At 47.0% G+C, this 46,827-nt stretch carries 41 protein-coding genes and 1 tRNA gene (1 of these 42 running past the window's edge); 23 read left to right on the top strand and 19 right to left on the bottom strand.

What is annotated here, in order from left to right:
* The first annotated feature begins 176 nt into the window (after positions 1 to 176).
* The 5 genes from ACQ4M5_RS28795 (at position 177) to ACQ4M5_RS28775 (ending at position 3,469) form a co-directional block, all read left to right on the top strand.
* Complete coding sequence (locus tag ACQ4M5_RS28795) at positions 177 to 998, top strand: hypothetical protein (protein ID WP_430679214.1); 822 nt, start codon at positions 177 to 179, stop codon at positions 996 to 998.
* A gap of 54 nt (positions 999 to 1,052) precedes the next feature.
* Positions 1,053 to 1,589 carry a bifunctional pyr operon transcriptional regulator/uracil phosphoribosyltransferase PyrR gene (gene pyrR / locus ACQ4M5_RS28790; RefSeq protein WP_430679213.1) on the top strand — a complete coding sequence of 179 codons (537 nt, stop codon included), beginning with the start codon at positions 1,053 to 1,055 and terminating at the stop codon, positions 1,587 to 1,589.
* A gap of 24 nt (positions 1,590 to 1,613) precedes the next feature.
* Positions 1,614 to 2,654, top strand: a complete 1,041-nt coding sequence (gene fni, locus ACQ4M5_RS28785; protein WP_430679211.1) for a type 2 isopentenyl-diphosphate Delta-isomerase — start codon at positions 1,614 to 1,616, stop codon at positions 2,652 to 2,654.
* A gap of 61 nt (positions 2,655 to 2,715) precedes the next feature.
* Positions 2,716 to 3,222: a DUF4365 domain-containing protein gene (locus ACQ4M5_RS28780; RefSeq protein WP_430679210.1), complete on the top strand. Its 507-nt coding sequence runs from the start codon at positions 2,716 to 2,718 to the stop codon at positions 3,220 to 3,222.
* Entirely contained in the window at positions 3,209 to 3,469 is a 261-nt protein-coding gene (locus tag ACQ4M5_RS28775) for a hypothetical protein (RefSeq protein WP_430679209.1), read from the top strand. The genes ACQ4M5_RS28780 and ACQ4M5_RS28775 overlap by 14 nt, the downstream gene beginning before the upstream one ends.
* Positions 3,470 to 3,499: 30 nt before the next feature.
* Here ACQ4M5_RS28775 and ACQ4M5_RS28770 read toward each other — a convergent pair whose 3' ends face one another.
* On the bottom strand, positions 3,500 to 4,699 hold the full coding sequence (locus tag ACQ4M5_RS28770) for an inorganic phosphate transporter (protein ID WP_430679208.1): 1,200 nt from the start codon (positions 4,697 to 4,699) through the stop codon (positions 3,500 to 3,502).
* A complete protein-coding gene (locus ACQ4M5_RS28765; RefSeq protein WP_430679207.1) occupies positions 4,696 to 5,370 on the bottom strand; it encodes a phosphorylase in 675 nt (224 codons plus the stop codon). Before ACQ4M5_RS28765 ends, ACQ4M5_RS28770 begins: the two co-directional genes overlap by 4 nt.
* A 52-nt stretch (positions 5,371 to 5,422) precedes the next feature.
* On the opposite strand from ACQ4M5_RS28765, the gene ACQ4M5_RS28760 reads away from it, so the two are divergent.
* The 3 genes from ACQ4M5_RS28760 to hpnH are packed head-to-tail and all read left to right on the top strand — an operon-like array spanning position 5,423 to position 10,055.
* Positions 5,423 to 8,032 (top strand): efflux RND transporter permease subunit, encoded by a 2,610-nt coding sequence (locus tag ACQ4M5_RS28760; RefSeq protein WP_430679206.1) that lies wholly within the window; start codon positions 5,423 to 5,425, stop codon positions 8,030 to 8,032.
* A 9-nt stretch (positions 8,033 to 8,041) separates the two neighbouring features.
* Positions 8,042 to 9,031, top strand: a complete 990-nt coding sequence (gene hpnA, locus ACQ4M5_RS28755; RefSeq protein ID WP_430679205.1) for a hopanoid-associated sugar epimerase — start codon at positions 8,042 to 8,044, stop codon at positions 9,029 to 9,031.
* Between the two features lie 10 nt (positions 9,032 to 9,041).
* Positions 9,042 to 10,055: an adenosyl-hopene transferase HpnH gene (gene hpnH / locus ACQ4M5_RS28750; protein WP_430679204.1), complete on the top strand. Its 1,014-nt coding sequence runs from the start codon at positions 9,042 to 9,044 to the stop codon at positions 10,053 to 10,055.
* Positions 10,056 to 10,315: 260 nt separating this feature from the next.
* Here the strand turns inward: hpnH and ACQ4M5_RS28745 are convergent, their stop codons facing one another.
* The 6 genes from ACQ4M5_RS28745 to ACQ4M5_RS28720 form a co-directional block, all read right to left on the bottom strand.
* The gene (locus ACQ4M5_RS28745; protein WP_430679203.1) at positions 10,316 to 11,557 is read right to left on the bottom strand and encodes a sensor histidine kinase; all 1,242 of its coding nucleotides are present in this window, start codon (positions 11,555 to 11,557) and stop codon (positions 10,316 to 10,318) included.
* 1 nt (position 11,558) lies between these two features.
* Positions 11,559 to 14,249: an ATP-binding protein gene (locus ACQ4M5_RS28740; protein ID WP_430679201.1), complete on the bottom strand. Its 2,691-nt coding sequence runs from the start codon at positions 14,247 to 14,249 to the stop codon at positions 11,559 to 11,561.
* A gap of 290 nt (positions 14,250 to 14,539) precedes the next feature.
* A complete protein-coding gene (locus ACQ4M5_RS28735) occupies positions 14,540 to 16,759 on the bottom strand; it encodes a PhoD-like phosphatase (protein ID WP_430679200.1) in 2,220 nt (739 codons plus the stop codon).
* Positions 16,760 to 16,775: 16 nt separating this feature from the next.
* On the bottom strand, positions 16,776 to 18,227 hold the full coding sequence (glpK, locus tag ACQ4M5_RS28730) for a glycerol kinase GlpK (RefSeq protein ID WP_430679199.1): 1,452 nt from the start codon (positions 18,225 to 18,227) through the stop codon (positions 16,776 to 16,778).
* 265 nt (positions 18,228 to 18,492) lie between these two features.
* Positions 18,493 to 18,942, bottom strand: coding sequence for a YlqD family protein (locus ACQ4M5_RS28725; RefSeq protein WP_430679198.1), 450 nt, complete (start codon positions 18,940 to 18,942; stop codon positions 18,493 to 18,495).
* A 77-nt stretch (positions 18,943 to 19,019) separates the two neighbouring features.
* Complete coding sequence (locus tag ACQ4M5_RS28720; protein WP_430679197.1) at positions 19,020 to 20,921, bottom strand: AMP-dependent synthetase/ligase; 1,902 nt, start codon at positions 20,919 to 20,921, stop codon at positions 19,020 to 19,022.
* 271 nt (positions 20,922 to 21,192) lie between these two features.
* Here ACQ4M5_RS28720 and ACQ4M5_RS28715 point away from each other — a divergent pair, with 271 nt between their 5' ends.
* Positions 21,193 to 21,351 (top strand): hypothetical protein, encoded by a 159-nt coding sequence (locus tag ACQ4M5_RS28715; RefSeq protein WP_430679196.1) that lies wholly within the window; start codon positions 21,193 to 21,195, stop codon positions 21,349 to 21,351.
* A 34-nt stretch (positions 21,352 to 21,385) separates the two neighbouring features.
* The gene (locus tag ACQ4M5_RS28710) at positions 21,386 to 21,670 is read left to right on the top strand and encodes a DUF427 domain-containing protein (RefSeq protein WP_430679195.1); all 285 of its coding nucleotides are present in this window, start codon (positions 21,386 to 21,388) and stop codon (positions 21,668 to 21,670) included.
* Between the two features lie 18 nt (positions 21,671 to 21,688).
* On the opposite strand, the gene ACQ4M5_RS28705 is transcribed toward ACQ4M5_RS28710, so the two are convergent.
* The 7 genes from ACQ4M5_RS28705 to ACQ4M5_RS28675 all read right to left on the bottom strand — a co-directional run bounded on the left by ACQ4M5_RS28705 (position 21,689) and on the right by ACQ4M5_RS28675 (position 25,221).
* Positions 21,689 to 21,853: a hypothetical protein gene (locus tag ACQ4M5_RS28705; RefSeq protein ID WP_430679194.1), complete on the bottom strand. Its 165-nt coding sequence runs from the start codon at positions 21,851 to 21,853 to the stop codon at positions 21,689 to 21,691.
* Positions 21,854 to 21,879: 26 nt separating this feature from the next.
* Complete coding sequence (locus ACQ4M5_RS28700) at positions 21,880 to 22,524, bottom strand: hypothetical protein (protein WP_430679193.1); 645 nt, start codon at positions 22,522 to 22,524, stop codon at positions 21,880 to 21,882.
* 147 nt (positions 22,525 to 22,671) lie between these two features.
* The gene (locus ACQ4M5_RS28695) at positions 22,672 to 22,800 is read right to left on the bottom strand and encodes a hypothetical protein (protein WP_430679192.1); all 129 of its coding nucleotides are present in this window, start codon (positions 22,798 to 22,800) and stop codon (positions 22,672 to 22,674) included.
* A 37-nt stretch (positions 22,801 to 22,837) separates the two neighbouring features.
* On the bottom strand, positions 22,838 to 24,202 hold the full coding sequence (locus ACQ4M5_RS28690; protein ID WP_430679191.1) for a glycoside hydrolase 100 family protein: 1,365 nt from the start codon (positions 24,200 to 24,202) through the stop codon (positions 22,838 to 22,840).
* A 95-nt stretch (positions 24,203 to 24,297) separates the two neighbouring features.
* Complete coding sequence (locus tag ACQ4M5_RS28685; protein WP_430679190.1) at positions 24,298 to 24,516, bottom strand: type II toxin-antitoxin system HicB family antitoxin; 219 nt, start codon at positions 24,514 to 24,516, stop codon at positions 24,298 to 24,300.
* Entirely contained in the window at positions 24,513 to 24,770 is a 258-nt protein-coding gene (locus ACQ4M5_RS28680) for a type II toxin-antitoxin system HicA family toxin (RefSeq protein WP_430679189.1), read from the bottom strand. Before ACQ4M5_RS28680 ends, ACQ4M5_RS28685 begins: the two co-directional genes overlap by 4 nt.
* 7 nt (positions 24,771 to 24,777) lie before the next feature.
* Positions 24,778 to 25,221, bottom strand: coding sequence for a thiol-disulfide oxidoreductase DCC family protein (locus ACQ4M5_RS28675; RefSeq protein WP_430679188.1), 444 nt, complete (start codon positions 25,219 to 25,221; stop codon positions 24,778 to 24,780).
* 105 nt (positions 25,222 to 25,326) lie between these two features.
* Here ACQ4M5_RS28675 and ACQ4M5_RS28670 point away from each other — a divergent pair, with 105 nt between their 5' ends.
* Positions 25,327 to 26,193, top strand: coding sequence for a DMT family transporter (locus tag ACQ4M5_RS28670; RefSeq protein WP_430679187.1), 867 nt, complete (start codon positions 25,327 to 25,329; stop codon positions 26,191 to 26,193).
* Between the two features lies 1 nt (position 26,194).
* Here the strand turns inward: ACQ4M5_RS28670 and ACQ4M5_RS28665 are convergent, their stop codons facing one another.
* Positions 26,195 to 26,734 (bottom strand): hypothetical protein, encoded by a 540-nt coding sequence (locus tag ACQ4M5_RS28665; protein WP_430679186.1) that lies wholly within the window; start codon positions 26,732 to 26,734, stop codon positions 26,195 to 26,197.
* Positions 26,731 to 27,564 (bottom strand): 16S rRNA (cytidine(1402)-2'-O)-methyltransferase, encoded by an 834-nt coding sequence (gene rsmI, locus ACQ4M5_RS28660; RefSeq protein ID WP_430679185.1) that lies wholly within the window; start codon positions 27,562 to 27,564, stop codon positions 26,731 to 26,733. Before rsmI ends, ACQ4M5_RS28665 begins: the two co-directional genes overlap by 4 nt.
* A gap of 9 nt (positions 27,565 to 27,573) precedes the next feature.
* Here rsmI and ACQ4M5_RS28655 point away from each other — a divergent pair, with 9 nt between their 5' ends.
* The 3 genes from ACQ4M5_RS28655 to ACQ4M5_RS28645 all read left to right on the top strand — a co-directional run bounded on the left by ACQ4M5_RS28655 (position 27,574) and on the right by ACQ4M5_RS28645 (position 30,275).
* Complete coding sequence (locus ACQ4M5_RS28655; RefSeq protein WP_430679184.1) at positions 27,574 to 28,425, top strand: sugar kinase; 852 nt, start codon at positions 27,574 to 27,576, stop codon at positions 28,423 to 28,425.
* 12 nt (positions 28,426 to 28,437) lie between these two features.
* Positions 28,438 to 29,277, top strand: coding sequence for a 3'(2'),5'-bisphosphate nucleotidase CysQ family protein (locus tag ACQ4M5_RS28650; RefSeq protein WP_430679183.1), 840 nt, complete (start codon positions 28,438 to 28,440; stop codon positions 29,275 to 29,277).
* A gap of 77 nt (positions 29,278 to 29,354) precedes the next feature.
* Complete coding sequence (locus tag ACQ4M5_RS28645) at positions 29,355 to 30,275, top strand: peptidoglycan DD-metalloendopeptidase family protein (protein ID WP_430679182.1); 921 nt, start codon at positions 29,355 to 29,357, stop codon at positions 30,273 to 30,275.
* A 28-nt stretch (positions 30,276 to 30,303) separates the two neighbouring features.
* Here the strand turns inward: ACQ4M5_RS28645 and ACQ4M5_RS28640 are convergent, their stop codons facing one another.
* Entirely contained in the window at positions 30,304 to 30,873 is a 570-nt protein-coding gene (locus ACQ4M5_RS28640) for a hypothetical protein (RefSeq protein WP_430679181.1), read from the bottom strand.
* Between the two features lie 112 nt (positions 30,874 to 30,985).
* Positions 30,986 to 31,056 (bottom strand) — tRNA-Gly (locus tag ACQ4M5_RS28635).
* Positions 31,057 to 31,632: 576 nt separating this feature from the next.
* Between ACQ4M5_RS28635 and ACQ4M5_RS28630 the strand changes: the two genes are divergently transcribed.
* The 9 genes from ACQ4M5_RS28630 to hepA all read left to right on the top strand — a co-directional run.
* Complete coding sequence (locus tag ACQ4M5_RS28630; protein ID WP_430679180.1) at positions 31,633 to 35,511, top strand: non-ribosomal peptide synthetase; 3,879 nt, start codon at positions 31,633 to 31,635, stop codon at positions 35,509 to 35,511.
* A gap of 73 nt (positions 35,512 to 35,584) precedes the next feature.
* The gene (gene rplI / locus ACQ4M5_RS28625) at positions 35,585 to 36,043 is read left to right on the top strand and encodes a 50S ribosomal protein L9 (protein WP_430679178.1); all 459 of its coding nucleotides are present in this window, start codon (positions 35,585 to 35,587) and stop codon (positions 36,041 to 36,043) included.
* 193 nt (positions 36,044 to 36,236) lie between these two features.
* Entirely contained in the window at positions 36,237 to 38,369 is a 2,133-nt protein-coding gene (gene dnaB / locus ACQ4M5_RS28620; protein WP_430679177.1) for a replicative DNA helicase, read from the top strand.
* Positions 38,370 to 38,443: 74 nt separating this feature from the next.
* Complete coding sequence (locus ACQ4M5_RS28615) at positions 38,444 to 39,199, top strand: M48 family metallopeptidase (RefSeq protein ID WP_430679176.1); 756 nt, start codon at positions 38,444 to 38,446, stop codon at positions 39,197 to 39,199.
* Positions 39,200 to 39,267: 68 nt separating this feature from the next.
* On the top strand, positions 39,268 to 39,468 hold the full coding sequence (locus tag ACQ4M5_RS28610; RefSeq protein ID WP_068379592.1) for a hypothetical protein: 201 nt from the start codon (positions 39,268 to 39,270) through the stop codon (positions 39,466 to 39,468).
* Positions 39,469 to 39,742: 274 nt separating this feature from the next.
* Positions 39,743 to 40,831, top strand: a complete 1,089-nt coding sequence (locus ACQ4M5_RS28605) for a glycosyltransferase (protein WP_430679175.1) — start codon at positions 39,743 to 39,745, stop codon at positions 40,829 to 40,831.
* 59 nt (positions 40,832 to 40,890) lie between these two features.
* A complete protein-coding gene (locus ACQ4M5_RS28600; protein WP_430679174.1) occupies positions 40,891 to 43,110 on the top strand; it encodes a GumC family protein in 2,220 nt (739 codons plus the stop codon).
* A gap of 994 nt (positions 43,111 to 44,104) precedes the next feature.
* Positions 44,105 to 45,064 carry a heterocyst development glycosyltransferase HepC gene (gene hepC / locus ACQ4M5_RS28595; RefSeq protein WP_430679173.1) on the top strand — a complete coding sequence of 320 codons (960 nt, stop codon included), beginning with the start codon at positions 44,105 to 44,107 and terminating at the stop codon, positions 45,062 to 45,064.
* Between the two features lie 92 nt (positions 45,065 to 45,156).
* On the top strand, positions 45,157 to 46,827 hold the 5' portion of the coding sequence (gene hepA, locus ACQ4M5_RS28590; protein ID WP_430679172.1) for a heterocyst formation ABC transporter subunit HepA. The gene runs 165 nt beyond the window's last position; the window shows 1,671 of its 1,836 coding nt (coding positions 1–1,671); the start codon lies at positions 45,157 to 45,159; its stop codon lies beyond the right edge, outside the window.

The raw sequence follows: 46,827 nt of genomic DNA, 5'->3' as shown, positions 1-46,827 counted from the left end.
ACATAGTAAAATCAGATGCAAGGTTTTTGCACGGTTTATAGTGCTTTATCTTGCATTTTATCAGCAATTTATCCCGCTGAAATTCAGTCCTAGAAAGCTTCTTAGACTTCCTCAGCAAGCCCTAATTACTGAATTTAGCGAAACAAAACGTTCAAGCGTATGTTGCAATTCCCAAGATGAAAGCGGCAATGACACCAGGATCAGTCGCAGAAGGATTATCTGATGAATTCTCCGATTGCGACATGAGTGTTTACTATGACGAACTACCTTCTGAGGAAGAATTGGACTGGGCGCGACGGCAGAACCAGGGGTCAGAGCGGCTGTGGGTTATGGGCGATCGCAGTGAAGGAGGATTCGCGGAAAGTTATATCGTCAACGGAGTTGAATGTCAATTTGGTCATGTGACGATCGCACAGTGGGAAAAGGATATTTTAAATATTTTGCAGGGATTTGACGTACAAACTCCATTGATGAAGGCGATGTCTGGAACCTTGATTGGTATTCCTCTACACGGTGAAGCGTTAATTCAAAAATGGAAAAGTCAAATTTCAAATTACCCAGATGGACTAGCGCAGGCAATGGTTCAGCACTACTTAAAATTCTTCGCGATTTGGGGCGTACAAGAGAAGCTTGGTAGACGAGATACAACGGTTTGGTACTATCAAATTTTGGTTGAATCTGCTCAAAATCTCCTGGGTGTGTTGTCTGGTTTGAATCGGCTGTATTATTCGACGTTTCAGTTCAAGCGAATGAATCGATTTATTCAGCAGATGACGATCGCGCCAGAGAATTTGAGCGATCGACTCGAAACGCTATTTCGACTGGAACCTGCGATCGCGGTTCTTCAACTCGAAGCTTTAGTGCAAGAAACGGTTACTCTCGTAGAAATCCAGATGCCACAAATCGATGTGTCAGCAATGAAGCAAAAAATTGGTCAGAGACAACAACCTTGGAAAATGATCAACCCGTCGATCGGATCAAATACAAATTTGACGTAGGGTGGATCAAATTTGCTTGTACGCTAACCATATATCCGTTTGGACGATCGCACGATGCCGCAAGAACGAATTGAGATTTTATCTGCTGAGGAACTTCGTCGAACTGTGAATCGACTCGCTTCGCAAATTGTTGAGCGATCGGGAGATTTATCAAAATTAGTCTTGCTCGGAATCTACACCAGAGGCGTTCCGTTAGCAAAATCAATCTGCGATCAGATTACCGTTTTAGAAAATGTTGAAATCCCATTGGGCGCGATCGACATTACGTTTTACCGTGATGATTTAGATACGATCGGCGTTCGGACTCCTGCTAAGACAGATATTCCCTTTGATCTGACTGGAAAAACGGTTGTTTTAATTGATGATGTCATTTACAAAGGGCGAACGATTCGAGCGGCGTTGGATGCGGTGAATGATTACGGGCGACCGGAAGTGATTCGATTGGCAGTGTTAATCGATCGAGGACATCGCGAAGTTCCGATTCATCCCGACTATATTGGAAAGCAGTTGCCCAGCGCGAAAGAAGAAATGATCAAGGTGTATCTGCAAGAAACCGATGGGCGGGATGGGGTCGAACTTGTGAAAGGATAAAGAAATAGTAACTGAAATACTTTTATGACTGGAGCAGCAGAAACTCAGAATCGTAAAGCCGATCATCTGAGAGTGTGTTTAGAAGACGATGTGCAATGCCGCGAGACAACCACAGGATTAGAAAAGTATCACTTTACGCATTGCTGTTTACCAGAACTCGATCGAGCAGAAATTGATATTCGGACAACGTTTTTGAATAAGCCATTGAGCGCTCCGATTTTGATTTCTTCGATGACGGGCGGAACAGAGTTGGCGAAAAAAATTAACTATCGATTAGCTGCGATCGCACAAGAATACCAGTTAGCGATGGGAGTCGGATCGCAGCGAGTCGCGATCGAGAATCCGGGTGTGGCTGATTCGTTTGAATTAAGAGCGATCGCGCCAGATGCCTTGTTATTTGCCAATCTGGGTGCGGTTCAACTGAATTACACCTATGGCATCGATCAATGTTTGAAAGCCGTTGATTTGCTCGAAGCGGATGCGTTGATTCTGCACTTAAATCCATTACAAGAAGCAGTTCAAACGCGAGGAGATACGAATTTTCGGGGGTTGCTTGATAAGATTGCGGTCTTGTGTGAAAAGCTTCCAGTTCCGGTGATTGCGAAAGAAGTGGGGAACGGGATCTCGAAAGCGATGGCGCAGAAGTTGATTTCAGCCGGAATTAGCGCGATCGATGTGGCGGGTGCGGGCGGAACTTCTTGGGCAAAAGTCGAAAGTGGTCGCGCTCAAGATCCGAAACAGCGACGATTGGGAATGACATTTGCAGATTGGGGAATCCCGACAGCGGATTGCATTATGCAGATTCGAGCGGTTTCAGAGACGATTCCGCTGATTGCTTCGGGCGGATTGCGAAATGGATTGGATCTGGCGAAAACGATCGCGCTTGGTGCAGATTTGGCAGGATTAGCGTTGCCATTTTTGCAAGCGGCGAATGAATCCGAGGAAGCGTTGCATTTATTGGTGGATATTTTGAAGGCGGAGATTACGACGGTCTTGTTTTGTACGGGGACGAAAGATTTAGGAGAATTACGTCGATCGGGGGTGTTGCAACGGCGCTCGGATTGATTAGTCGATCGCAAAACAACGGGTACTTTAAGAGCGGCTCAACTAAAATCGCTGCGATCGTATGGTCAAAAAACGAAGAACTAGACAACACATCATTGCTGATCTCAGCGTTAATTTTGTAGAACGCCTAGTTTTACGATGCGGTCATACCGTCCAACGAATCAACAATGATTACGGAATCGATCTTCTGATTACAACCTACGATCGCAATGGCGAAGCAGAAAATGGAAACATTTACGTTCAGTTAAAAGCAACCGATAACCTTACCCTTCTGGCAGATCAAGAAGCCATTCCATTCAAGATAAGGCGAGCCGATTTAGAACTTTGGTCGCAAGAACTGATGCCATTCCTTCTGATTTTGTACGATGCTCAACAAGAAGTCGCTTACTGGCTCTACGTGCAAGCGTATTTTCGGCAGCAAGGAATAGAGGTGGCTTCTCTGAAGGAAACTCATACCCTGCATCTAAAAAAACGGAATATATTAAATGCAGAAGCGATCCAACAGTTTGTCACCTACAAAAACTCAGTCCTCCAGCAATGTCAGGAGATCATTCATGATGAAGCCTGAAAACATCACCTTTGCGGATTTAGAAAAACTGCTCCTCAAATTAGGCTTTGTTTCTTGCAAAACATCGGTTCCACAAAAATTCTTTCAACATCAGCCCTCTGATACCCTGATCATCTTGCCTCCCTACCAACCCCAAGACATTCTCAGACCAATTCATGTTCTTGCTGTTCAGACGCAATTAGTAGAAAGAGGACTCATTTCAGAAGCTGCATTTGAGGGTGCTCTGGAAAAAGTCGATCGAGCATGACCTGAGATCGCTCACACTTCAGCGATCTTATTAATGCCCAAACACCGATCGTAAAACCAAAAATACGATCGCACTCAAAACCGCTGCTACCGGAATCGTAATTAACCAGGTGAAAACAATCGATCGGATCGTCTCGAACCGAATCGATTTCAATCCCTGCACCAATCCCACACCAACCACGCCGCCCACCAATGCGTGAGAAGTCGAAACGGGTAATCCAAACCGAGATGCGATCAAAATCGTGGTAGCAGTTGCCAATTCTGCACACAATCCGCCACTCGGTTGTAATGCGATAATCCCTTCCCCGATCGTAGAAATCACATTCCGACCTAAGACCGCCAATCCTGCCACAATTCCTACTCCGCCTAAAACTAATGTCCAGATCGGAATTTGAAAGTCTGAGGTTGGAACGGTTCCGGATTGTAAAACTGACACGATCGCAGCAAATGGAGCGATCGCATTTCCGACATCATTCGAGCCATGAGCAAACGCAACAAAACACGCACTTACAACTTGAAATCGAGCCAGCGTTGATTCGACGGTTTGTAAATTTTGCAATGCTGTGATCGATAAAGTACTGACTGCGATCGCACCTAAAAGAAGAGAAATGTTTTGAACTGATAAATGAATAAATTTTTGAATCGGTTCTGCAATGGTTGGAAAGACAATCACACCGAAGATTCCGATCAGAATTGTACTAATCCAGGGAATCCATTGTTGTAATTGTGCGATCGCATTCGGTTGATCCAAAATGAAACGCTTGATCGCACTATAAAAAATTGCTGCAATTAAACCGCTAACGACAGGCGTAATGATCCAAGTGATCGAAATTAGCCCGATCGCATTCCAATTTACGGCATCGAATCCGAATGCTAATGAACCGACTCCTGCGATCGCGCCTACGGTCGCATGAGAGGACGAAACGGGAAAGCCAAACAGCGTCGCAATATTTAACCAGATTCCCGCAGCAACCAGAACCGAAATCATTCCAATTAACAGAATTTGTGGCGTGAATTGCGCCGGATCGAGAATGCCTGTAATCAGCGTTTGAGAGACATTACGCCCGAATACGACGGCTCCTGTAAATTCTAGAATTCCAGCAATAATCAGGGCTTGCTTCAACGTCACCGCTTTAGAGCCAACCGAAGTTCCCATCGAGTTCGCAACATCGTTCGCGCCCAAATTCCAGGCTAAATAAAACGCTAACAAACTCGATGCAATCAAAATCATTGAGATAGCTCCGCCGCCAATTGTCGTAATTTTCGCAAGCCAGAGAGCGATCCCCAGATCAATCGACTCGCTCCGATCGGTCTTTTTATCATCGCGATCGCCATCGGAATCGCCTGAATTTTCCCGTTTGAATTAATCGCCGTACCCAGATCCGGTAAATCGCCGCTCAAATCGTCGCTCACGACTCGCAGCATGGCGATCGATCGCTGTTCTAAGATCGGGAATCCTTCCATATCGACCACGACAGCCCCGGAAGATTTTGCTAAATTGCGCTTTTCATTTGCAGAACAAATCACGCGATCGCTAGTCAGTCCCAAAATTGGCGAAACTTGAAACTGATTTTGGAGTCGATCAGTGAAAGCGCTATCGCATTCTTTCACCATTCCCGCGAGATTCACACAGGATTGATAAAGCGCGATGCTGCCGATTTCAAAATCAGGCGATAAACTGCCACATAGACCCATCACAAGGATTTCCGATGTTTTAGAAACGCGATCGAGATCCCTTATAGCGGCTTTACCTGCCGGAATGGGTATCACTTGCGGTGGATTTTTCTGAGAGCGAACCCCTTGGGAAACCGCTTGATATTCTGCACCTTGAGGGACGAGAATGACGAAGACCATCGGAAGAATAAAGTGTGATAAGGCAATCTCGCGGTAAAACGGAGACACTCTCGATCATCTCAAATTCTTGTCGATCGTTTACTTTTAGGTTTGATTTTCTATGGATTTGCCCACTCCACCTACCTCGCGAGAGCGTTTTAATATTTCCCGACTCGCGATCTCGAAACCTGCGATTACAATTTGCATTTGGTTATTTATTACCGTTGCGGGTCTATTTGCATTTAGTTCGCTGAAGTATGCGCTGTTTCCAGACGTTACCTTTCCGGTTGTCGTTGTCAATGCTCAAGCGCCACTAACTGCAACTACTGAGACAGAAAAACAGGTCACGATCCCGATCGAACAAGCTTTGCAGTCGATCGAGGGTTTGAATGATATCCGTTCCTCGACCTTTCCAAATCAAACAGCGGTCAGTCTCTCGTTTGATGTGGGCACGAGTTTGGAATCATCGAGCCAACGAGTCGAAGCGGCATTAAAATCGGTCACGCTGCCGAGAGATTCAAAGTACACCGTCACAGCACTGAATTTAAACGAATCAGCAGCGGTGAGTTACGCCATTGAAAGCACCTCGCGAAATCTTCAGGACTTAGGAAATCTCACAAATAATCAAATCGTTCCACAGTTAGCGAAAATTCCGGGCGTTCTGAAAGTAAACGTCTTAGGAACCGGAGGAAATCAACAAGGTGCAACGCTAACGAGATTTAATAGTAGAGATGCGATCGCAATTCAAGTGATCAAACGCGGTGATGCGAATACGCTCGAAGTTGTGGATGCCGTTGAGAAAGAAATTGCAACGCTCAGACAAAATCTTTCTAATGTCACGATCACACTTGCGGCAACGCAAGCGGAATTCATCCGGAGAGCGACTGATTCTACGATCGAGGCATTGATCGAAGCGATCGTATTATCGATCGTCGTGATTTTCCCATTCCTCCGCAGTTGGAAAGCGACGTTAATTTCCGCCTTAGCGATTCCGGTTTCGTTGCTTGGAACGTTCATTGTGATGGCGTTTTTCGGATTCAATTTGGAAACGATTACGCTGTTGGCGTTGGCACTCGTGATTGGAAGCGTGGTTGATGATGCGATCGTCGATGTTGAAAATATCAGCCGTCACATTGAAGATGGAGCGACCCCAAGAGAAGCCGCACTTCACGCCACGAATGAGATTGGATTAACGGTTACGGCGGCGACTTTTACAGCAGTTGCAGTCTTTTTACCGATCGGATTAATGGGCGGCGTGATCGGGCAATTCTTCAAACCGTTCGGGATCACCGTTTCGGCTGCGATGATCATGTCTTTGCTAGTAGCGCGGACGTTATCGCCTGTGTTGTCGATTTATATGCTGCGGAAACGTTCGGGACAGAAACGCGATCGTGATTTTGGAATTTGGTCACGATTTAGCGATTGGTACTATCGATTATTGCGTTGGTCACTGCGACATCGTGCGATCGTCGTTGGAATTGCAGTGGCGAGTTTTGCAGCGGGAATTGCGATCATTCCGATGATTCCACAGGGCTTTATTCCAAAGCTCGATCGGGGCGAGTTCAATGTTCGCTATACGGCTCCACTTCCGCAGATTCCACCTCAAGAAGAGATCGCCAGAATCGTTGCAGCAGGGGGACGAGTTCCGCAGATTAATCCGCTGCAAGATTCGCTCAATGTGGCGAAGCAGCTTGAAGATACAGTGCGAAAAGCGCCCGATGTGGAAACGATCTTTACGACAGTGGGATCGCGTGAAGGAGAGCCGAACAAAGGCTTACTCTACGTCAAGCTGAAAGACAATCATTCCACGCCAACTGCAACGGTACAGGATCAGATTAGAGCATCCTTGCCGCAAATTGCAGGAGTTTCGACCAGCGTTGAAGATATTCCCTTTGTCGAAGCAGGCAGCCAGAAACCGCTTCAAGCAGCAATTAAAGGTGATGATCTAGCAGTTCTAGAGAAAACGGGAACTGATTTGCAGACTCGATTGCAAACCATTCCTGGAATTGTGGATGTGACTGTGAGTGGTAGCAGTAACCGCAACGGACTCCAACAGATCGATCGACGAAATGGACAGCGCGTAGTGTATGTTAGTGCAAATTTAGGCAAAGACTTACTGCTAGGCGATGCTACAAATCGATTAGTTGAAGAATCGAAACCCATTCTGCCAGCGGGAGTCACACTCAATTTGGGGGGTGATTCTGCAAGTAGTCAAGAAATCTTTGGTAGCTTTGGTAAAACGCTCGGACTGTCAGCACTCTGTATTGTGATTGTTCTGGTGTGGCTGTTCCGCAGTTTGATTGATCCGATCGTCGTCGCTCTCTCTCTGCCGTTAGCCCTAGTCGGCGCAATGTTGGCATTGTTGATTACTCAGAGCGATTTCGGCATGATTTCACTGATCGGCTTTGTGTTTCTGTTGGGATTGACCAATAAGAACGCGATTCTGATTGTCGATTACATCAATCAACTCAGACGTGAAGGATACGATCGTAATGAAGCCATTCTCCAAGCAGGTCCCATTCGACTGCGCCCGATCATGATGACCACTGCTGCAACGATTCTAGGTATGGTTCCGATCGCAATTGGATTAGGAGCGGGATCGGAACTTCGATCCCCGATGGCAGTCGCGATCGCAGGTGGGTTGATTACCTCAACCTTACTGAGTTTGTTCGTTGTTCCTGTGGTGTATACCTTGCTCGATGATCTCAAACCGAAAAAGCAGAGAGCCTAGTAGAAGCTGATGAAAGCATTCGTTACGGGTGGTACGGGTTTCGTAGGAGCAAATCTTGTTCGGCTCTTGCTCGAAGAAGGTTGGGACGTGCGCTGTTTGGTGCGTCCCAATAGTCGATTGGAGAATCTGCAAGGTTTAGCGGTTGAGATTGTTCGGGGTGATTTGACTGATGGACAACTACCCGAATTGATGCAAGGCTGTCAAGTGCTGTTTCATGTTGCGGCACATTATTCTTTGTGGCAACGCGATCGAGAAGTTCTCTTTCAAAGCAATGTTCTCGGTACTCGCAATGTTCTATCTGCTGCAAGAAAGGCGGGAATTGATCGATCGATTTATACCAGTTCGGTTGCAGCGATCGGCATTGATCCCAGTGGTCAACCGACGACAGAAGCCTATCAATCTCCAGTCGAAAAGCTAATCGGACACTATAAACAATCGAAGTACTGGGCGGAACAAGAAGCCATTAAAGCAATTCAATCCGGTCAAGATGTCGTGATAGTCAATCCCAGTACTCCGATCGGTGCGTATGACATCAAGCCGACTCCCACTGGCGATATTGTGCTGCGATTTTTAGAGCGTCGAATGCCGAGCTATGTTGAAACTGGCTTAAATTTCGTTCATGTACGCGATGTTGCTGTGGGACATCTACTCGCTTTGCAAAAAGGCAAAACCGGAGAGCGCTACATTCTCGGCAATCAGAACTTAAGCTTGAAACAACTTTTAGACGAACTGAGTCAAATTACAGGACTGAGTGCGCCTGCTCGGTCGGTTCCCATGTGGTTGCCGCTGGGTGTGGCGTGGATTGATGAGCGGATTCTAACAAAATTTGGTAAAACGCCCTCGATCCCGGTCGATGGGGTGAGAATGTCAAAACAACCGATGTACTACAATCCACAAAAAGCGATCGACGAACTGGGACTGCCTCAAACGCCAATTCGCATCGCTTTGGAAGATGCCGTAAACTGGTTTCAGGACAATTTATCCGTCAAAATAAAGTGAGGAGATATCGATGGGAGTTCCGTTACAGCAAGTAATCGGGGTGGGTTCTTATCTCGTTAAACAGCGTCTCATGGGACGCAAGCGATTTCCTCTAGTTCTCATGCTGGAGCCGCTGTTTCGATGCAATTTGGCGTGTTCTGGCTGCGGCAAAATTCAGCATCCAGTCGAAATCCTAAAACAGAATCTCACGCCAGAAGAGTGCTTTAAGGCGGCTGAAGAGTGTGGTGCGCCGATCGTATCGATTCCGGGAGGTGAGCCGTTACTGCATCCGCAGATTAGCGAAATCGTTCAGGGATTGATCGATCGTAAAAAATTCATCTATCTCTGCACGAATGGAATCTTGCTCGAAAAGAGCCTTGATAAGTTCAAACCTTCGCCGTATTTCACCTTCATGGTGCATTTGGATGGAATGCGCGAATGGCATGATAAATGTGTCGATCGTAAAGGTGTGTTCGATACGGCTGTCAAAGCGATCAAAGCGGCAAAAGCAAGAGGCTTCCAAGTCAACACCAACACGACGATTTTCGATGGTGCAGATCCCAAGGAAATGCACGAGTTCTTTGATTTTCTAACTGAACTGGGTGTGGATGGAATGCAAATTTCGCCGGGTTACTCCTACGAATGGGCACCCGATCAAGACCATTTCCTCAAACGAGAGCAAACGAGAGCATTGTTCCGTCAAATTCTTGCTCCGTTAAACATGGGTAAGAAGTGGAACTTTAGCCATAATCCCTTGTTCCTCGATTTTCTCACGGGTGAAAAAGACTATGAATGTACACCTTGGGGAAGTCCGAGCTACAGTGTTCTTGGTTGGCAGAAACCTTGCTATCTCTTGAATGAAGGACATTACAAGACCTTCCAAGAGCTATTGGATAAGACCGACTGGAATCAATACGGGCGCAAGAGTGGTAATCCTCAGTGTGCAGACTGTATGGTGCATTGTGGTTATGAACCAACTGCGGCAATGGACGCGATGCAGCCTCAGAACATTGGACGGGCGATGACCTCGGTGCTAGGGAAGTAAGATATGGATCTTGAGGGGCGAGGGGATTTGTAGATTCTGGCGTACTTGTTTATCCACAATTCCGCCCGGAAATGAATCTCCGGGCTAATAGAGGGAACCCCACTGAAGCGGGCTGAAACTTTTGTCTGAGGGGGCTTCAGCCTCCTTTCTCCCATTAGCCCGGAGATTCATTTCCGGGCGGACTGCATCGCAGCGACGAACCCCGATCGACACAAAGTTCTGCACAGACTCATGCGAGGTTCGCAAACAATTCTCGCATCTCAGCCGATCGACAATTCCACAATAAATTCTGTTCCTTTGCCCGGTTCCGATTGAACTTGAATTGTACCTTGATGATTCTCGACAATAATTTGGTGTGCGATCGCTAATCCCAATCCCGTTCCTTTCCCAACCGCTTTTGTTGTAAATCGCTGCTCAAAAATCTTCGCTTGAACATCTTCCGACATTCCAATTCCATCATCTGCGATCGCGATTCTCACTCGATCCGATTCCGCCGTAGTCCGAATCGTGATCTGATGATTGGTTGTTGTATGAGATTCCTCGATCGCATCGATCGCGTTACTGAGCAAATTCATGAAAACCTGATTGAGTTGCCCTGGAAAACAGTCAATCTCTGGTAACAGTCCATACTCTGTGATCACTTGAATTTCTGGGCGGTGTTCGTTCGCTTTCAGTCGATGCCGCAGGATTAACACCGTACTATCAATGCCTTCGTGCAGATCGAAAGACTGTTTGCGATCGTGGTCAGCGCGGGAAAAAGTTCGTAGACTTTTGCTAATGGATGTAATGCGATCGCCGCTATCTTTCATCGCTTGAATTAACTTCGGTAAGTCTTTGCGAAGATACTCCAAATCGATCGCTTCTAGTTCAGCTTCGATGTCTTCGCCAGGATTCGGGAATTTCTCACCATAGAGATCGATCAGCCCAAACAAATCTGTCATCGAAGTATGAATGGCAGAAACATTGCCCACAATACACCCAATCGGATTGTTAATCTCATGCGCGACCCCCGCAACCAGATTACCCAAAGCAGACATTTTCTCATTTTGAATTAATTGCAGTTGAGAAGCCTGTAATGCTGCGGTTTTTTCAGCGACTTGAGTAGCTAAATTGCGAGTCAAGTAATGCAGTTGTAAATGCGTTCTCACTCTTGCGAGCACTTCTTTCTCGTGAAAGGGTTTTGCAATGTAATCGACGGCTCCCAGATCTAGAGCGCAAATCTTACTCGCTGTATCTGCTAGTGCAGTCATGAAAATGATCGGAATGTGAGAGGTTCGATCGTTGGCTTTGATCCGCCGACAAGTCTCAAATCCATCAATCCCCGGCATCATCACATCGAGCAAAATTAAATCTGGCAAAGTGCGGTCTAACTGTTGAAGCGCACGATCGCCGCTGGTTGCGATCGCAACTTCAAATCCCGCATCGCTCAAAGCTTCTGAGATGACCTCCAGATTGATGGGGGTATCATCCACGATCAAAATTAAACCTGTAATATGAGACATCTTAAGCAATGTGGTGTTGGATGAATTGTTCGAGTTGTTCGGTCTGGAACTGTTTAGCAAGCTGGATCACTTGTTGGACAAAGGGCAGATAGCGATCGTGTTCTTGTCCGAATTGTTCTGCTACGCTCATTAGTTTCTTTAATCGTCCTGCTTGAGCAAGTTCTAACCAAGCGTGTAGCACTTCAACGGATGGCGGAATGAGTTCAACAGGGTCGATCGCAGCTTCTGAATCGGTGTCCTCATAGTGCCAAGTGAGATTGAGATGCTTCTCCAACAGTCTAAATAAATCTGCGACTTGAACAGGTTTTGATAAGAAGTCATTGCCGCCTGCCTCCAAACTCATTTCCTGATCCAGTTGAGCAACCGAAGCAGAAGAAACAATCACAGTCAGCGATCGTAGTTCTTCAGTTTCTCGAATCTGCTGCAACAAGGTGAACCCGTCCATCACAGGCATTGCTAAATCGGTAATCACCAAATCTGGAAGCTGTTCCGAAAGTTGCTCTAATGCAGCTTGTCCATGTTCAGCTTCGATGAGCTTAAAGCCTAAAGGTTCGAGCAGATTGAGCAAGACCGCGCGATTTTCCCAGCGATCGTCTACGACTAGGATCTCTCGCGGTTGTCCTTCGTAGCCGATAATATTCCCGATCGCTGAAGTCTGCTGTTGGCTCCAATCTTCTGCTAAAGGAACAATCACCTCGAAGTAAAAATCGCTTCCAACTCCAAGCTGGCTCTTGACTTGGATCTGTCCGCCCATTAACTGCACAATCTGTTGACTGATTGCCAGTCCCAGTCCTGTTCCTTCGGTTTTGCGGCTCTGTTCCCCGACTTGCTCGAATGCTTGGAACAGTTTGTCAGCATCCTCTGGAGCAATTCCCACTCCGGTATCCGCAACGGTGAATCGGAGTCGAATCTTGTCCTCGATCGCAGAATTTTCAACTCGCAGGGTAACGCTTCCTTTGTCGGTGAACTTAATCGCATTGCCCAATAGATTAATCAAGACTTGCCGCAATCGTTTTTCATCGGCTGCAATCCCGATCGCTAAATCTGCATCCGGTTCATAGCGAAATTCAATGTCTTTCTGCTCGGCTCGAATGCGACAAATTTCGACTACACCTTGCAAGAAGGAGGGGAAATGAATTGCTTGTGGGGATAGTTCTAGCTTACGCGCTTCAATTTTTGAGAGATCAAGCACATCATTAATCAGAGTCAGCAAGTGCGATCCACATTGATAAATCACGTTGACTCCATGCCGTTCCTTTTCAGGTAAGCGTTTCGATCGTTCTAAAATCTGGGCATAACCGAGAATTCCATTCAGCGGCGTTCTGAGTTCGTGGCTCATGTTTGCAAGGAATTCGCTCTTGGCTTGGTTGGCATTGTCCGCGACTTCTTTGGCTTGCTGTAGCTCGATCGTGCGTTCTGCAACGCGGTCTTCAAGCTCCGTAAACGAGGTCTTCAACTGTGCTGCCATTTGGTTGAACGATCCCGCTAATCCTTGAAGTTCTCGAATGCCCCTCACATCAACAGTGCGATCGAGTTCTCCTGCGGCAATGCCTTCACTCGCTTGTTGGAGTTGCAGAATCGGACGGGCAATCCAACGAGAGGTATAGATACCTAAAATCGTCGCAACGCCCAATGCTCCCAAACATAAGAAAATTGTGGTGCGAGTATTCGCATTAATCTGCGCCATAAAGTCCGATTCGGGCATTGTGACCACCACAATCCAATCCAGACCGTTTTCGCGCCAAGGTGAAATCTGCACATACTGACGCTCACCATTTAGCATCAGATCGATCTGTTGAGGCGATTGAATCGAGTCGAGGGATTTGAACTGAGCTTCGATCTCTTTGGCAATCGATCGCTTAATGGGATCGGGACTATTAGAAAGGGTGTAGCGTTCAAGCTGATCTTTGTTCTTGAATGTAATGGGGGTTGCATCGGAACTGGCAACAAATTGACCGTTTCGCTCCAGGATAAAGACCTGACCGGATGCACTGACTCGAATGTTTTGCAAGAAAGTTGCAATGTCTGACAACACGAGGTCAACCCCAAGAGCACCTAGTAGCTTTTGGTTCTTGTCGTAAATTGGCGTAAAGTTAGACAGCGAAACGTAATTTCCGTATTCCTCTGCGGTACTCATTTTCCAGATAGGTTTGCCTGCTTTTGCAACCTGTTGATACCAATCTTGAGTTGTAATGCGGTAATCCGTTTCCATCACCTTCTGAGCGCGATTTCCCTGAGCATCAGCGGTGTAAGAGACATCCGTTGCTCCAGTTGAATTCTGGGTCAGCACCACATCATGTCCTTTTAACCAGCGTCCTGCTCCAGCACTTCTATCATTTGCAAGATAAAAAGCGATATAACTAAACCGATCAAAAGTCTTTGACTGATTCCAAAAGTAGCGTCCAGCTTGATCCAGGTCGTTTAAATTCAGCAGCCCTTGGTCGATCGCTCTGAGATTCAATTGATTGACCTGATATGGCAGAGCGAGATAAGTATCGAGGTGTTGTTCGACTCGTGCGGTTGCTTCTTGCTTGACTTGTTGAGCGATCGTATTGACCGCTTTTTGTCCATTTCGCAGCGATAAATATCCAGTTAATCCCACTGCTGCAAAGATTTGAAGAACGAATGGCACAATCAAAACGGCTCTTAAAGGAACGTGATTGACCCAATAATTTTTCGATCGTTGCAGCATAATGGGAGGAGCAAATTAGTGCATCTTCATCATTCCCTTACTGAAGTTTCAGCCAACAATTTCTGATGCACTGGAATTTCAATTTTGAGAGCTTGTTAGAGGGTGTTTTAGAAGTAGCCGTTCAGACGCATTCCCCCACGCCGGACTAGAAGTCGGCGCTAACGGTGCGAAGTCCGGTAAACGGGACTCAAGATTTTGAAATTGGCTCTCAGTCCCCTTTCAGTGGACTTCGTTCTGTTAGCCCCGACTTCCAGTCCGGGGCGAGATCGCAACGTGAGCGCAGAGTCCTTTTATACTTCTAAAACATCCTCTTTAAGAGGATTGTCACAAGAGTCTCGATCGATCGTGCAATCATAGCGACTTTGGACAATTTGCAGCGGTTTCCAGCGCGAGAACCAAAGCAAACTATGAAAAATGGTCAGTGATGCTTTATCAGAAGATTCAAAGCTAACCAGCGCAATGTTATTCACACCGATAATTTCTTTTCCATCTTGGAACCATTTCCATTTCCAAAACTTCAGCCACGATCGACGTTGCTCCATCACAATCCAAGAGCGATCGAGGTTCGGACTATATCGCCGGACGGCTCTGTGTCGTAACCATTCTAAAGTACAGCGCCAGTCTGGAAGATGAGCCGATCGATGTCTTGATGTCTCGATCATTCTGGTGGGATGATTCCAGCCGTTCCAGTAACGAGTCGGTTCTGGTAACAACCAATCTTTTAACCGAGTGTGTAAGATCCGCGTCAGTAGCTCTTCGTTTTTAATTGCACTGCAAGTGAGTTGAACTAAAACAGCAGGCGGTCTGAGCGGTGAAAGCGTTTGATAAGTCAGTCGAATTGAGGAACTGTAGTGAATATCGCCGGAGAGAACTACGATCGAGGAATGCGCCTCAAACAGCATCGTTAACAATCGCGCCAGTGCTGATGTATCAACGTTCCAAGCATCGCCGACATCGGTTGAGAAGACTTTTTTCTGTCGTAACTGCCAGCGATGAATCAGATCAATCACTTTCAGACCAAAGAGATTCGTGGGCGTAATCAAAATCGGGAGTTGCTCCGGGGCGCAAGTTTGAAGCAAAGAGAGTTGTTGCTTTAATGCAGTGGGACAGAGCAACATCGGAGGCGCGATCGCTTTCGACACTCCGAATTGTTCTGCTCGTTCACCTATCGGATAGCCGCGCCAAGTTCGGGTATCTAACACGACCATGCAATGACAAGGACTCGGAATTTTGTAATACCACTGAATTGTTTCTGGATGTCGATCGAGAATCATTACGTCTTCATCTTGAATCAATCGCGGTAATCCGGTTTTAGGGTCTTCGGGTGGCATTCCCGTGTAATTCGCGATCGCTTGATAAGCTGCTCGGTCTGTTCCTTGAGAGTTCGACCAACCTTGAGCCGCAGCTAATAATCGCGCTCCTGCTTGTCCTGTTTCAAATTGCTCTGGAGTGTTTCCCCAAGCTTGAAACACTGTGTAGGCGAGCATTGCATTTTGAACGACTCTGCGCCCCAACGGTCGCCCAAACACTCGAAAGCACCAAGCTCGATTCAAGTTCCAATCATCACTCACTTCATGATCATCAAAGATCATATAAGTTGCAATGTTCGCCATTGCGCGTCGAACTTTCCACAAGGTATGGACGAATTGATGAATGGGTTGGTGTTGATCAATTCGTAGATTTGGCATTGCCCAACAGACTGGAGACCAAACTAAGAGATAAGTCGCATAGTATTCTCCCAAGCTGAAGAGATGATTTGTGACTTTGCTGCGTTTGTGTCTTAAACCTGCGGTGAAACCTGCGTGAGTGGTTGCGATTTCTGCTCGTTGTCCTGGTCGGAATGTAGATGGGATTTGATACTCAATGTTATCGCGCTGTCCGATTGGTAACTGTTCTTGCCAGCCTAGTACCGCATCACCGAGCGAACTTGCAACGCTGAGAAAGATATCGGCAACATCATCCCCGTAGATTTGGTCGCCTGTGAGAAACAATTGTTGAGGTCGATCGCGCAATGATGTCGCAGTTTTTTCAAGTAGCTGATCCAAAATCGGTAAAGCATCAATTCCATGTCCGTGAGGTTTGCGACAGGAACCATGTACGAACTTGAGATCTTCAATGCGATCGGGCGGTAGTACAAAAGTCGGTTTCTGATGTGTGAAATAGCTGAGTGCAATCTCTGGAAAGCGTTCTGAAGTTAGCGCAGTTTCAAAGTCATAAGTCTGCTCTGAAGTGGTGAACTGTAGATCATAAGCGTAGAGTTGATCATTGTTCAGAATCGTCTCAGTCGATCGAGCCGTGACTGCTACAACGTGAAGGAACTGTCCGATCGCAATCGTCGATCGCGTTCCTTCCATGACGCATTGATCGATTTCTGTCTCTCTGGTGCTGTAAATCCGCAGTTGAACGGTACAAGCTTGCTGGAGTGCAACCCAAACCGTTACGGCTTTGGGCTCAGTCCGTCGCAAGATTGGACCCGCTAAAACTAAAGGCAACTCAGAAAAAGGCAACATCACGAACCTGAGAACACTACTGCCAACATTTTGCGCGATCGACCGCTTTTTGCCATTGTTTGAAATCAGCCTGAACTGAAGACGATCGAGGTTCAAAAATACGATCGATGACTCGATGTTCGACTAATTGATCATAGCGCTGCCAAAATCCACAAGCCAATCCTGCCGCAAATGCAACCCCTAAAACGGTTGTATCCCGAATGGCTGGACGCTCGATCGGAATTCCTAAGACATCCGCTTGAAGCTGCATTAGAAAATTATTCTCACAAGCGCCACCATCTACGGATAGTTTCTGCAAAGGAATTGGACTATAAGTTTCGATTTCATCCACGACCTCTTTGACTTGAAATGCGATCGCCTCTAGAACTGCTCTAACCATGTGTTCTCGCTTCACGCCGCCTGTAATTCCCAAGAAAGCTCCTCGCGCACTCATATCCCAGTGTGGTGTTCCCAATCCACTCAATGCAGGTACAAAGTACACGCCGCCATTATCTGAAACTTGTTGGGCGATCGCTTCGGTTTCCTGAGCCGTTTTGATCAATCCCAGTCCATCTCTGAGCCATTGAACACAAGCACCACTCGTGAACATACTGCCTTCGAGTGCATACCCGATTTGAGTGCTATCAGTCCAAGCGATCGTTGAAATTAGTTGCTGATTCGATCGCACAATTTCTGAGCCAGTATGTGCGACAAGAAAGCTTCCGGTTCCATAGGTACATTTCATCAAACCCGGTCGATCGCATCCTTGTCCAAACAATGCCGCTTGTTGATCACCGAGAATGGCTGTGATCGGAACTTTGAATAAATCTGCGATCCCAAAAGTTCCTAAGCTTGGCTGAATCGATGGCAAAATCTGTCTAGGAATGCCGAATATCTCAAGCAATCGTTCGTCCCACTCTAGGGTTTTTAAGTTCATTAATAAAGTGCGACTGGCATTGCTGTGATCGGTGGCGTGGACTTTCCCGTTTGTCAGTTTCCAGAGAATCCAGGTATCGATCGTGCCTGCTAAAACATTATTTAAATCAACGCCTTCAACGCGATCGAGCAACCATCTCAGCTTAGTTGCGGAAAAATAAGCATCAATTACTAAGCCTGTTCGATCGTAGATTTCTTCAGCGAATCCCTGATCTCGAAGTTCATTGCAAAAATCCGCCGTTCGTCGATCTTGCCAAACGATCGCACGATGTAGCGGCTTTCCAGTGGTCTTGTCCCAGAGTAAGCAAGTTTCACGCTGAACGGTTAGCCCGATCGCGGCAATATCCGCCGGATCGATGTTTTGAATTGTCGATCGAATTACAGATTGTGTTGCATTCCAAATCTCTTCAGCATCATGTTCCAACCATCCCGGCTGCGGATAGTACTGCTGCAACTGTAAATAAGTCTGTCCAGCAATGTTGCCAGAGTGATCAAAGAGAAATGCTCGATTGCCCGTCGTGCCCAGATCGAGAGCCAGAATATACTTTGCCATACGTCGCGTCAGAGAGTGTCTAACACCGACAATAGCGAGAATTGGGAATTAGCGATCGTGAAAATTTGTAGATATCAATATCCTTCAAGCCCGTCACACTGAAGTGTGCGGCTATACAAAAAAAGTCCGTCTACACGGACTCAAGAATTTGGCTGTTAACCTGCGAAGGCAGGTTTTGTTTGTATAGCCGCGAATTCTATTCGCCACGGCACTGATCGATTTCAAACAGGGCATTGATCAATCTCAAACACGGTATCGATCAATCTCAAATAATGCCGCGAATCTCCTCAACGATGCCATCGCGCAGCAACACTTCCACATTCATCTTCTCAACCAGATTGTCCCCTGGCTCAATCCGAAACACGCTGCCAATCTGACCTTGTTGCACTTCTTGATCCAACTCCAACATTTGAACTTGTTGCAACTGCTGAAGGCTCTGATTTTTCTGTTCTAGCAATTCACTTTTGCGCTGATTGAACTGCATCCGAACACTTTCGCTCTGCTGCATCGCCTCTGGACTTCCCGGTTGAAGCGTCTGTCGCTGAATTTCAGTCAACACCTGCTGCATTTGCATTTCAAGCTGCTGTAACTGATTATCAACCTGATTCAATTGCGCCTGTAACGTTTGCTGTGCTTCGTCCTTCCAACGAGGAGTAACAACCGCCTTCACATTTACATTGCGCTGTAACAACAGATGAGACTTAGAGATTTCCATACTGTGACTCAGAGTAAAAACTAGGGGAGCGAGGGCTAGGAAGCTATCATAAACGCTTTAGCCCCCATTGATGTAACCTACTGCGAAAACATCTCGTCAATCATACCTTGGTAGCGCTCCATCACAACGTTTCGCCGAATTTTCAAGGTCTGCGTCAGCAATCCATTCTCCATTGTGAACGGCTCCGACAACAGCCTAAAGTTACCAATTCGATCGTCTGGACGATAACCCGGACGCTCTTTGACTAACTTCGTCAATTCTTGACGGAACAAATCTTGTACGGCTGGATCTTGTAGAGTTACAGTCCCACCCTTCCATTGTTCCAAGGCTTCGATGTTCGGCACAACCAACGCACCGAGAACTTTCTGATCCTGTCCAACCAGCATGATCTGATCAACATACGGACTCCGCAGACAGGCATCTTCGATCGGTTGCGGTTCGATGTTCTCGCCGTTGGTTAGCACGATCGTATCTTTGGCGCGTCCGGTGATCACTAAATCTCCATATCGCGTCACCATGCCCAAGTCCCCGGTATCAAACCATCCTTGGGGATCGATCGCTTTGGCAGTCGCCTCCGGATTTTTGAAATACCCTTGCATGATCTGGTGTCCCCGCAGCAGGATCAAACCCCGCTGCCCGATCGGTAAATCTTTGCGCGTTTCTGGATCAACAATCCGCGTTTCAGTTCCTGGTAACGGCTCTCCATCGGCTCCGCGAACATTCCGCCAAGGACGACGGGCATGAGTGATCGGAGAGGTTTCAGTGAGTCCATATCCACCCAGAATATTGATGCCCACAATCTCGAAAAAGTCTTCTAAGTGTTCTGCGATCGAGCCGCCACCACTCACAACGAACTTGAGACAGCCGCCCGTTCCTTGTCGAACCTTTTCATAGACTAATCGATCGCCCAATTTGTGAAAGGGATACCGTACAGCCGCTTTCATTTTTGCCATTAACTTCTCAGAGCCAGATGGATCTAAGTGATCCAAGTTCAAATTCTCAGCGGTGCGTTTTGCCAAAATATACTTCTGGCTTTGACCTAAGAAGAACTTCACTAACTTCTGTTTCTTCGCAGGCTGGTCGCGGAATTGTTTCTGAATGCCTTCGTAAATCGATTCCCACAATCTCGGAACCCCAACCATGTAGTGCGGTCGATGGTCTTTGATGTCCTTTTTCACAAAGCGGATGTTCGTATAAATCTGAGTACAACCGTTCGAGAAAATAAAGTATTCAAACGTCCGCTCATAGCTATGCCAAATCGGAAGAATGCTTAATACCCGCTCTCCCGGTTCCAATTTCGCCACAGCATACGCGCCATTCACTTCATACAGTAAGTTCCCGTGACTGAGCATCACGCCCTTGGGCATTCCCGATGTTCCCGATGTATACATCAGAGTGGCTAGAGTTTGCCGATTTTGTTGCACAGGTTGAAGTGTGTGCGATTTGCCAAGGTTGATCACCTCGGAGAAGTTCATCACCTTGTAAGTATCTGAGGTTGCCGTCTCATCGGTCAGCAGAATCACGAATTGCAGCGGCACTTCTGCCAAAATCGGTCGGAGCTTTTTCAACAGTTCCGCATCTTGCAGAACGACACCCACCGAGCCGCTATGTTCCAAAATGTATCGTAACTCTAGTGGATCAGCTTGTGCGCCTCGAACCACATCGACCGCACCCGATCGCATAATTCCCTGATCTGCAATCAACCATCGGGGACAGTTATCAGAGAAGAGCGCAATTCGAGGCGGAACTCGATCGGCTGCATCGGTGCGAATTTCTAATGCCTGAATCCCCGCTGCAAACCACTGCATCTGCTCATAAAGCTGTGCATAAGTGAGTTTAATTTCTGGATTGCTGTGTGGGTCATGAACTGCCAAAACGGTCGCATACTGCTTAGAAATGACCGACCAGAGTTCGGGTAAAGACTGAATGGCGCGATAGGGGGCTTGTTCAAATGGCACAGAGGGGTAAGCACGGCTCATGAGCGAAACTCCTGTATGAGGGTGTGATTTAACGGTATTCCTTAAGTCAAGGGTTGAACCACCGAGAGCAGACAGAATTCATTGTGTCCGATACCCGCCCCGCTTGTGCAGTTTTTCTCAAGATGTCGATCGAGGGTTTCTACGATCTTTATCGTAAATTCCTAAAGATTCGATGAAACTCAATCGATTTTCTATGTAAATTCATCGACTACGCTTGTAATTGTCTCTGTATTTACACGATGCTGAGTTTCATCCTCTACTCAGATAAAGAATGCCGTCCGTGATTTCTGGAATGATTGCGCTCCTTGTCGCTGTCTTTACCTTCATTCATTTCGGTTCAGCCCAGTCGAGTCTCGACGATCAAGACTGCGAAGCAACTCAGGTCTATCGCTGGAGCGATCGGAAGTGTTACACACCGCAGGGAGAATGATAGGCTTTAAACCGAAGCGTTTGGAGATCAAACCATGCCAAGAGCGATTTGGAACGGAACGGTTTTAGCAGAAAGCGATCGCACAGAAGTGGTCGAGGGGAATCAATACTTTCCACCCGACTCAATCAAGTCTGAATATTTTCAAGACAGCAACACTCACACCACTTGCGGCTGGAAAGGCGTTGCCAGCTACTACAACCTCGTGGTGGATGGACAAACGAATAAGGATGCCGCCTGGTACTATCCCACGCCGAAAGACGCGGCGAAGAACATTACAGGCTACATTGCTTTTTGGAAAGGTGTAAAAGTCGAAGCATAGCTCATCACATCTTTGCGATTAGCCCGGTGATTTTGGTTCAGCATGACCAAACCGGGCTTTTTTGTGATCCAGTGTCCAAAGCTCAGAATTTGCCTGACAGTACCGATAAACCTGTTCAGTTTTCCTCTGAGCCAGCACATCAACTATCAGCAGAGTGTCTGAGTGAACCAGCAATGTAGTCATGATGAGCCTTGCTGCGAAAGGAGTAATTAGCCTTTGATTTTGAAACGGCTGGGATTTTCGTCTACTTTCTCGTAGCTGCCCTTTCTCATGCCATGTGCCAAAGTCAATGCAATCCGTTTGCGAGCTTCGGGCACTTGAATGCTGGGCAATGAACCATAAAGAATATCGATCACTTCATCGGTGGTGAAGGTTTCGCTAGGAGAACCAGTCAGGACTTTCAGCACTGCTTCTGCGGGAGTTAATCCTTTGAAGTCGCGCTTCATGGTGGCATCAAACGGAACAGGAGGCTTCACATTGCGCTGTTTCTTGGGAGCTGCTTCTTCAGCCTTTTTGCCTTTGCCGCGTGTTTTCTTCTCAGGAGCTACCTTGGTGGTTTCTTCTGCCGCAGCTTTGGCTTTGCCGCGTCCTTTGCGTTGCTGTTTGGGCTTTGCTTCAGGCTCAGCTTCAACTTTGGGAAGTTCGATCGTGGTTGCAGCTTTCTTTCCTTTGCCATTGGTTGGAGGTTCGATTTGTCCACCGAGCAAACCATTGAGATATTCTAAGGTTTGATCAATCTCGGAGGTGGCTGCTGCAACAGCGGCTTTGACGATCGAATCACGATCGCCTTTTAGTCGATCGCGTTCTTGTTCTAAGTTCTTGCGGACTGAATTATCTAAGATTGCGTAGGGCATTGTTTTACCTCACTGTAAATTGTTTCTGATTGTAGTACCTGTTTGATCAATCAGAACAATAATTTTGCAATTTTGTATGTTAATTTTGCGGTTTTTTAGCTGATTTGACCATTGTTGATCAACTATCAGATCTTGGAATGCTTGCGATCACAGTGTTTCAGCTATTTTTGGTAGTCGATCGCAGGATTGATGAAATTTGCCTGTAAGTCCAGCGGCAAGGGTTTCAGCCGATGGAGTACTACGGTCTGATTGTCCAAAATTTCGCGAGTACTCCATCTTTTGTTTTTGTCGTGGTTTGATCACCTGGTTTGATTCACTTTGCTTCCCAGTCAAAGTTGATCAGCTTCAAATGTTCAGGATGAGCAATCAGTTCTTTTGCGAGTAAATAGCCTGCGATCGTCCAGGTTTGATACTTCCGCGCTTCTTTGCCGATCAATCGACCATCAGGACCATCGTAGTACTCTGGAAAATGGTCTTCAACTAATCGACGTTCTGCAACCGCGATCGCATGATGCGCCAGTTCACCTCGATTCATCTTTTTCGCAGCAGCCGTGAGCATCCAGAGTAGAACGGGCCAGCTTCCGCCATTGTGATACGACCAAGGACGATTCTTTGGATCGGCTCCGGTGACAATGCGCCATTCCACATCTTCGAGCGCGGGATAGCAAAGTTTCATCGGCATCTGTCCAACTAAATCACTCCAGCGCAGTTCGATTAAGTTCAGAATCTTGTGGGACTGTCTTTCGGTGGCAAGTGCAGAGACGATCGACATTAAGTTCCCGATCGAGAAGAAGCGCACATCCATCTGAGACGGTCCTAAGTTCCCTGCCATGTATCCGCCTGCTTCTGGAAGCCATTTTGCCAGCTTATAGAACGGGATGGAGTCGGAATAGATGTTGAACTGGTTCAGAGCCTCTTCGCCGTATTCTTCGACTCGATAGCGGTAAATCACATTCAAGCGCTCTGGATCGAGCCAATAATGCTCTCTCAGTTGCCGTCTGAGGGGAATTAATCGACTGTGAATGCCTTGAATCATTTTCTGATTTTCGTCATTCTCGACCAGGAGTTCTAAGCTCGATCGCAAAGCGGCATAGAACAGGGCTTGAATGTCGAGCGGATGACCATAGGTTCCCATTCGTCGATCGATCATGCTGGCTCCATCAGGAACCAAGACCATCGGATACATATCAAACCGAGTCACCAAGCAGAGTTCTAAGATAAAGCGAATCCCTTCTTGCACATCGGATTGAGAAGCAAAACTAATGTCTCCGGTGGCAATTACATAAGCTCGTAACAGAATGATCCACCACAACCCCGAATCAGCGGGTGCAACTCTCCCGATCGCATGATCACCAAAGTCGGCTTTCAGGTACTCTCCACCTTCATAAGCAATGATTTTGAAACTCGCAGGCATCAAACCTCGACTCGGTTTTGAAGAGTCGAACTGAGTCGTTTTTGGTTGCAGTCTTAATGTTTCTTCGAGAAAGTTGCGAACAATCTCAAATCTGCCGCGCATCAAAAATAGCAGGGCAGAGGAGATAAAGTCTCGAACGAAACATTGGTCGTAGTTTAATGCAGCGACTTCAGTATCACAGGCAGCGATCGTGCCAATCTCGCGACCCTGATAGTACACGATCGATTTTTCTAACAATTTCCAGGCTTGCTCTTCGATACTCAAGGTCTCACTCCTCGAAATTAACAAAGGTCTATCCTAGAGCAAATCCTTTGGAGTGCGATGCGACTTTACAATCGATTCATCTGAGCCAATTGGCGTTATTGATTCAATGTTTTAATTTTATCGATCGCTAAGTCAGGGTCAGGTAATGCTTGCCCTCGTTTCTTGGCAGTCTCAATCCACAGTTCTTTAACCGTTTCTAGCTCTTCTAATACTTCTGTTAGCGTCTCACCCTGCGCTAAACATCCTCTCAGTGCTGGAACCTCAGCAACATAGCCACCTTCATCAGCGGGATAAATGACGATCGGGTAGTTCATGGTGTTTCTTCCTCGTTTTCTTGATTGTCTTCTAATTCAATGAGGCGAATGGCTCGCTTGACATAGACAGATTTCACCTTGCCGTTGTGAACTGGAACCACAAAGGTTGTTTCGCCCTTCTCAAAAATATGGTGACTACCTGTGATCCTATCGAGTGTAAATCCTTCTTGCTCAAGCAGATTTCGGATGTCTGCAAATGTCACATCATTCGGGTTGTTCCTGAGCCGTTCTTGAAGCTTCTTGCGTTTAGTCATCGTTTCGTTATTTCTCGACTCGGCAACGTCCTTCAGTTGAACAGTCCAACTGTTTCTGCCGTTCCGCCAAAATGACGCTTAAATTCGGTCTTCCAGTCAGAGCCAACCGCCAATCAGCCCAAATCTCGTACAGCTTGTCTGCCAACCAGCCAAAGACCGGAATTTTGGTAATCGCATAGACCCATCCCATGCCCAGAACTTCATAGACGCGCCGAAACACCTCGACATTCTTAATCGTGCTGCCATCGGGCAATACAGCATGAATCCGACCCATTGCAGTCTCGTAGTCAATTCCACCATTCTCTTCAGGGGAATAGTTCTCGTCAGCAATATCTACGAATTCGACTAAACCTCGATCGCCATCTCGCTTTTTCAGAAAGTTGACTTCTCGCATACAGAGCGGACATTCACGATCGTAGAGTAGCTTAATTTTCCAAGTGGGATTTGTCATCGGATCTGAACCTTTTTCTTTAATTTTACAGTTCTTAACGCTTCTGGTGGATTGTAGACGAAGAACTTTGGCTCTAAGCTATGCCTATTTCAGTTGGGTGTGGATATGACTCGAATTCCGAAGTTAGCAGTATTGGCGTTAATTGCGATCGCATTGCTCTGGGGCTACAGTTGGACACAAATGAAAATAGGAGTGCAATATTCCTCTCCGTTCGTGTTTGCAGCGCTGCGAAATGTTGGAAGTGGAGTCATTCTGTTTAGTGCACTGATGATCAGAGGACAATCGCTCAAACCCACATCTGTGCCTCAACTATTTTTGTTAGGACTGCTGCAAACTGCGGGATTTAGTGGATTTGCGGCTTGGGCACTGATGAGCGGGGGAGCCGGAAAAACAGCAATTCTGGTGTACACGATGCCGTTTTGGACACTGTTGCTGGCTTGGTACTTTCTCGGTGAACGGATTAAAGGATTGCAATGGGTCGCGATCGCCATTGCCTTCTCAGGATTGTTGCTGATTCTCGATCCGTTTCGACTGCAAGGAACACCGATCAGCGGAATTTTAGCTGTGATTGCGGGATTGAGTTGGGCAGGGGGAAACGTCACTGCCAAGAAAATCAATCGATCGAATATCAGTTTACTTTCATTGACCGCTTGGCAAACGGTGTTCGGAGCCTTGCCGTTAGTTGCGATCGCGCTCTTTGTTCCGGCTCCTCCGATTCAGTGGAATTCTGCCTTTATCAGTGCATTGATGTACAACATTCTTCCTGGAAATGCCATTCCGATGTTGCTCTGGATGTATGTACTCACTCAGCTTCCAGCAGGATTATCTGGCTTGGGAATGTTGATGACTCCGGTAGTAGGCGTGACGTTTGCAGCGTTGCAGCTTGGAGAGTATCCACAGGTGCACGAATGGATTGGAATGATTTGCGTGGTCGGAGCGTTAGTGTTGACCTCGATCGCGAATCGAAAATAGGTCATCGCCAGTTCGATCGATTCCAGTCATATACGCCTTGAATTTCGTACTCCTGACCATTCTCAAATCGAATCGTACAGCGAGTGTTCTGGGAACTATCGGCTTCCGTTAGACTAATCACAGTGCAGGAGTACCATTCTTGATCACCATCTTGCACCCATTCCCACAAAGTGTTCGAGACCTCAATGCGATCGCCAATATTCAATCGGGTTTCTCGATCGCGGTAGGCTGCTAAATCTTCAGGCAGAATCGAATTGAGCCATGCGAGTCCATATTGGTCTCGAACGAACTGCATAGTCCCAGAATCGCGATTTTCCAGCCAATCATTTAAGAGTGAGGTCTTCCAGTCAGGTTCAGATTGAGCGAATAACAGTAAAGCTTCCCGTTGCTCATTGGTTAATTGTTCGAGTGGATTGGTTCGGGTTTCTTGCTGCAAGGTCGATCGCAGAATTTCTTTTTGTTCTGGATCAAGCGGATGCCCCAACCGTTCACATTGATCGAACGCTTTCTGCAATAGACGCTCAAGTTCGGATTCGCTCATAGTTCAATCTGTAAGGCAAGTTGATACAGTTGACGACGCGGTAAAGCGGTTTGCTGTGAAAGTTGCCGACTGGCTTGCGATCGAGAAATTCCTTGCTGCATGAGTGCCAACAGTTCGGCTTTAAGAACCTCTTCTGTGAGTGGAACTTTCGTCGGTTCTGCACCAGAAACAATCAGCGTGAACTCGCCTTTTGGTTCGGTCTGGGTGTAATGTGCGATCGCAGCTTTGACAGTTCCACGCCAGAATTCTTCGTGTAGTTTAGTGAGTTCACGTGCGAGAACAATTTGTCGATCGTCTCCTAAAACAGTTGCAATATCTTGGAGTGTTTTTTGAATTCGATGCGGTGCTTCATAGAAAATCAGGGTTCGATCATCAGTGATCAAGGTTTCAAGATGTTCTCGCCGTTCAGTTTCTTTAGCAGGAAGAAAGCCCTCGAACACAAAGCGATCGCTCTTTAAGCCTGAAGCACTCAACGCAGTCATCGCGGCAGTTGCACCTGGAATTGGAACCACTGGAATACGATTTTCTGCACAGGCTTTTACCAGTTCGTATCCTGGATCAGAAATTCCGGGCATTCCTGCATCGGTGACGAGTGCGATCGAGATGCCTTGCTGTAATCGATCGATCAGTTCTGTTGTTCTGAAATGGCGATTGTGATCGTGATAGCTAATCTGTGGGGTTTTGATTTGGAAGTGCTGTAAAAGCTTTCCGGTGTGGCGCGTGTCTTCGGCAGCAATCAAATCTACGGTCTGTAGAATTCGGACTGCCCGATATGTCATGTCTTCTAAATTGCCGAGGGGTGTGCCCACAATATATAGAGTTGCTGTCATGTAGAAATTATGTCAAAACATGGCTTATTTGTGGGCTTAGTTACGCTGGATTTAATCTATCTCGCGGAGGCTCCCCCAAGCTCGAATCAGAAAATTGTCGCAGAAGAAACCACGATCGCGGCTGGCGGTCCGGCGACTAATGCTGCAATCGCATTTCAACATTTAGGCAATTCTGCAACTGTGATCGGCGAGATCGGCTCACATCCGATTTGTCATCTAATTAAAAGCGACTTGCAAACTTGCGGCGTTCAGATTGTTGATCTTGATCCAATGAAGAGTGAATCGCCGCCTGTTTCCTCGATCGTAGTCAGCAAATCATCAGGTGATCGAGCAGTGGTTTCGATTAATGCAGTGAAATCTCAAGTGACAGATTATTCTGTGTTTCTCGATAACATTGATATTGTGCTGATTGATGGACATCAGATGCAAATTGGAAGTGCGATCGCGTCACAGGCACGTGAGAGAAACATTCCAGTTGTGATCGATGGTGGAAGTTGGAAGCCTGGATTTGAAACAGTCTTACCTTATGTAGACTATGCAATCTGTTCTGCCAACTTCAAACCACCGACGGATCAGACTGTCTTTGACTATCTACAGAACTTTGGAATTTCACACATCGCGATCACACGAGGAAAGAATACGGTTAAACTCCCAACCCTTGAAATTGATGTTCCCCAGGTTCCAGTGATGGATACGCTCGGAGCGGGTGATATCTTCCACGGTGCATTTTGCCACTATATATTAGAGCATTCGTTTATTGATGCCCTGTCCAAAGCTGCCCATGTTGCTTCACATTCCTGTCAGTTCTTCGGCACTCGCGAATGGATGAAACATCACATCTATAATAATGAGGCTGTTTGAACAATCACGCTGATGAACTTTGAAGGTATTTGCGCTATTGCTCGTCGAATTGGTTGGGGTGCGGCGAACATTCTCGTCGAACAATCCCGCAACTTTGAAGTTAAAAAATCAGGAGATAGTCCGGTCACTTCAGCGGACATTGCAGCAAATTCCTACATTCTCGAAAAGCTACAGTCGGTGTTCGATCCGCAAACCTTTGGCTATCTCAGCGAAGAAACTTATCAATCTGAACCTGCTGAAGTTCGCCTGAGTCGTGCTTGGGTGTGGATTATTGATCCGCTCGATGGGACAAAAGATTTCATCAATCGCACGGGTGAATATGCGATGCACATTGCCTTAGCTTATCAAGGTCGTCCAGTGGTCGGCATTGTCGCTTGTCCTGCATTTGGTAAACTCTATTCTGCAAGTCTAAATGGCGGAACTTGGGTCGAAACTCAGAATGGCGATCGACATCAATTATCAGTTTCAGACAAATCCAACTTTGCAGATCTGACCGTGGTTGCCAGTCGCAGTCATCGAGATGTCCGATTTAATCAATTAATGGAACAGTTCCCCGTCAAACAACAGAGCCAAATCGGTAGTGTGGGCTGTAAGATTGCTGCGATCGTAGAACAACAAGCCGATCTTTACTTATCTCTTTCCGGTAAATCTGCCGCGAAAGATTGGGACTTTGCCGCTCCGGAACTGATCTTGACTGAAGCAGGCGGACAGTTCACGTATTTCGACCAATCTCCGGTGCAATACAATCGTGCCGATGTGAATCAGTGGGGTGGAATTCTTGCCAGCAATGGAAAAGTTCATCGCCAACTCTGCGAAACCGCAACCGATTTGCTTGCAAAAATTGATCAATAATTTCCCGATCTGAGGTTCAATGGCAGGGAAAGTAGAGAGCGATCGCGCTTTTCTTCCTAACCTCCTAACGTATCCTCATGAAAATCAATCGTGCAGGGCGCATCTTCGCCCGAAGCTTGGTGCTGTTTGTCCTGAGCTTTGGAATTCTCACGAGTCCGATTTGGTTACAGTTTTCAAATGCCGCGCAACCTGTCGAAGCCGCGCAACCCGCCGAACTTATTGGCAACAAGCAGTTTGCTCAGATTAATGTTCGGACTACGCCTTCTCCGACTTCGACGATCGTAGGATTTGCGTATTCGGGCGATCGCATCCGAATTCTCGATCGCGCCCAGATGAGCGATGGTAATCTCTGGTATCAGATGGAATCGAATCGCTCTGGAATCACAGGCTGGGTACAAAGCAATCAAGTTCGACTCCTCACCGCTCCTGATTCAAGTTTCCAGCCGAAAGTCGTCACAATTCGGAGCACTCCCGCCACAGATCCGATCGTGCCTCCCGCCTCAAATTGTGCTCCAGTCTATCCGGTTCGGATTCCGGTGATCAATCAGGGATTTGGACGAGTCAGCGATCCGTTTAATCCCGGTCAGACTCATTTTCATACCGGAGTCGATTTTGATGGCAGCATTGGCGATCCGATCAAAAGTCCGATTTGTGGGGTCGTAACTTTTGTGGGGCGCGAACAAGATACGACGAATTATGAATGGGGCTATGGTTGGCACGTCAAGATTCGAGATCCACAAGGACGGATTCACCTGTTTGCTCATATCAGTAAATCCTATGTGAAAGTGGGTCAAGCGGTTACTTCCGGTCAACTCATTGCAGCGATCGGAAATAATGGCAATTCCACCGGACCACATTTGCATTATGAGATTCGTCAAGGTGCAGACAATTATCAGTTCGCCATTAATCCGATGGAATTGCTCGATCGTGCGGGACAAGGAGGGGTTCGACAGGCTGAAGTTAATCGATCGCCCTCGACTGTCCCGTTACGGTTTTAGAGTTCCAAAGTCGATCGACCCGGACGACTTACTGACAATTCACTAAGTTAGTTCCGGGCGTATTTTGGAAGCCGTTCGAGATCCAGCCCGCTGCGGGTCTTGCAATTCTCACCCAGATCCGACCGGACGAATCCACGCTCGTTGTAGCAGGATTTGTGGTGAGAAAAACTTGCGTATTGTTTGCCACACTGCTGACCACCGGGGAAGAAACATTCGCACCTTGACGAACGATCAGACCTTGGGTTTGATTGACTCGGCGACAGGTCGCATTCGGATTCGGATTTGGGTTGGGATTGCCGCTGGTGGGGCAAAGTCTCAGAGTAACGGTTTGGATAAAGCCTCGGACAGGTGCACTCACCGCGATAAATCCACCTTCTGCGGTGTTTTCTGCCAACGTGACAGGCTGATTCTCAGTGAGCGTCCGAACTACTGGACTGGCTGCCGATCGCTGAGCAAAAATCGCTGTGGATTGTTTGGCACAGCGCAATTGTCCAGTGAGCGATCCGGTTTGCGCCATTGCAGCAGGCATCAGAACGGGAGCGGACAGAGCCGCGATCGTCAAAGCGGATAAGGATTTCTGCCAGAAATTTTGTGTCATATTCATCTCCTCACGCGGGTTAGTAACCCTTTGTTTTCGTGAGGTAATTATCCCACGGAGGAGGTAGAAGCCTGCCTTTATTACGGCAGTTTTAACGATTAGACTTTGAAGAAGCGGGCACCGGGAATCGAACCCGGATATCCTGCTTGGAAGGCAGGTGTTTTACCACTAAACTATGCCCGCGCGTTTTGCGCTTTTTCAGAATAACACCTTTTCTGGGAATTGAAACCACAAAGTTTAAACTTCTAGAAATTAGAGTCGCGATCGTATCTTGTTAGACATTGACCGTAGAATACTACAACCACAGAAAAAGATTGCCGTTCAGTGGCGCTCACGGGCGAAGTTCTGAGTCAGAGCGAGATTCAGAGATTAATTTGGGGAAAGACGATCGTGGTTTTTGGCATCAATCGCAGTGATATTTAGTTCTAACACCGTGCACTGGGGTTGAAACGAACACTTTCTGCGTACTGTAGACGTGTGAATTTTTAATTTTGTATAATTAGTTATCAGGAAAATTTTACTCTTAGCTGTGATTTCTAGGCAGACGAGGTTAAGAGTTAAGTTCAGGGGACGTGTCTCTAGCCAGGTTAAATCTTCGCAGTTCGAGCATACACGGATTTTTTAACTTCTACAGGTTCACGATCGAGAATTGTTCCCAGTGATTGAGGACAGAGCGGTTTGGGCATGGATAGGTTTGCGGTGTAACTCGCTGTGAATGGCGCAACCTAAAAGTTCTCGCGCACAGACTGTTTCATTGACATGCAAAGTTTGACAGCACTTCCTTCATTCACTCAAGTTTCAGTTCAATTTCCCCTTTCTTGTCAGCAACAAGGGTTATGGTTTCTCTATCAGCTTGAGCCAAACAGTACGGCTTACAACATCTATCACACGATTCGGATTGAGGGTGTGTTGGATGTGAACGCTTGGGAGCAGGCTTGGAATCACGTATTTGAGGCGCATTCGATTTTGCGATCGCGCTACGGTGAGTCGAGTGGGCGACCGTTTCGAGTGGTTCAATCCGGCAAGCTTCCATTGCAATACGTTCAGGCAGCAGATTGGAGCGAGGAAACTTTAAAAACTCAGATTTTTGCTGAGACGACGAGACTGTTTCACCTAGAAACGGAACCTGCAATTAGAGTGAGCTTGTTTCAGCGAAGTTCTAAGGAATTCGTTCAAGTGATTACTCTGCATCATATTGCGGGTGATATGTGGACGTTTGATTTGCTGATTGAAGAATGGGGACGGTGCTATCAAGGGAAATCTGTGGAACCGCGAACGCAAAGCGCGGTGCAAGCATTGACCTATGCCGATTATGTGGATTGGCAGGGTGAAATGCTGAATGACGATCGCGGCAAAGACTTGATCGATTTCTGGAATCATCAATTAGCGGGTGAACTTCCTGAGCTTGATCTGCCGAGTCAGACTACGATTCAGAAAACGCAGCAGAGTGAGACGCAATCTTTTCTACTGCCTTCTCATTTGATTGAGCCACTGAAATCACAAGGTTATAGTCTCTATCGTGTTCTACTCACAGCGTTTTTGGTGTTGCTGTATCGCTACACGGGCGAGAGTGATTTAACGATCGGGACTGCAATGGCGGGACGTTGGGGAATGGATTCGTTTCAGGATGTCATTGGCTATTTCTCGAATATGGTTCCGCTGCGGGTTCCAATGCAGGCAGAGCTTGAATTTGGAACACTTTTAGAGCGAGTCGATCGTATTGTTCGTGAAGTACAAGCCCATCAAGATCTGCCGCTACAAGAATTAGTCAAACAGAAGAAAACGAGCCGTCTATTTTCGGTCACTTTTACTTGGCAAAAACATCGTTGGATCACTCAATCGTTTGGGGAACTCACACTTGAACCTTACTGGCTTGAACATCAAGGTGGAGCAACATTCGATCTAGATTTGCAAGTAGTAGAAGCGGGCGATCAATTTAATTTGGTCTGGCAATACAATGTCGATCGATTTGAAAGTGATCTGATCACGCGCATGGCTCAACAGTTTGAGACTTTGCTAGAGAGCGTCGTTTGCACTCCTCAAGAACGAATTTCGCATCTATCGATCTTGCCAGCGGAACAAAAACATCAATTGTTAGTGGAGTGGAATGATACGGCTCGATCGATTCCCTCAAGCTGTGTTCATGAATTGATTTCGGCTCAGGCAGCAAGAACACCGAATGCGATCGCAGTTCAATTCGAGCAAGAACAAATTACCTATCAAGAATTAGAAGAGCGATCGAATCAACTTGCCCGATTCTTACAATCAAAAGGAGTTCAGCCCGATAGTTTGGTCGGGATTTGCATTCCTCGATCGATTGATTTTATTGTTGGCATTCTTGGCATTCTTAAATCAGGTGGCGCATTTGTTCCGCTCGATCCAACCTATCCAAAAGAGCGACTTGAATTGTTGATGTCAGATGCTCAAGTCACAGTGTTACTAACGAATCTGGACGAGATTCAATCCTTTAGTGCTGCACTTGTTCAGAGCAATGTGAAAAATAGCAATCTCGCTTATGTGATCTACACTTCCGGTTCAACTGGAAAACCGAAAGGCGTAATGATCGAGCATCAAAGCATGGTGAATCACAACCTTGCAGTGATTCGGGAGTATGAATTGCAGGAATGCGATCGCGTTTTGCAAGCTTCGGCACTGAGCTTTGATATTGCGATCGAAGAAATTTTCCCAACCTTGATTCAAGGTGCAACACTGGTGCTACGTTCGCCGGATTGTTTGATGTCTACTCAACAGTTTCTACAGTTTGTTGAAGCTCATCAAATTACAGTGCTGAATCTTCCGACTGCTCTTTGGCATCAGATTGTTTATGGACTGACAGAATTAGATTTGGTCTTGCCTTCAGCCGTTCGATTAGTGATTGTGGGCGGGGAAAAAGCTTCTCGATCGACCTATCTCACTTGGTATGAGCGAGTTGGGAACTATCCGCGCTGGCTTAATACTTATGGTCCAACAGAAGCGACTGTGATTGCGACTATGTATGATCCGATTCGATCGGGATTTGATCAAGGAGAACTGTCGATCGGGAGTGCGATCGACAATGTTCAAACGTACATTCTCGATCCACAGATGCAGCCTGTTCCCGTTGGAGTTGCTGGAGAACTCTATATTGGTGGATTCGGAATCGCAAGAGGCTATCTACGCCGACCAGAACAAACTCAAGAGAAATTTATTGAGCATCAGTTTCCCGGATTGCTCCCTCAAAGACTGTATCGAACTGGCGATTTAGTTCGCTATCGGCAAGATGGCAAGCTTGAATATTTGGGCAGAAATGATGATCAAGTGAAAATTCGCGGCTTTCGGATTGAGCTTGGAGAAATCGAATTTGCGATCAACCAACATCCAGCCGTCAAAGACTCGATCGTGCTTGCACAGTCACAGCGATTGATCGCGTACACTGTTGCTCAAGAATCTGTCGAGCCAGAAGAACTTCAGCGATTTTTGAAACAATCGATGCCGAGCTATATGGTTCCGAGTGCCATTGTTGAATTAGCAACCTTTCCTTTAACTGCGAATGGAAAAGTCGATCGCAAAGCTCTTTTAGACATTGCTCCTGCGATTTCAACAAGAGCAATTTCACTTCCACAAACCTCGATCGAACATCAGCTTGTCCAAATCTGGCAAGAAGTTCTCAAAGTTGAGCCAATTGGCGTAGAGGATGATTTCTTCGAGTTAGGGGGACATTCTTTGTTAATGCTGCAATTAGCGGCGAAGATGGAGCAGGCTTTAGGCAAACCGATTCCGATGGCGATGCTGTATCAAGTTCCAACCATTCGGCAATTGAGCCAAGCGATCGCAGATAAACAATCCGATTTTTCGTCTGCCCTGATTCAATTTCAAGCAGGAGATTCAACTCGATCGCCACTTTTCTGTATTCCTGGCGCAACCGGAACCTTTCGGTTTTGTGAAGGGTTACGCGCTCATCTTGATCCAGAGCAGCCGATTTATGGCATTCAAGAACTCTCGATCGATTCCCAGACCACGCTCGAAATGATGGCAAATCACGCCATTCGAGAAATGCAACAGTTTCAGCCTGAAGGACCATATCACATCATCGGCTACTCAATGGGAGCTTCAGTCGCGTACGACATTGCTCAACAGCTTCACGATCAAGGGCAAGAAGTTGCTTTGCTCGCCTTGATTGCACCAGGGAATATGATGGCAATTCCAGAACAATTCACGGTGCTTCAGAAGTTGCCTGTAGTACGGAATTTTTATCTGTTGCTGGAACTGTTGACGCGCTGGAATGCGTTTGGGGTGGAAAGTCGATCGTTGAAATTTCGCGATCGCACAGTTCTATTTCTCAAAAAAGTAATCTGGAGCCTCAAACTAATCGTGCGAATGATCTTGTTTGGCGCGATCGATCATCTCACAGGCAACACCGATCCCTATTGGCGGCATGGTTGGATTGTTCGCCATTACCGTCCGCGCCAAAGTGCCTTTCCAATCCAACTATTCATTTGCGAACAGGAAGCGAGACCTTCAGAAATGTGGGTCAGTTGGCGCACCTTAGCAGACGATCAACTAACCGTTCACATCCTGCCGGGAACGCATCTGTCTTGTGTTGATAAATCAGCGATGAGAATTTTAATCCAAAAAATCGCTCATCTTTTTCCAAAGTAAAGCCTCGATCGAATCGGGTCGCTTTCCGGTAGAATAGACTATTTGTGCGGAAACAATCGAGTACATAGACATTATGGCGAAGCGGATTCAGCTTGTTCTCACGCAGAACGTAAGCAAATTAGGACGCATTGGGGACTTAGTGGAAGTCGCCCCCGGTTATGCAAGAAACTATCTCGTGCCCCAAGGCAAGGCAACCACAGTCAATCCTGGGATTCTCAAACAGGTCGCTCGTCGGCGCGAATTAGAGGAACAACGGTTAGCTGAATTGAAACAGCAGGCGGTTCAGATCGCAGCAGAAATCGAAACGGTTGGCGGATTCGATATCGAGAAACAAGCAGGCGAAAACGATTCGATTTTCGGAACGGTCACAAACCAAGATGTCGCAGAGGCAATCAAAGCGAAGACCAATCAAGAGATCGATCGACGTTCGATCACGCTTCCCGACATCAGCAAACTCGGAGAGTACACAGCGCAAATCAAACTGCACCCCGAAGTCACTTCAAAGGTGATTATTCGAGTGGTTGCAGCGTAGAGAGAGTGGGGAGTGGGGAGTAAGGACTGTGATCAACCCCGTTTTCCACTCCCTACTCCCTACCCCCTACTCTCTACCAGTACACAGTTACTAAAACTTGCTAAGATTGGAAATAGCTGTATAGTTGGGGGTTGAGTCCGTGAAATTGGATTCAGCCCCCAACACATTCTCGCCAATCCTGCTTCTCAGCATCATGGTTCAAGACTTCAATTTCCAACCCGTTAACGATCGCATTCCCCCTCAGAATCTCGATGCTGAAGAGGCAATTTTAGGCGGAATTTTACTCGACCCCGAAGCGATTACTCGGATTCTCGACATTCTGCGCTCTGAAGCGTTTTACAGCAGCGCTCACCAGGAGATTTACAAAGCCTGTGTTGCCCTTCATCAGCAGGGATCTCCGACTGATCTGATGAGCGTTTCGACTTGGTTAAACGATCGCGGATTATTAGACAAATTAGGCGGACAGTCGAAACTGGTGCAATTGGTCGATCGAACTGTAAGCGCAGTCAATATCGATCAATACGCCACTCTGGTAGTCGATAAGTATTTACGGCGGAAATTAATCAGCACCGGACATCAGATTTCACAACTTGGACATGAAACAGCAAAGGACTTAGAGAAAGTTCTGGATGAAGCTGAACAAAAAGTGTTTAGCATTACGCAAGTTCGCCCGAATCAAGGTTTGATTGCGACATCGGATATTTTAACCAAGACGTTTGCTGAAATTGAAGAGCGATCGGCAGGAATGGCGCTACCTGGATTAGCGTCGGGCTTTTATGATTTGGATGGTAAAACTCAGGGATTTCAGCGATCGGATTTGATCATTGTTGCAGGTCGCCCGTCAATGGGAAAATGTCTCGCTCACGATGCGGAACTCGTTTTGGCAGATGGTTCGATCGCGACAATTGAAGAAATTTACCAACGTCGCCAAGCGGAATTATTAACGCTCAACGACAATTGGAAATTCTCTGTAACCGAGCCTTCCGCCTTCATTGATGACGGCATTAAGCCCGTTTTCCGAGTTACGACTCGCCTGGGCAGAACAGTCGAAACCACACTAACGCATCCTTATTTGACGTTGGATGGATGGTTGCCTTTGTCCTCGTTGCGAGTGGGCGATCGTATTGCTGTTCCCCGAATCATTGACGTTTTTGGAAAAGTTTCAGTTGCGCCAAGCGAGATCGATCGACTTGTTGAACTGAGTATGAAAGAAATTCCATCGTTCGTATTCCAGCTTGTTCGTGATCAATTAGCCACATTTCTGAATCGACTGCTTGCGAACGGTTATGTTCTGCATCACGAAAAGTTAGCGCGTCAAGTTCAACATCTACTCCTGAGATTTGGAGTCGTTAGTCAACTTCAATTCGATTCTGCCGCTCAGCCAGTTTGGAAACTTGATTTAATTGATGCAACCTCGATCGAGGTTTTCGATTCGGCAACTTATGAGGCACAAGCTGGATCAGTTTTATGTGTTCAACGTTCAAACGTTCTTCAGGAATTAGCGAACAGTGATGTCTATTGGGATGAAATTACTGCGATCGAGTTCGTGGGCGAGAAGCAAGTTTACGATCTGACCATTCCCAAGACTCATAACTTTGTTGCGAATGACATCTGTGTGCACAACACGGCGTTCTGTCTGGGTTTGGGGCGAAATATTGCAGCACAATACAAGCTCCCGGTCGCAGTATTTAGCTTAGAAATGTCGAAAGAGCAGATTGTTCAGCGATTGCTGGCGAGTGAGGCTCGGATCGAGAGTGGAAGATTACGATCCGGCAGAATTGCCTCTCAAGATTGGGAGCCGCTGAGTAATGCGATCGGGCGACTGTCAGAACTGAGAATCTTCATTGACGATACGCCGAATATTAGCGTCGTGGAAATGCGATCGCGTGCCCGCAAACTACAAGCCGAACAAGGCGGCGCACTCGGCATGATTTTGATCGACTACCTGCAACTGATGGAAGGCAGCGGGAGTGAAAATCGAGTCCAAGAACTTGCAAGAATTACTCGTGCTTTGAAAGGGCTTGCCCGTGAATTGAATGTGCCTGTGATTGCCCTCTCTCAATTGAGCCGAAGCGTGGAATCCCGTGCTGATAAGCGTCCGATGATGTCTGACCTTCGCGAAAGTGGATCGATCGAGCAAGACGCGGACCTAGTGATGATGCTTTACCGCGATGAATATTACAATGAAGATACACCCGATCGAGGAATTGCCGAAGTCCTCATCACCAAACATCGGAATGGACCCACTGGAACAATCAAATTGTTGTTCGAGCCGCAATTTACTCGATTCTTAAATCTCGCTTCTCCCAACCGTTTCGACTCTTAACCAAATTACTGATCCGATCCGAGAAGAATCCAGTAGTATAGATAACGGGTTTGGAATTGCTATCATGCGTACCAATGGTTGAATCAAGACTGATTAAGGGTCAGCTTGTAGAACTCCCTCAGTATCGAGTTCGCGAAAGCATTAAAGCAAAACACGTCAGCCTCAGAATGACGGTTCAGGGCGGTTTAGAAGTCATTATCCCACGTGGATTTGACCAGAGCCGAATCCCTGAAATTTTGCAGACCAAACAAAGTTGGATTGAGCGAACGATCGATCGACTCGAAGCACAGCGACAACAGTTTGAGACTTCCCCTGGGTTGCCCGAACAGTTGGCGCTAAGAGCGATCGATCAATTGTGGGAAATCGAGTACCAACCGACTGGATTTTCCAAGGTGACGCTGACCGAAAAAGGCAAGTCCAAGCTGATTCTGCGTGGTAATACGAACAACGAGGAGCTTTGTCGCGCGCTCCTTCAGCAATGGTTAACTCACAAAGCCTATCAGCGGTTAGTTCCCTGGCTTTGGTCTATCAGTCAGGAATTGGATTTGCCGTTTCATAAAGCCTCAATTCGGGGACAAAAAACGCTTTGGGCAAGTTGTTCTCAGCAGTGCAATATCAGCCTGAACTATAAATTATTGTTTCTGCCACCGGAACTGGTGCGATATGTCTTTGTGCATGAGCTATGCCATACGGTACACCTCAATCACTCGGCGCGGTTCTGGGCACTCGTTGAAGAGAAAGATCCAAACTATAAAGCGATCGACAAAGAGCTTCGCAAATCAAGTCACTACGTCCCTGGTTGGCTGGAAATGCCCGGTTTGAAGGACTAACTCATTCTTTGGATAGGGGAAGAGACTCGATCGAACCCGTAGGATTCAAAGAAATTTGGGTTTGAAAGATGACAGAGCCAGCAGAACGTTTACCGAAACCAACTGATGATTCACCGCCTAAAAAACAGAAGGTGGTCGATCCGAATGATTTAGTCTACAGCGGTGGATATCAAGGCGACCCAAGAGAGATCGTCGAAAATCCAGCCGTAACTCCGCAGATGTTGAATGAGCCTGGAGACTTAAGAGCCGACGAGATGGACGAGGATTAGAATAGAGCGCTTCCATGTCTTTGGATATAGTCCGCTCTGGGGTGGTATCTCTACCGTCAGAAAGATGCTTAAGCCTTCATGAAAAATTTACAGTTGCCTCGGTAAGGTTTTACTCTGAACTTAGAGTAACCATTTTCGACGAAGTTCTTTGATTGGGCTTCATTTGACCGACTGTATCGGCTTTCTCGATTCTGGTCATCTTCGCGATCGTATCGTCCGATCCAGATCTACAATTCGATGTCTCCGAGTTGTTAGTGTCCTTCACGGTTTTGTCATGAAAGTTGCCCTTGTCCATGACTATCTGACTCAGAAGGGGGGTGCAGAGCGAGTCTTTGAAATGCTCTGTAAGCGCTACCCTGATGCGGATATTTTCACCTCGCTGTATGAACCGGAAGCCTCGATCGATTTTGGCGATCGAGAAGTGTTTACCACGTACTTACAGCAGATTCCGAACGCTTCCCGCTATTTTAAGCTGCTTGCGCCGCTGTACTACTCCGCGTTTCGGGCTTTGGACTTGCGCGACTATGACTTGATTATTAGCAGCACGACCAGTTTTGCCAAAGGCGTGAGAAAGCGACCAGACGCGAAACATATCTGTTTTTGCCACAATATCACCCGCTTTTTGTGGGATACCAAAACGTATCTGCGAGAGTACACGACTTATCGAAGATTTTTGCCGCTGTTGGAGCAAGTCTTCCGAGCGATGCGGAAGACAGATTTTGCGTATGCTCAGGAGCCGGATGTGTATCTTGCGAATTCCAGTACAGTAGCGCAGCGAATTCAGCAGATTTACAAAAAGCCTGCACGAGTCATCAACTGCCCGATCGATAGTCAGCAGTTCGCCTTCTCGAATCAGAAAGAAGATTTTTATCTCGCGTCGGCTCGATTGGTCAGCTATAAACGATTGGATGTCGTCGTTGAAGCGTTTAACTGGTTGGGTTGGAATTTGATTGTGACGGGAGATGGACCAGAGCGAGACACTCTGGAAGCGCGGGCGATGCAAAACGTGAGATTCTTAGGACATGTGAGCGACGCGGAACGGAAACTATTACTGTCGAAATCAAAGTCGGTGATTGTGATGGCACTGGAAGATTACGGACTGGTTCCGATCGAAGCCAATGCCAGCGGTACTCCAGTGATCGCGTATGGCGAAGGAGGTGTCCTCGATACACAGATTCCAGGCGTTACGGGTGTATTCTTTAATTCTCAAACTCCACAAGCCCTGCATCGGGCACTACTCAGAGCCAAAGCGATCGAATGGAACTATCAAAAAATTCGAGATCATGCGATGAGTAAATTTTCCGAAGATGCCTTCTTTCACTCGATCGAGGGGGTGATTGCTGAAGTTTGTGGAACGAAATGATTGCAGTTTAGTAAGTTTTATAGTTTCCTGAAATTTATATTCCAACGGAGTGAATCATCGTGGCGCAAGGTAATCTCACCTTTTTCAATCCATCCCCACCTGCCCAAGAACCTGATCCAGGGTACGGACAGCTTTTTGGCGTGTTGATGCGACGGAAGATTTGGTTCTTGGGCGCACTCGCAGGCACGATCGCGCTGGCGGCAGGCGTGACTGCTTTTATGCCAGCAACCTACCGCAGTACGATGCAAATGCTCGTTGAGTCGAACTATCGGGAACGCCGCGCTCCGGGCGATAATCGCACCTCGTTCGCTGATCCGAATGTGGAAAGCGATACCGCGACGCAGGTGAACTTGATGCGGAGTACCCCTTTGCTGCAACGAGCCGTGAACGATTTGAAGCCGCGATACAGCGATATGGATGTCGATCGCTTAAGACGACGATTAAACATTGTTCAGGTTCAAGAACTGCGTGGAAATGAGCGGGTGAACACGAACATTGTTGAGATGAGCTACATCGACCACGATCGCGTCAGAACTCGCGAAGTGCTCAAAGCGCTGCAACGGGTTTATCAGGATTACAACTTAGAACAACAGCGGAATCGGTTGGCAAAAGGATTGTCGTTTATCGATCGACAAATTCCTCAAGTGCAAGAGAAGGTGAACAAAGCAGAGGCGGATCTCGAACAGTTCCGTAAGTCCTCGAATTTGGTTGATCCTGAAGATCAATCGAGAGCTTTGATCGAATCACTGCGGGAATTGCAGAAAGATCAGCAGTCGAATCGAGGGGAACTCGCAAGCGCTCAAGCGAGATTTAGCGCTCTTCAACAGCAACTTGCTCGATCGCCCGAACAAGCGACGATCGCTTCGAGGTTGAGCCAGTCGAGACAGTATCAGGCTTTACTCGCTGAAGTTCAAAAGACTGAAGTCGCTTTGGCTCAGCAGCAAACTCGATTTACAGCAAAATCGCCATTTGTCCAGCAGCTATTAGATCAGCGGCAACGTCAGGTCGCACTCTTGCAGCAAGAGGCACAGCGAGTTCTGGGAGTGGAAGCAGGCGCGATCGCGGGATCAGATTCAGCACTCTTTTCAACGGGACAGTTGGGTGAGAATGATCTGAAGTTTGCCAGCGATTTAACTCAAGCTCAGGTTGACTTCTTTGCAGCACGGGCGCGGGATCAGTCCTTGGGTGCAGAAGCTCAGCGTTTACAAGCTCAACTCCAGCGATTCCCGACCCTACTGGCAGAGTACAATCGCTTGCTGCCCACTGTGAAACTCCAGCGTGACACCTTGGATCAGTTGGAGAAAGCGCGGCAAGAATTGGGACTCGAAATTGCACGAGGTGGATTTGATTGGCAAGTAGTGGAACAAGCCAAAGTCGGTCGCCAAGTGGGTCCAAACTGGATGAGAAATCTCCTGGTTGGCGCAGCAGGAGGCTTGCTATTAGGTTGTGTTGCGGCATTCTTGCGTGAGTCAGGAGATAAGTCGATTCGCACTTCAGAAGATCTGACCAAGCAGGCATCGATCCCGCTGATTGGCATGGTTCCAGAGTTGCCGATGTCTGAATTGATGCCGACGACCAATTTTGCTTTTGGTCGATCGACAAATGTGGGCGATACTTCGATGCTTCAAGTCCTGCATTGGGCACCGTTCCGCGAATCGCTGGATTTGATTTACAAGAATCTGCAATTGATGACTGATGGGACTCCAATGCGATCGCTCGTGGTTACTTCTGCTCTCGCGGGTGAAGGAAAATCGACGGTTGCCCTCGGATTGGCAATCAGCGCGGCACGACTGCATCAGCGCGTTTTATTGATTGATGCGGATCTACGTCGTCCGGGCTTGCATCATCAACTGCAACTCCCGAATGATCATGGTTTATCGACGTTGTTGACCAGCGATCGAGCATTGACCCAATCGGCAATTCAGCCTGCAAGTACCTACAGTGATTTACCAATCTCGGTGTTGACAGCGGGACCGACTCCGACTGATTCGGTGAAGTTGCTCAGTTCTAAGCGGATGCGCGATTTGATGACGGTGTTCGAGCAGCATTACGATTTGGTGATTTTAGATGCGCCTCCGGTTCTGGGAATTGTGGATGCGCTGTTGGCAGCTTCATTCTGTGATGGAGCCTTGCTTGTGGGACGAATGGGACACGTTGATAAAAACGAAGTGTCGCAAGCGGTTGGAATGCTGAGTCGATTGAACTTGGTTGGGGTGGTGGCGAATTGTGCCGAAAGTGGACACAGTTACTATTATCGATCGGCTCCTACACCTGCTTAGCTACTGTGTATACATCAGTCTCTTGCACTTCGTTGTGGTCAGATCGTGCCCCCTAAATCCCCCATTCTGGGGGACTTTGAGCCAGAAAAATTTCTCGAATTCCAAAGCGGTTTCTATCTTCAAAGTCCCCCAAATTTGGGGGATTTAGGGGGCTGAAGCCGATTCAACCGAAGCAAAAACGACTTGTGTTATACACAGTAGCACCTGCTTAGAGGGTGTTTGAGAAGGATAAAAAGCGGCTTTGCTGCGTTGCGAGTTCGCCCGGAGATTCATGTCCGGGCAGGTGAATGCAATAAACGATTACTTCTCAAACACTGTCTTATAAATTAATTAACTAGGCTTTAAAGGACAAATCTAATCAGGTTTGTTCTTTTTTACTGACTTTCTATTTTTAAATCGATTACTCTCTCTACTTAGAAAGATGATGCAGTTCAACACAGCTCGATCGAGCTATGACAAAGTATAGACTGGTACAAAGCATTAGGAAAATAGAGATACATCGATATTTATATCTTCAGATAAATACTAAATCATTGATTCCGCAAAGCTGAGAATTGGTATCAGCGTATAAGTGCTAATTTCATCACCTTTAAAGTGGATGAATGATAGCTGATCCCCATAGTTGAACTGGCTTTCACCGACGCGAAATTTATCCTAATCTTTAACTCCAGATTCTCAGTTTAGTATAAAATTTAGTTTTGATAGGTTGTAGAATTTCTGATCTTGATTCAGAGAAACCGCGATTTTGAGCAAATTCAATCAAATTAATTGCAGTTCTTCCAAAAGATAGAACCTCTTAAGTGCTCCTACTTGAAGTAGAGATATTCGCACTTAAATCTACTAAAATCTGAGTGATTAATGATTCGAGTAGATTCCTCAAGTTAGGACTCGAACTTGCAACATTTTTGCCGCACTTAAATCTGTTTCCTTACTCGATTGACTGTCAGATCCGCATCTCAGAAAACCGATATTTCGCGACTTTACCGGATAACTCATGACAACTCTTGATCCGCTAATTTTGCAGGGAACTCCAAGCTCCACCTGGGACAAAACAGAGGAGATGGGGCAAGAGAGCCAACGGTGTTTTCTGTACTGGCGGCGCACTCAACTTCTGGTTCTCCAACGGACAGCTAGAGAGCGCGATCGCACGTTCAGACAACCTCCGCTCCCTCCGCTCTCGAATTCCATCTTGCTGACGCAATGTCTGAAGCGCTCCCCGATCGAACTCGTCCGGATTGATCCGAATCTAGGAGAAACCACGATTAAAGAGTGGGCAGAAGCGTGTCAACAGTCTGGCAAATCGATTTACCTCCGGTTGCCTGTCGCCTCGCATCTTCCACATCGAAAATGGGAGCTTTTGTGGGGCTGGAAGCGGGTGTTTGATTGGGGTGTGGCTGCGATGCTGTTAATCTTGCTCAGTCCTTTGCTGATTGGGATTGGATTGGCGATCGCGCTTACTTCTCCAGGGTCGATCTTTTTCAGTCAGTGGCGAGTGGGTCAGCGCGGTAAACTATTTCGCATTCTGAAGTTCCGCACGATGGTGATGGATGCCGAAAAAGCACATCATCGAATTATGGCGAATCAAGCGGCGGACTGTTTGCATAAGCGCGAAGATGATCCGAGAGTGACCTCTCTAGGGAAATGGTTACGGCGCTATAGTTTGGATGAATTGCCGCAGTTGATCAATGTCCTGCGTGGGGAGATGAGTTTGGTCGGTCCGAGACCTTGGGCGCTGTATGACGCGGTGCGAATTCGACCGGAGATGCAGACTCGCTTGAATGCGTTACCGGGAATTACCGGAGCGTGGCAGGTGGAAGCCCGATCGACGATCGTAGATTTGGATGCGGTGAACTACCGCGATTTGGAATATCTTAGAACTTGGTCATTGGGGGGCGATTTCAAGATTTTGTTGCGGACGGTTCCGAAAGTCTTATCGGGCTTTGGAGCGTTCTGAATCTTGAAGCGGATAAACTGTAGAATGAGTGGGTGAAATGCCTACGCTGTAAGCATTACAGTTTTCTTGCTCATGCCTCAGAGGAAACCGGGATGCCCCAACGGATCAAGCGAATTTTTAGTGCGACTCGGTTTTGGCAAGACCACGCCTTTATTTTTCGAGAGTTCAAGTTCTTTCCGCGAGTTGCGATCGCGGCGGTTTTGTTTGCGATCGGGTCGGCTGCGTTTGAGGGATTTGGCTTCGGGTTTCTCTTAGCGTTTCTGCAAAGTTTGGTAAGTCCAACGGCTGAACCGTTTCGCACTGGGATCAATTGGTTTGATCTTTGGATTCTAGGAGTTGATCGTGGTGCGACTGAACGGTTATTGCGCGTATCGAGTCTCATTCTATTGTCCGCTTGGATTCGGGCTGTGTTTAACTATTTCACTCAGGTCTATACCGATTTTGCTCAACAGCGATTAGTCGATCGATTACGCCGACAAGTTTTTGAGCAATTGCAAGCGGTGAACTTAAGTTATTTCAATCAAGTTTCCGCAGGTGAACTCATCAATACAATCACGACTGAGGTTGGTAAATTAAATTTTGCGTTTGCGCTGAGTGCATTTATTTTTATTCGATTTTTAACTTTAATTTTGTATTCAGCGTTGCTTTTTACGATTTCGTGGCAGTTAACGATTATTTCTTTAACGTTATTTGGAGCGATCGCGATCGCGCTTTCTCGATTGAACGATCGGGTAAGAACCAAGAGTGTCGCGGTGACTGCTGCAAATGGAAGATTCATTAGTACCGCTTTGGAATTTATCAGTGGAATCCGGACAGTACAAGCATTTGCAACTCAAGATTATGAACGCAAACGATATTACGATGCGAGTTCAGAAGTCGTAAGATCGGGAATGAAAGCGACTCGCCAAGCTGCGATCGTGCGTCCATTAGCGGAAGGATTGGCGACAACGATTTTGATTGTGATGATCATTTTGGCGATCACGGTCTTTGTTCAAAATGGCACTTTGCAAACGGCATCATTGCTTACATTTTTGTTTATCTTGTTTCGGCTGGTTCCGGCAATTCATGAAGTAAACGGCAGTCGAGTGCAATTGATTTCTGCCAGTGGATCGCTTAAGAATTTGCGCGAATTGTTGCGGCGTGATGATAAGCCGTATTTGCAAGATGGCGATCGTACTTTTCAAGGACTGCAACACTCGATCGAATTCTGCGGCGTTGAGTTTGGATATGACCCGAATCAGCCTGTCTTAAGGCACATTTCACTCTGTATTCCAAAAGGGAAAACAACCGCGATCGTAGGGGGTTCTGGTGCTGGAAAAACAACGCTGGTGGATCTGATCCCACGCTTTTACGATCCGACCTTTGGCAAAATTGCGTTTGATGGACAAGATGCCCGATTGTTCACGCTCGAATCGCTGCGGAAAAAAATGGCGATCGTCAGTCAAGATACGTTTATTTTCAATACCTCAGTGCGTGAGAATATCGCTTACGGATTAGAGAACATCAGCGATCAGCAAATTTGGCAAGCAGCAGAACAAGCGAATGCGATCGACTTCATCCTCGAATTGCCAGAGCAGTTTGAGACAGTATTGGGCGATCGTGGGGTTCGATTATCCGGAGGACAGCGGCAACGATTAGCGATCGCTCGTGCTTTATTGCGCGATCCTGAGATTTTGATCTTAGATGAAGCGACGAGTGCTTTAGATTCTGAGTCAGAGCGATTAATTCAGCAATCTTTAGAGCGGTTATCTCAGGGGCGAACG

It is taken from the genome of Leptolyngbya sp. AN10 (assembly GCF_050565645.1).
Taxonomy (GTDB): Bacteria; Cyanobacteriota; Cyanobacteriia; order Leptolyngbyales; family Leptolyngbyaceae; genus Leptolyngbya.
Note: the sequence above shows the minus strand (reverse complement) of the source record. Positions and strands in the feature narration are given on the sequence as shown.

Excerpts from the sequence above, each read along its gene's own strand:
- ACQ4M5_RS28795 (WP_430679214.1), top strand. The coding sequence starts at position 177 with ATGAAAGCGGCAATGACACCAGGATCAGTCGCAGAAGGATTATCTGAT.
- pyrR (WP_430679213.1), top strand. The coding sequence starts at position 1,053 with ATGCCGCAAGAACGAATTGAGATTTTATCTGCTGAGGAACTTCGTCGA.
- fni (WP_430679211.1), top strand. The coding sequence starts at position 1,614 with ATGACTGGAGCAGCAGAAACTCAGAATCGTAAAGCCGATCATCTGAGA.
- ACQ4M5_RS28780 (WP_430679210.1), top strand. The coding sequence starts at position 2,716 with ATGGTCAAAAAACGAAGAACTAGACAACACATCATTGCTGATCTCAGC.
- ACQ4M5_RS28775 (WP_430679209.1), top strand. The coding sequence starts at position 3,209 with ATGATGAAGCCTGAAAACATCACCTTTGCGGATTTAGAAAAACTGCTC.
- ACQ4M5_RS28770 (WP_430679208.1), bottom strand. The coding sequence starts at position 4,699 with ATGATTTTGATTGCATCGAGTTTGTTAGCGTTTTATTTAGCCTGGAAT.
- ACQ4M5_RS28760 (WP_430679206.1), top strand. The coding sequence starts at position 5,423 with ATGGATTTGCCCACTCCACCTACCTCGCGAGAGCGTTTTAATATTTCC.
- hpnA (WP_430679205.1), top strand. The coding sequence starts at position 8,042 with ATGAAAGCATTCGTTACGGGTGGTACGGGTTTCGTAGGAGCAAATCTT.
- hpnH (WP_430679204.1), top strand. The coding sequence starts at position 9,042 with ATGGGAGTTCCGTTACAGCAAGTAATCGGGGTGGGTTCTTATCTCGTT.
- ACQ4M5_RS28745 (WP_430679203.1), bottom strand. The coding sequence starts at position 11,557 with ATGTCTCATATTACAGGTTTAATTTTGATCGTGGATGATACCCCCATC.
- ACQ4M5_RS28740 (WP_430679201.1), bottom strand. The coding sequence starts at position 14,249 with ATGCTGCAACGATCGAAAAATTATTGGGTCAATCACGTTCCTTTAAGA.
- ACQ4M5_RS28735 (WP_430679200.1), bottom strand. The coding sequence starts at position 16,759 with ATGTTGCCTTTTTCTGAGTTGCCTTTAGTTTTAGCGGGTCCAATCTTG.
- glpK (WP_430679199.1), bottom strand. The coding sequence starts at position 18,227 with ATGGCAAAGTATATTCTGGCTCTCGATCTGGGCACGACGGGCAATCGA.
- ACQ4M5_RS28725 (WP_430679198.1), bottom strand. The coding sequence starts at position 18,942 with ATGGAAATCTCTAAGTCTCATCTGTTGTTACAGCGCAATGTAAATGTG.
- ACQ4M5_RS28720 (WP_430679197.1), bottom strand. The coding sequence starts at position 20,921 with ATGAGCCGTGCTTACCCCTCTGTGCCATTTGAACAAGCCCCCTATCGC.
- ACQ4M5_RS28715 (WP_430679196.1), top strand. The coding sequence starts at position 21,193 with ATGCCGTCCGTGATTTCTGGAATGATTGCGCTCCTTGTCGCTGTCTTT.
- ACQ4M5_RS28710 (WP_430679195.1), top strand. The coding sequence starts at position 21,386 with ATGCCAAGAGCGATTTGGAACGGAACGGTTTTAGCAGAAAGCGATCGC.
- ACQ4M5_RS28705 (WP_430679194.1), bottom strand. The coding sequence starts at position 21,853 with ATGACTACATTGCTGGTTCACTCAGACACTCTGCTGATAGTTGATGTG.
- ACQ4M5_RS28700 (WP_430679193.1), bottom strand. The coding sequence starts at position 22,524 with ATGCCCTACGCAATCTTAGATAATTCAGTCCGCAAGAACTTAGAACAA.
- ACQ4M5_RS28695 (WP_430679192.1), bottom strand. The coding sequence starts at position 22,800 with ATGGAGTACTCGCGAAATTTTGGACAATCAGACCGTAGTACTCCATCG.
- ACQ4M5_RS28685 (WP_430679190.1), bottom strand. The coding sequence starts at position 24,516 with ATGAACTACCCGATCGTCATTTATCCCGCTGATGAAGGTGGCTATGTT.
- ACQ4M5_RS28680 (WP_430679189.1), bottom strand. The coding sequence starts at position 24,770 with ATGACTAAACGCAAGAAGCTTCAAGAACGGCTCAGGAACAACCCGAAT.
- ACQ4M5_RS28675 (WP_430679188.1), bottom strand. The coding sequence starts at position 25,221 with ATGACAAATCCCACTTGGAAAATTAAGCTACTCTACGATCGTGAATGT.
- ACQ4M5_RS28670 (WP_430679187.1), top strand. The coding sequence starts at position 25,327 with ATGACTCGAATTCCGAAGTTAGCAGTATTGGCGTTAATTGCGATCGCA.
- ACQ4M5_RS28665 (WP_430679186.1), bottom strand. The coding sequence starts at position 26,734 with ATGAGCGAATCCGAACTTGAGCGTCTATTGCAGAAAGCGTTCGATCAA.
- rsmI (WP_430679185.1), bottom strand. The coding sequence starts at position 27,564 with ATGACAGCAACTCTATATATTGTGGGCACACCCCTCGGCAATTTAGAA.
- ACQ4M5_RS28655 (WP_430679184.1), top strand. The coding sequence starts at position 27,574 with ATGTCAAAACATGGCTTATTTGTGGGCTTAGTTACGCTGGATTTAATC.
- ACQ4M5_RS28650 (WP_430679183.1), top strand. The coding sequence starts at position 28,438 with ATGAACTTTGAAGGTATTTGCGCTATTGCTCGTCGAATTGGTTGGGGT.
- ACQ4M5_RS28645 (WP_430679182.1), top strand. The coding sequence starts at position 29,355 with ATGAAAATCAATCGTGCAGGGCGCATCTTCGCCCGAAGCTTGGTGCTG.
- ACQ4M5_RS28640 (WP_430679181.1), bottom strand. The coding sequence starts at position 30,873 with ATGACACAAAATTTCTGGCAGAAATCCTTATCCGCTTTGACGATCGCG.
- ACQ4M5_RS28630 (WP_430679180.1), top strand. The coding sequence starts at position 31,633 with ATGCAAAGTTTGACAGCACTTCCTTCATTCACTCAAGTTTCAGTTCAA.
- rplI (WP_430679178.1), top strand. The coding sequence starts at position 35,585 with ATGGCGAAGCGGATTCAGCTTGTTCTCACGCAGAACGTAAGCAAATTA.
- dnaB (WP_430679177.1), top strand. The coding sequence starts at position 36,237 with ATGGTTCAAGACTTCAATTTCCAACCCGTTAACGATCGCATTCCCCCT.
- ACQ4M5_RS28615 (WP_430679176.1), top strand. The coding sequence starts at position 38,444 with ATGGTTGAATCAAGACTGATTAAGGGTCAGCTTGTAGAACTCCCTCAG.
- ACQ4M5_RS28610 (WP_068379592.1), top strand. The coding sequence starts at position 39,268 with ATGACAGAGCCAGCAGAACGTTTACCGAAACCAACTGATGATTCACCG.
- ACQ4M5_RS28605 (WP_430679175.1), top strand. The coding sequence starts at position 39,743 with ATGAAAGTTGCCCTTGTCCATGACTATCTGACTCAGAAGGGGGGTGCA.
- hepC (WP_430679173.1), top strand. The coding sequence starts at position 44,105 with ATGACAACTCTTGATCCGCTAATTTTGCAGGGAACTCCAAGCTCCACC.